This is a genomic window from Achromobacter sp. Bel (assembly GCF_012928505.1).
Lineage (GTDB): Bacteria > Pseudomonadota > Gammaproteobacteria > Burkholderiales > Burkholderiaceae_B > Achromobacter.
Genome location: NZ_JABBJN010000002.1, coordinates 225912 through 281793, shown reverse-complemented (window position 1 = coordinate 281793; position 55882 = coordinate 225912). Strand labels below are relative to the sequence as shown.

57 protein-coding genes and 1 other annotated feature (2 of these 58 only partly in view) are annotated in these 55882 nt (G+C 66.2%); of the genes, 32 read left to right on the top strand and 25 right to left on the bottom strand.

The features are described from left to right. Positions 1-1856: the 3' portion of a TonB-dependent receptor gene (locus HG262_RS02615; protein WP_211186924.1), read on the top strand. It extends 280 nt beyond the left edge of the window; only the last 1856 of its 2136 coding nucleotides appear in the window; its start codon lies beyond the left edge, outside the window; the stop codon is at positions 1854-1856. 82 nt (positions 1857-1938) lie between these two features. After that, positions 1939-1991 (top strand) — a sequence feature (sul1 is cis-regulatory element that is thought to sense ions involved in sulfur or methionine metabolism; They are found in Alphaproteobacteria). A 90-nt stretch (positions 1992-2081) separates the two neighbouring features. Beyond that, positions 2082-3539, top strand: coding sequence for a SulP family inorganic anion transporter (locus HG262_RS02610; protein ID WP_169269547.1), 1458 nt, complete (start codon positions 2082-2084; stop codon positions 3537-3539). Here the strand turns inward: HG262_RS02610 and HG262_RS02605 are convergent. From HG262_RS02605 to HG262_RS02595, 3 genes are all read right to left on the bottom strand, one after another. Further along, on the bottom strand, positions 3536-4639 hold the full coding sequence (locus tag HG262_RS02605; protein WP_169269546.1) for a DUF748 domain-containing protein: 1104 nt from the start codon (positions 4637-4639) through the stop codon (positions 3536-3538). The two genes, HG262_RS02610 and HG262_RS02605, sit on opposite strands and share 4 nt — an antisense overlap. A gap of 194 nt (positions 4640-4833) precedes the next feature. Further along, positions 4834-5013 (bottom strand): hypothetical protein, encoded by a 180-nt coding sequence (locus HG262_RS02600; protein ID WP_169269545.1) that lies wholly within the window; start codon positions 5011-5013, stop codon positions 4834-4836. 171 nt (positions 5014-5184) lie between these two features. Further along, on the bottom strand, positions 5185-6096 hold the full coding sequence (locus tag HG262_RS02595; protein WP_169269544.1) for an EAL domain-containing protein: 912 nt from the start codon (positions 6094-6096) through the stop codon (positions 5185-5187). Between the two features lie 341 nt (positions 6097-6437). Here HG262_RS02595 and HG262_RS02590 point away from each other — a divergent pair, with 341 nt between their 5' ends. Both HG262_RS02590 and HG262_RS02585 read left to right on the top strand, forming a co-directional pair. Then, on the top strand, positions 6438-8576 hold the full coding sequence (locus tag HG262_RS02590; RefSeq protein ID WP_169269543.1) for an FUSC family protein: 2139 nt from the start codon (positions 6438-6440) through the stop codon (positions 8574-8576). A gap of 132 nt (positions 8577-8708) precedes the next feature. After that, positions 8709-9545, top strand: a complete 837-nt coding sequence (locus tag HG262_RS02585) for a universal stress protein (protein ID WP_169269542.1) — start codon at positions 8709-8711, stop codon at positions 9543-9545. A 6-nt stretch (positions 9546-9551) separates the two neighbouring features. On the opposite strand, the gene HG262_RS02580 is transcribed toward HG262_RS02585, so the two are convergent. The 3 genes from HG262_RS02580 to HG262_RS02570 all read right to left on the bottom strand — a co-directional run bounded on the left by HG262_RS02580 (position 9552) and on the right by HG262_RS02570 (position 11022). Further along, positions 9552-10508: a 2-hydroxyacid dehydrogenase gene (locus HG262_RS02580; protein WP_169269541.1), complete on the bottom strand. Its 957-nt coding sequence runs from the start codon at positions 10506-10508 to the stop codon at positions 9552-9554. Between the two features lie 150 nt (positions 10509-10658). Next, a complete protein-coding gene (locus HG262_RS02575) occupies positions 10659-10811 on the bottom strand; it encodes a DUF3309 domain-containing protein (RefSeq protein WP_006222114.1) in 153 nt (50 codons plus the stop codon). A 49-nt stretch (positions 10812-10860) separates the two neighbouring features. Beyond that, positions 10861-11022, bottom strand: a complete 162-nt coding sequence (locus HG262_RS02570; protein ID WP_169269540.1) for a hypothetical protein — start codon at positions 11020-11022, stop codon at positions 10861-10863. A 178-nt stretch (positions 11023-11200) separates the two neighbouring features. Here HG262_RS02570 and HG262_RS02565 point away from each other — a divergent pair, with 178 nt between their 5' ends. Beyond that, positions 11201-12268: a DNA topoisomerase IB gene (locus HG262_RS02565; RefSeq protein WP_169269539.1), complete on the top strand. Its 1068-nt coding sequence runs from the start codon at positions 11201-11203 to the stop codon at positions 12266-12268. On the opposite strand, the gene HG262_RS02560 is transcribed toward HG262_RS02565, so the two are convergent. Then, the gene (locus HG262_RS02560) at positions 12254-12517 is read right to left on the bottom strand and encodes a hypothetical protein (RefSeq protein ID WP_169269538.1); all 264 of its coding nucleotides are present in this window, start codon (positions 12515-12517) and stop codon (positions 12254-12256) included. The two genes, HG262_RS02565 and HG262_RS02560, sit on opposite strands and share 15 nt — an antisense overlap. A 147-nt stretch (positions 12518-12664) precedes the next feature. Between HG262_RS02560 and HG262_RS02555 the strand changes: the two genes are divergently transcribed. Together HG262_RS02555 and HG262_RS02550 are read left to right on the top strand one after the other, a co-directional pair. Continuing rightward, on the top strand, positions 12665-12997 hold the full coding sequence (locus HG262_RS02555; RefSeq protein WP_169269537.1) for a four-helix bundle copper-binding protein: 333 nt from the start codon (positions 12665-12667) through the stop codon (positions 12995-12997). 76 nt (positions 12998-13073) lie between these two features. Next, entirely contained in the window at positions 13074-13415 is a 342-nt protein-coding gene (locus HG262_RS02550) for a DUF883 family protein (protein ID WP_169269536.1), read from the top strand. 27 nt (positions 13416-13442) lie between these two features. Here the strand turns inward: HG262_RS02550 and HG262_RS02545 are convergent, their stop codons facing one another. Then, a complete protein-coding gene (locus HG262_RS02545; RefSeq protein ID WP_169269535.1) occupies positions 13443-13619 on the bottom strand; it encodes a CsbD family protein in 177 nt (58 codons plus the stop codon). A gap of 163 nt (positions 13620-13782) precedes the next feature. On the opposite strand from HG262_RS02545, the gene HG262_RS02540 reads away from it, so the two are divergent. After that, on the top strand, positions 13783-14670 hold the full coding sequence (locus HG262_RS02540) for an SDR family oxidoreductase (protein ID WP_169269534.1): 888 nt from the start codon (positions 13783-13785) through the stop codon (positions 14668-14670). Between the two features lie 4 nt (positions 14671-14674). Here the strand turns inward: HG262_RS02540 and HG262_RS02535 are convergent, their stop codons facing one another. Further along, positions 14675-15265, bottom strand: a complete 591-nt coding sequence (locus HG262_RS02535; RefSeq protein WP_169269533.1) for a hypothetical protein — start codon at positions 15263-15265, stop codon at positions 14675-14677. Positions 15266-15397: 132 nt separating this feature from the next. Here HG262_RS02535 and HG262_RS02530 point away from each other — a divergent pair, with 132 nt between their 5' ends. Together HG262_RS02530 and HG262_RS02525 are read left to right on the top strand one after the other, a co-directional pair. Next, positions 15398-15667, top strand: a complete 270-nt coding sequence (locus HG262_RS02530; RefSeq protein WP_169269532.1) for a hypothetical protein — start codon at positions 15398-15400, stop codon at positions 15665-15667. 106 nt (positions 15668-15773) lie between these two features. Then, a complete protein-coding gene (locus HG262_RS02525; RefSeq protein WP_169269531.1) occupies positions 15774-16019 on the top strand; it encodes a DUF378 domain-containing protein in 246 nt (81 codons plus the stop codon). Positions 16020-16035: 16 nt separating this feature from the next. Here the strand turns inward: HG262_RS02525 and HG262_RS02520 are convergent, their stop codons facing one another. Beyond that, positions 16036-16254: a hypothetical protein gene (locus HG262_RS02520; protein ID WP_169269530.1), complete on the bottom strand. Its 219-nt coding sequence runs from the start codon at positions 16252-16254 to the stop codon at positions 16036-16038. 127 nt (positions 16255-16381) lie between these two features. Here HG262_RS02520 and HG262_RS02515 point away from each other — a divergent pair, with 127 nt between their 5' ends. Continuing rightward, a complete protein-coding gene (locus HG262_RS02515; protein ID WP_169269529.1) occupies positions 16382-16750 on the top strand; it encodes a hypothetical protein in 369 nt (122 codons plus the stop codon). Positions 16751-16800: 50 nt separating this feature from the next. Here the strand turns inward: HG262_RS02515 and HG262_RS02510 are convergent, their stop codons facing one another. Continuing rightward, positions 16801-18180: a sigma-54 dependent transcriptional regulator gene (locus HG262_RS02510; RefSeq protein ID WP_169269528.1), complete on the bottom strand. Its 1380-nt coding sequence runs from the start codon at positions 18178-18180 to the stop codon at positions 16801-16803. Between the two features lie 266 nt (positions 18181-18446). Between HG262_RS02510 and HG262_RS02505 the strand changes: the two genes are divergently transcribed. Beyond that, complete coding sequence (locus HG262_RS02505; protein WP_282436989.1) at positions 18447-19391, top strand: sigma-54 dependent transcriptional regulator; 945 nt, start codon at positions 18447-18449, stop codon at positions 19389-19391. 145 nt (positions 19392-19536) lie between these two features. After that, entirely contained in the window at positions 19537-20991 is a 1455-nt protein-coding gene (locus HG262_RS02500; RefSeq protein WP_169269527.1) for an RNA polymerase factor sigma-54, read from the top strand. Positions 20992-21086: 95 nt separating this feature from the next. On the opposite strand, the gene HG262_RS02495 is transcribed toward HG262_RS02500, so the two are convergent. The 3 genes from HG262_RS02495 to HG262_RS02485 all read right to left on the bottom strand — a co-directional run bounded on the left by HG262_RS02495 (position 21087) and on the right by HG262_RS02485 (position 25410). Further along, the gene (locus tag HG262_RS02495) at positions 21087-21443 is read right to left on the bottom strand and encodes a hypothetical protein (RefSeq protein WP_169269526.1); all 357 of its coding nucleotides are present in this window, start codon (positions 21441-21443) and stop codon (positions 21087-21089) included. Positions 21444-21615: 172 nt separating this feature from the next. Next, a complete protein-coding gene (locus tag HG262_RS02490) occupies positions 21616-24621 on the bottom strand; it encodes a PAS domain S-box protein (RefSeq protein ID WP_169269525.1) in 3006 nt (1001 codons plus the stop codon). A 72-nt stretch (positions 24622-24693) separates the two neighbouring features. Further along, the gene (locus HG262_RS02485; RefSeq protein WP_169269524.1) at positions 24694-25410 is read right to left on the bottom strand and encodes a DUF2325 domain-containing protein; all 717 of its coding nucleotides are present in this window, start codon (positions 25408-25410) and stop codon (positions 24694-24696) included. Positions 25411-25712: 302 nt separating this feature from the next. Between HG262_RS02485 and HG262_RS02480 the strand changes: the two genes are divergently transcribed. Next, a complete protein-coding gene (locus HG262_RS02480) occupies positions 25713-26030 on the top strand; it encodes a flagellar transcriptional regulator FlhD (protein ID WP_169269523.1) in 318 nt (105 codons plus the stop codon). Between the two features lie 65 nt (positions 26031-26095). Here the strand turns inward: HG262_RS02480 and HG262_RS02475 are convergent, their stop codons facing one another. Then, the gene (locus HG262_RS02475) at positions 26096-27373 is read right to left on the bottom strand and encodes an MFS transporter (RefSeq protein ID WP_169269522.1); all 1278 of its coding nucleotides are present in this window, start codon (positions 27371-27373) and stop codon (positions 26096-26098) included. Between the two features lie 106 nt (positions 27374-27479). Here HG262_RS02475 and HG262_RS02470 point away from each other — a divergent pair, with 106 nt between their 5' ends. Continuing rightward, the gene (locus HG262_RS02470; RefSeq protein WP_169269521.1) at positions 27480-28379 is read left to right on the top strand and encodes a LysR substrate-binding domain-containing protein; all 900 of its coding nucleotides are present in this window, start codon (positions 27480-27482) and stop codon (positions 28377-28379) included. A 156-nt stretch (positions 28380-28535) separates the two neighbouring features. Next, positions 28536-30191, top strand: coding sequence for a mucoidy inhibitor MuiA family protein (locus HG262_RS02465; protein ID WP_348984356.1), 1656 nt, complete (start codon positions 28536-28538; stop codon positions 30189-30191). 6 nt (positions 30192-30197) lie between these two features. Here the strand turns inward: HG262_RS02465 and HG262_RS02460 are convergent, their stop codons facing one another. Together HG262_RS02460 and HG262_RS02455 are read right to left on the bottom strand one after the other, a co-directional pair. Then, positions 30198-31508, bottom strand: a complete 1311-nt coding sequence (locus HG262_RS02460; protein WP_169269520.1) for a ferric reductase-like transmembrane domain-containing protein — start codon at positions 31506-31508, stop codon at positions 30198-30200. Positions 31509-31648: 140 nt separating this feature from the next. After that, positions 31649-32869: an EAL domain-containing response regulator gene (locus HG262_RS02455; protein ID WP_169269519.1), complete on the bottom strand. Its 1221-nt coding sequence runs from the start codon at positions 32867-32869 to the stop codon at positions 31649-31651. A gap of 282 nt (positions 32870-33151) precedes the next feature. Here HG262_RS02455 and HG262_RS02450 point away from each other — a divergent pair, with 282 nt between their 5' ends. Continuing rightward, complete coding sequence (locus HG262_RS02450) at positions 33152-34279, top strand: 3-deoxy-7-phosphoheptulonate synthase (RefSeq protein ID WP_211186923.1); 1128 nt, start codon at positions 33152-33154, stop codon at positions 34277-34279. Positions 34280-34288: 9 nt separating this feature from the next. On the opposite strand, the gene HG262_RS02445 is transcribed toward HG262_RS02450, so the two are convergent. Continuing rightward, positions 34289-35527 (bottom strand): FAD-binding oxidoreductase, encoded by a 1239-nt coding sequence (locus HG262_RS02445; protein WP_169269518.1) that lies wholly within the window; start codon positions 35525-35527, stop codon positions 34289-34291. Between the two features lie 88 nt (positions 35528-35615). Here HG262_RS02445 and HG262_RS02440 point away from each other — a divergent pair, with 88 nt between their 5' ends. From HG262_RS02440 to HG262_RS02405, 8 genes are all read left to right on the top strand, one after another. Next, positions 35616-36215 (top strand): GNAT family protein, encoded by a 600-nt coding sequence (locus tag HG262_RS02440; protein ID WP_169269517.1) that lies wholly within the window; start codon positions 35616-35618, stop codon positions 36213-36215. 119 nt (positions 36216-36334) lie between these two features. Next, positions 36335-36820, top strand: coding sequence for a hypothetical protein (locus tag HG262_RS02435; RefSeq protein ID WP_169269516.1), 486 nt, complete (start codon positions 36335-36337; stop codon positions 36818-36820). 347 nt (positions 36821-37167) lie between these two features. Next, the gene (locus HG262_RS02430; RefSeq protein WP_169269515.1) at positions 37168-37887 is read left to right on the top strand and encodes a response regulator transcription factor; all 720 of its coding nucleotides are present in this window, start codon (positions 37168-37170) and stop codon (positions 37885-37887) included. A 10-nt stretch (positions 37888-37897) separates the two neighbouring features. Then, positions 37898-38767 (top strand): CoA ester lyase, encoded by an 870-nt coding sequence (locus HG262_RS02425; protein WP_169269514.1) that lies wholly within the window; start codon positions 37898-37900, stop codon positions 38765-38767. Positions 38768-39113: 346 nt separating this feature from the next. Beyond that, positions 39114-40745 (top strand): ATP-binding cassette domain-containing protein, encoded by a 1632-nt coding sequence (locus HG262_RS02420; protein ID WP_169269513.1) that lies wholly within the window; start codon positions 39114-39116, stop codon positions 40743-40745. 108 nt (positions 40746-40853) lie between these two features. Beyond that, the gene (gene asd, locus HG262_RS02415; protein WP_169269512.1) at positions 40854-41723 is read left to right on the top strand and encodes an archaetidylserine decarboxylase; all 870 of its coding nucleotides are present in this window, start codon (positions 40854-40856) and stop codon (positions 41721-41723) included. A gap of 129 nt (positions 41724-41852) precedes the next feature. Beyond that, complete coding sequence (locus tag HG262_RS02410) at positions 41853-43079, top strand: alpha-hydroxy acid oxidase (RefSeq protein WP_169269511.1); 1227 nt, start codon at positions 41853-41855, stop codon at positions 43077-43079. Positions 43080-43178: 99 nt separating this feature from the next. Next, positions 43179-44351 (top strand): metallophosphoesterase, encoded by a 1173-nt coding sequence (locus tag HG262_RS02405; protein ID WP_169269510.1) that lies wholly within the window; start codon positions 43179-43181, stop codon positions 44349-44351. A gap of 4 nt (positions 44352-44355) precedes the next feature. Here HG262_RS02405 and HG262_RS02400 read toward each other — a convergent pair whose 3' ends face one another. Then, complete coding sequence (locus HG262_RS02400; protein WP_169269509.1) at positions 44356-44826, bottom strand: Lrp/AsnC family transcriptional regulator; 471 nt, start codon at positions 44824-44826, stop codon at positions 44356-44358. A 122-nt stretch (positions 44827-44948) separates the two neighbouring features. Between HG262_RS02400 and HG262_RS02395 the strand changes: the two genes are divergently transcribed. Then, positions 44949-46115, top strand: coding sequence for an MFS transporter (locus HG262_RS02395; RefSeq protein WP_248293200.1), 1167 nt, complete (start codon positions 44949-44951; stop codon positions 46113-46115). Positions 46116-46129: 14 nt separating this feature from the next. Here HG262_RS02395 and HG262_RS02390 read toward each other — a convergent pair whose 3' ends face one another. Further along, a complete protein-coding gene (locus HG262_RS02390) occupies positions 46130-46951 on the bottom strand; it encodes a MetQ/NlpA family ABC transporter substrate-binding protein (RefSeq protein WP_169269507.1) in 822 nt (273 codons plus the stop codon). Between the two features lie 164 nt (positions 46952-47115). Here HG262_RS02390 and rocD point away from each other — a divergent pair, with 164 nt between their 5' ends. Together rocD and rocF are read left to right on the top strand one after the other, a co-directional pair. Next, a complete protein-coding gene (gene rocD, locus HG262_RS02385) occupies positions 47116-48351 on the top strand; it encodes an ornithine--oxo-acid transaminase (protein WP_169269506.1) in 1236 nt (411 codons plus the stop codon). 23 nt (positions 48352-48374) lie between these two features. Then, on the top strand, positions 48375-49313 hold the full coding sequence (gene rocF / locus HG262_RS02380) for an arginase (RefSeq protein ID WP_169269560.1): 939 nt from the start codon (positions 48375-48377) through the stop codon (positions 49311-49313). 24 nt (positions 49314-49337) lie between these two features. On the opposite strand, the gene HG262_RS02375 is transcribed toward rocF, so the two are convergent. Further along, on the bottom strand, positions 49338-50078 hold the full coding sequence (locus HG262_RS02375) for an IclR family transcriptional regulator (protein WP_169269505.1): 741 nt from the start codon (positions 50076-50078) through the stop codon (positions 49338-49340). A 226-nt stretch (positions 50079-50304) separates the two neighbouring features. On the opposite strand from HG262_RS02375, the gene HG262_RS02370 reads away from it, so the two are divergent. Both HG262_RS02370 and HG262_RS02365 read left to right on the top strand, forming a co-directional pair. After that, complete coding sequence (locus tag HG262_RS02370; protein WP_169269504.1) at positions 50305-51513, top strand: ABC transporter substrate-binding protein; 1209 nt, start codon at positions 50305-50307, stop codon at positions 51511-51513. Between the two features lie 49 nt (positions 51514-51562). Then, positions 51563-52624 (top strand): alcohol dehydrogenase, encoded by a 1062-nt coding sequence (locus tag HG262_RS02365; protein WP_169269503.1) that lies wholly within the window; start codon positions 51563-51565, stop codon positions 52622-52624. A 42-nt stretch (positions 52625-52666) separates the two neighbouring features. Here the strand turns inward: HG262_RS02365 and HG262_RS02360 are convergent, their stop codons facing one another. Further along, the gene (locus HG262_RS02360; RefSeq protein WP_169269502.1) at positions 52667-53179 is read right to left on the bottom strand and encodes an RES family NAD+ phosphorylase; all 513 of its coding nucleotides are present in this window, start codon (positions 53177-53179) and stop codon (positions 52667-52669) included. After that, the gene (locus HG262_RS02355; protein WP_169269501.1) at positions 53176-53661 is read right to left on the bottom strand and encodes an antitoxin Xre/MbcA/ParS toxin-binding domain-containing protein; all 486 of its coding nucleotides are present in this window, start codon (positions 53659-53661) and stop codon (positions 53176-53178) included. The genes HG262_RS02360 and HG262_RS02355 overlap by 4 nt, the downstream gene beginning before the upstream one ends. Positions 53662-53816: 155 nt before the next feature. Here HG262_RS02355 and HG262_RS02350 point away from each other — a divergent pair, with 155 nt between their 5' ends. Both HG262_RS02350 and HG262_RS02345 read left to right on the top strand, forming a co-directional pair. Beyond that, complete coding sequence (locus HG262_RS02350) at positions 53817-54194, top strand: DUF423 domain-containing protein (RefSeq protein WP_169269500.1); 378 nt, start codon at positions 53817-53819, stop codon at positions 54192-54194. Between the two features lie 70 nt (positions 54195-54264). Next, positions 54265-55173, top strand: a complete 909-nt coding sequence (locus HG262_RS02345; protein ID WP_169269499.1) for a DMT family transporter — start codon at positions 54265-54267, stop codon at positions 55171-55173. A 39-nt stretch (positions 55174-55212) separates the two neighbouring features. Here HG262_RS02345 and HG262_RS02340 read toward each other — a convergent pair whose 3' ends face one another. Both HG262_RS02340 and HG262_RS02335 read right to left on the bottom strand, forming a co-directional pair. Next, positions 55213-55851 carry a glutathione S-transferase gene (locus tag HG262_RS02340; RefSeq protein ID WP_169269498.1) on the bottom strand — a complete coding sequence of 213 codons (639 nt, stop codon included), beginning with the start codon at positions 55849-55851 and terminating at the stop codon, positions 55213-55215. 3 nt (positions 55852-55854) lie between these two features. Further along, on the bottom strand, positions 55855-55882 hold the 3' portion of the coding sequence (locus HG262_RS02335; protein WP_169269497.1) for a PQQ-dependent sugar dehydrogenase. The gene runs 1145 nt beyond the window's last position; only the last 28 of its 1173 coding nucleotides appear in the window; its start codon lies off the right edge, out of view; it ends in the stop codon at positions 55855-55857.

The window sequence follows — 55882 nt, the reverse complement described above, 5'->3', positions numbered from 1 at the left end:
CCCAGGCGGCCGGCATCAGCGCCATGCGCCATCCGGGCAACGGCGGCTCATCCCTGTCTTCCCGCGGATTCACCGATTCCAACTCGGTCGCGCAACTTTATGACGGCGTGCGGCAATACGGCGGCGTGGGCCAGACCTTCATCTACGACCCCTGGGCCGTGGACCGCATCGAAGTGCTGCGTGGCCCGGCCTCGGTGCTGTACGGCGAAGGCGCCATTGGCGGCGTGGTCAACGTGATCCCAAAGAAGCCCACCCGCGGCCCCATCGAAAACGAGCTGATGACGACGCTGGGCACGCATGACACCCAGCGGTTCGGCTTCGGCAGCGGCGGCGCGCTGGACGACAAGTGGTCGTACCGACTGGACGTCAGCGGCAACCATACCGATTCCGGCATCAGCCTGGGGGATTCGCGCGATGCCGCCGTTACCGCCGCGCTGCGCCTGGACGTGTCGCCGGACCTGAATTTCACACTGACCCAGGCTTACGGCTGGCAAGAGCCCACTCGCTATTTCGGTACGCCGCTAGTCGACGGCACGCTGGACTACGGGTTGCGCAAGCAGAACTACAACGTGGCCGACAGCAAGATCATCTACCGCGACAGCCGCACTGAACTCAAGGCCGAATGGTCGCCCAATGCGGCCACTGCCGTGCGCAGCCGCCTGTACCACATCGGCAGCAACCGCGATTATCGCGATGCCGAAAACTACGCGTGGACGCCCGCCGGCCAGATACTGCGCAGCGGCTATACCGAGATCGGCCACGACCAGGAACAGATCGGCATGGTCACCGACGCGTCCTTCGACGGCCATCTGTTCGGCCTGGCGAACAACGTGGCGGTGGGGGTCGAGCTGAACCGCGCCTCGCTCAAGCACACCAACAACTCGCCCTACTCCGGCACATCGCTGGTGGATCCGTACGACGTGGATCATGGACGCTTCATCAATATCGCCGGCACAACCCCGCGCTACCGCAATACGGCCAGCCAATACGCGTTGTTCGCCGAAGACCGGCTGATGCTGACCTCCCGCTGGTCGGTGCTGGGCGGCGTGCGCTACGACCATATCGACTTGAAGCGGCGCGACCTGGTCGCGGACGAAACGGCCTTTCGCAGCACCTACACCAACATCGGATGGCGGCTGGGCACGGTCTACGACGTGCTGCCCACCTTGTCGGTCTATGGTCAGTACGCGCAGGCCGCCGATCCCATTGGCAGCCTGCTGTTGCTGTCGCCCGCCAACAAGGGCTACGAGCTCTCGCAGGGAAAGCAGATCGAGATTGGCGTGAAGCAGACATTCTGGGAAAACAAGGGCCAATGGACGCTGGCCGCCTATCACATCACCAAGAACAACCTGGTCACGCGCGACCCCAACGACCCCGCGCTGCGTATCCAGGTGGGCGAGCAATCGTCGCGCGGACTGGAGGCCACGCTGGGTGTTGAACTGTCGCCGGCCTGGCGGCTGGACGTCAATGCCGTGGCGCTGCGCGCACGCTATGACGACTTCAACGAGTCGGTGGGCGGCGTGGCGGTGTCGCGCAACGGCAACGTACCCACCGACGTCCCCGAACGCGCAGCCAACGCATGGCTCAGTTGGAAGTTCGCACCGCGATGGACGGCCAGCGCGGGCGTGCGCTACGTCGGCAAACGCTACGCGGACGCGGCCAACCGCCTGGAAATGGCGGGCTACACCACGACCAATCTGGCGCTGCAATGGGAGCCGCGGCAAGACTTGAGTCTGGCGCTGCGCGCCTACAACGTGTTCGACCGCCAGTATGCCGAAACCGCCTACTACAACCAGACGCAATGGCTGCTGGGCGAAGGCCGGCGCGTCGAACTCAGCGCCAACTACCGGTTCTGAGCGGCGGCAGGCCGGGCCCTGCGTGTACAATCCGACCGCCGCTTCTGCAATGGAGGCAGCGGTCGCCCTATCGGCGATCCCCGTTGGACCCGGCATGCCGGGTGGCTCAGCCGGGCGCCTATCCCCCGGACAACTCCAAGCGATTCCGGGCGCGTACCGGCACTCTCCGCACTCCCTCTGAATGGGACTCCGCCCGGCGCTTGCTGACCTCAGGTTAGCCAATCAATGTCTTTCTTCTCCAAGCTTCATCGCGAATGGATGTCCAATCCGCGCGCCGATATCCTGGCGGGCGTGCTGGTCGCGCTTGCCCTGATTCCCGAAGCCATCGGTTTCTCGATCATCGCCGGCGTGGATCCCAGCGTGGGCCTGTACGCCTCATTCTCCATTGCCGTCATCATCGCCTTCACGGGCGGACGGCCGGGGATGATCTCGGCGGCCACCGCGGCCATCGCGGTGCTGGTCGTGCCCCTGGTGCGCGACCACGGCATCGGATACCTGTTCGCGGCCTCCGTGCTGATGGGGGGCTTTCAGATCGCCGCCGGCTTCCTGCGGCTGGACCTGCTGATGCAGTACGTGTCGCGCTCGGTCGTCACCGGCTTCGTCAACGCCCTGGCCATCCTGATCTTCATGGCGCAATTGCCCCATCTGACGGGCGTGACCTGGGTCACCTACGCCATGATCGCCGGCGCGCTGTCCATCATCTACCTGCTGCCGCGCCTGACCACGGCGGTGCCTTCGCCCCTGGTGGCGATCGTGGCCATGACGGCCGTGTCTATCTATGGCGGCCTGGACGTCGCCACGGTGGGCGACATGGGCAAGCTGCCGTCCGCCCTGCCTTTCTTCCAGATTCCCGACGTGCCGTTCACCATGGAGACGCTGCGCATCATCCTGCCGTACTCGTTGACCATGGCGGCCGTCGGTTTGCTGGAATCGATGATGACCGCGCAGATCGTCGACGACATGACGGATACGTCCAGCGACAAGCGCCGCGAATGCAAAGGCCAGGGCATCGCCAACATCGTCACCGGCTTCCTGGGCGGCATGGGCGGCTGCGCCATGATCGGGCAGTCGGTCATCAATGTCAGGTCGGGTGGCCGAACGCGGCTGTCCACGTTCGTCGCGGGTGCATTCCTGTTGTTCCTGATCGTGGCCCTGGGCCCGCTGGTGGCGCGCATTCCCATGCCGGCGCTGGTGGCGGTGATGATCATGGTGTCGATCGGCACCTTCAACTGGCAATCGTTCCCCAACCTGCGATCGCACCCCTGGCAATCATCGGTCGTGATGCTGGCAACGGTACTGGTCGTGGTGTGGACGCACGATCTGGCCCGCGGCGTGCTGACCGGCGTGTTGCTGAGCGGCCTGTTCTTCGCGGGCAAGGTCCGTGCCCTGATGACCGTGACGGCCAGCCTGTCCGAGGACGGCGCGACCCGCACGTACCGCTATGCCGGTCAGGTGTTTTTTGCCTCCGCCGGGCGGTTTGCCGCGGCCATCGATTTCCACGAGGCGGTGCATACTGTGGTCATCGACGTGTCCGAAGCGCATTTCTGGGACATTTCAGCCGTCGACGCGCTACACAAGACGGTCGCCAAACTGCGCCGCGCAGGCCTGGCCGTGGACGTCGTCGGCCTGAACGAGGCGAGCGCCACGTTGATCGGCAAACACGCGCCCGGCGCCGCGCACTAGGGGCTGAGCAAGTCCGACAGGGCGTTGCCCAGCTCCTTCACGGCCCCGGTCACGCCCTCGGCTGCGCCTTCGGCCCCCACGCCGATGGCGCGGCCGAAGCCTTGCGCCACCTGCGCCGCAAAACCGCGCCGGACCGAGAACTTGGGGTTGTCCAGGCTTCCCTGAAGCTTGAAGTCAAAACGCAGCGCGCCGCTCTTGTCTTTCATGGCGGCAAGCACCGCCTTGCGGGGCAACGAGAACAGCGTGCCGTCGCCGCTGAATGTCAGGCCCCGCAGCGCGACGCTGCCAGAGGCCCGCAATTCGCGATTGGCAATGGTGGTGTTCATGTCCAGATCCATCGCGCCGCCGGTCAGCGATCCTGCGTCCTTTTCCGACAGATAGGGAGCAGCATGCCGGATATCCATGTTGCGCACGGCCACTTTCATGTCGGCGTCCGTGCCGCCGATTTGAAGCCAGCCTTGCGCGCGCACGGTCGACTCGCCATTGCGGTTGTCTTCCAATGTGCCGCTGAACGTCATGTCGCTATGCGCGCCGTCGCCCGGTATCAATACTGGGCTCAACCGCGCTTGCACGTTCTTGAACGGGATGCGATGCGGAGGCTTCGAGATCACGGCATCCTCGAAATCCAGACGGCCATCGCGCAGGATCAGTTCCGCGATGCGGATCGTCCTGTCGCCGCGCGTTTTGCCGTCGCCGCCGGCGCCCGCGTGCAGTGCTGCTTGCAACGCGGGCGCGATCTTCATATCGCCATCCGCGTTGCGCACCACGGCAAAATCGAAACCTTCGACCACGACGGAATTAAAGACGGCCTCATGGCGCAGGAATGCCGGCCAATCGGGTTCCAGCACGATGCGTTTGGCGCTTGCGCCCGCCTGCCCCGAGGCCCCAGGCACGTTGACGTCGGTCAGCACCACCTGCCGCCAGCCCACCCGCACGTCGCCCACCTGCCCGCGAGGCCCCAGCATGCTGGAGATCCGCTGCTCCGCAATGCGGGTGGCGGCAAAGGCCAGCACCCCCGCCAGCGCTGCAAGGACAAGCAGGACGGCGATGGCGGTGCCCAAGACCGATCTCTGGCGCGTCGCGGCTGCGTTCAGGCTCATTGCGGTTCCTGGTTAGGGGTGCCGACGGTGTAGGCAATGGTCGGCGATACGGGGACATTATTCAATGGACGAAATGGATGATGGCGGCTTATGTCCCCTGACGCAAACGGCCCCGTCCGCACCGTGTAAAGGGGCGGACGGGGCCGTCGGGACGTCGCGCTGCCGGCTTCCGGACTCAATGCGCGAACGGGGGGTCAGCGTTGTGTCTTGTTTTGCTGGCCGGGCTGCTGGCCCTGCTGGCCCTGGCCTTTATCGGCCTGCTGCCCACCTTGGCCAGGCTGCTGACCAGGGGACTGATTGCGGTCCTTGGGGTTTTCCTGGGCCTGTTGCTTTTGCGGCTGTTTTTGCTGGTCGGGCTGATTCTGATTGGACATTACATGTCTCCTGATAAGGCGGAAAAGACTCCGCTAGACCAGGAGTAGCAACCAACGTGCCCAAATCCCGCGCCGGCGTCTGCAAGGGCAAACGGATTGAAGTCCCCGTTTTCAGACCGGTAAGTCCGGGTCTTGTTGGAAGAAATTGCGCGCCAAGGTGGACCGTGTGCGTTATTGCGCCGTCGCGCGGACGGGAAAAGCGGGTTCGGCCTCGGTGACGGCCCCATCGAAGGCCTCGATCCAGGAAGACGCGTAGCTGGCGGGCGCGGCCAGAGGCTCCCCGCCATCTCGCTGCGTGCGCAGGCGCACCATCAACGCCTCCAGCGGCATCGGACGCCCCAACGCGAAACCCTGTCCGTAACGACAGCCGGCCGCCCGCAGCGCCGGGATATCGGCCACGTTTTCCACGCCTTCGGCAACGACGCGCCAGCCCAGGCGGGTAGCGAGTTCGGCGGCCGTGCGCAACACTTCGAACGCCACGGCGCTGCGCCGCATGCGCGTCACGAAATACTGGTCGATCTTCACTTCGGACAGCGGGATGGCCGACAAGAGCTTCAACGACGCATGGCCGGTGCCGAAATCGTCCAGGCTGACCTCGCACCCCGCGTCCTCCAGCTTCATCAGCGACGCGCGCAACACATCCAATTCGCGGATGGGCTGGTCTTCGGTCAATTCGACCCGCACCAGCGAAGCCGGCAGTTCGGCCTTGTAGATCCGGTCCAGCAGGAAATCGACGGCGCGTTCGTCTGACAGGGTCGTCGCGGGCGCGTTGATGGCGACCGGCACCGCGATGCCCGCGCGCCGCATCGTCAACAGCACATCGATCACGTGCAGGCTGACGCGCTCGAACAACAGCTTGTCCAGGCCCATGCGGTTGATCGCCGGAATGAACTCGGCGGGCATGACGATGCCCAGGCGCGGATGCTGCCATCGCGCCAAAGCCTCGGCCGACACGATCCTGCCGGTCATCAGATCCACCTGCGGTTGCAACAACACCCGCAGGCCATCTTTCCCTGTCACCATGGCCGCGACTTCTTCGTCGCTGACCACCGAGCTTGTGGAAGCCTCGTGATTAAGCGTCATGTCTACGCTCCTCGCGCGCCTCTGGGTAAGGCCTGCGCTGTCCGGGCGCAGAAAGAGGCACATTGGGACATGAGTGTTCACTATCGGCTTGCCGCTATCGCGCCGGTCATTATTTCCGGCGCGCTGAACCGCCAACTGTTTTTTTATGCGATTTCGAGCAATTGTTCCAGGCAAATTTGCGCCTAAGACGCCGCAAAGTCACATAAATGAAACTATATGTATGCATCCATTCGGTTTCATGAATCTGACACGCCGTGGACAACGCACGCGACGCCACGAAAACAGCGTTGTCGACATGGTAGGGTTTGCGTCTTTCGGCTCTCGGGCGCCCCTGCGGTCCCATGAATAGCGTGACGAACCTGCTTTCCCGTTGGCGCGTTTCCCTGCGCAACATCCTGTGGCTCGACGCCTTGCAAGCCGCTGCGATCAGCGCGGCCCCTGTCATCCTGGCCGTGCTGGTGCATGAGCCGCGACTGGGTTGGACCGCGATCGCCGCGTTCTGGGCCTGCTTCGGCGATCCCGGCGGCCCGTTGCGCCAACGCGCGGGTTCCATGTTGGCGCTGGGGCTGATTGGCGCCTTGTTTTGCTTTCTGGCCAGCGCAAGCGCAGGACATCTATGGATGCTGCTGCCCCTGACCTTCATCTGCTGCACCTTCGGCGGCTTGCTACGCGTGCTGGGTCCCGCGGCGGCCATCGTGGGCACGCTGCTGTCCGCCGGTTTCGTCGTAGCCGCCGAGCTGCCCGCGCCCACGTTGGCCGAAAGCCTCTGGTACACGCTGTTCTTCCTGGCGGGCGCCGGCTGGGCCATCTTGATGACCGCGCTGGTATGGCGCCGCCGGCCCTGGAAAGACGCCACGCACGCCGTCGCCCACTCCTACCGCGGGCTGGCGGATTTCGCCGATGCGCTGGCGCGCATGTATTCGGGCCTGACGCCGGCGGCCGGCCCTGAAGCCTGGACCGCCGTCACCAAACCGCAGAGAAGCGCCCAGCGCGCCGCACTGGAGTCGGCCCGAGTCCGTATCCGCGAGGTCCAGGACACCCGCCCTTCCCGCCGTGCCCGCGCGAACCAATTGACCTATCTGCTGGACAACGCCGAGGACAGCTTCATCGCCCTGGTCGCGTGCGCCGACCTGTTGGAATCGCACGCGCCCCAATGGCTGGGCCGCAGCGCGGGCGCTCATCTGTCGCATGCGTTGCACCGTTATGCCAGCGTCTGCAACGCCATCGCCAGCACGTCGGACGTGAACGATCCCAAGCAGGCAGAATGCCTGCGCGAACGACTGGCCCACTTCGGCGCGGGGTTGCATGACCTGCGCGGCGGTGCGATGGCCTATGCGCCCGATCTGGCCACAATGGTGCCCGTGCTGGATCGTCTGCTGCATACGGCGCAAGCGGTCATGCAGGCGTTGTTCGACCAAGGCGGCGCGCCCGACGCGCCTGTGCTGCAGCGCCGCGCGGCCTCACGCGCACGGCAGGCGTGGCGCACGCTGCGGCAGAACCTGAGCGTGGAATCCGATGCCTTCCGCCACGCCTTGCGCGTGGGCGTGGGCGCCACCATCGCCGTAGCCTTGTCCAAGACGTTCGCCGTCAACCACGGTTATTGGATGTCGCTGACGCTGGTCTTCATCCTTCAGCCCTATTTCGCAACCACCTGGCAGCGCACCCTCGAACGGGTGACGGGCAGCGTGGCGGGTGCCATCGGCGCGTCCCTGCTGGGCCTGCTATTGAGCACGCCGTTGTCCGTCGCGCTGGCGGTGCTGCCTATCGCGCTGGGCACCTTCGCCGCGCGCACCATCCACTACGCGCTCTTCACCTTTTTCCTGACGTCCCAGTTCGTGTTGGTCAGCCATATCCAGCAGCCGGAGATCTATGAACCCACGCTCGCCGCGCTGCGTGCCTTCAATAGCGTGCTGGGCGGCATCCTGGCGTTGCTGGTGGGGTTTCTGGTGTGGCCGGAAAAAGAGCCGCGCCAGTTGGCCGGCGCGCTGACGCGCGCGCTGGATCGCCACGCGGCTTATGCGCTGGCGCTGATCCGGCAGAAAAGCGGCGCCGCCCCGGCACCGGCCGACAGCGACATCGTCGCCTTGCGCCGCCAGGCGTGCCTGTCGGCCGATAACGCCGAAGCGTCGTTGCAGCGGCTGCAACAGAATCCGGTGCACCGCGAGCGCAACGTCGACACCGCCGTCAGCCTGTTGAACGCCATGCGGCGCATCACGGCCGCCGGAACGGTGCTGGAGATCCAGCCCGCCCTGCCGGCCCAGGCGCCCGCGGCCTCGGCGCTGCGCGACTATGGACGGGTTTTGGCCCACGCCCTGCATCCTCTGGACGACGCGCCGGACCTGCCGCCCCGCCCATGGGCCGTGCCGGCCGCCATCGCGGCGGCCGCCCCCGCCTTGGCCGACCCGCTGGACCGCATCGCCCAGCAGGCGCGGCAGGTTCGCCAACTGCGCGACCGCATCGAAAAAGCGCCACCGCGGTAACCCGGCACGGCGCGGCGACCGGCGGCTTTTGCGCCGTTATGGGGTATCTGAAGACGGCTTGACGCGCATCAAGGGCCCATCACGCGGAAAGCGCAACCATGTGGGTATGGGACGCTGACTGAGGAGACCCGCATGTATCGCCGCATTGCCGTACACCTGGACCACGGATTCGACTGCAAACGCCGCACTGAGTTGGCGCTGGCGCTAGCCAAGCGTCACAAGGCCGAACTTGTCGGCATCTACGCCAGCGCCGCGCCGCCCCAGTACTATTACGGCGAATCCGTATTGATGTCCCGCACCCTGGATGTCATGAAGGAATTGCAGGCGCAGAACCGCGCCGCGGTGCAGAACGCATTCCTGGAAGCGGCGGCCGAAGCGGACGTTCCCGCCGTCGTGCGGGCCGGGGAAACCGCGCCCAGCGTGTGCGTGGCCTTGTACGCCCGCACCAGCGATCTCGTCATCGTCAGCCAGTTCAACCGCGACGATGTCGAAGCCGCCCACGAAGCCGAATTCGTCGAACAGATGCTCTTGACCGCCGGCCGCCCCGTGCTGGTACTGCCGTCCAGCGGCGATTTCTCCATGGTGGGCGACCGCGTGCTGTTCTGCTGGGACGGCAGCCGCGAGGCCGCGCGCGCCCTGGGCGACGCCACGCCGGCGCTGCGCCTGTCGACGCAGTTGGTTGCCCTGACCATGGACGAAGGCGGGGCCTCGCAGAAAGGCGAAACCGTGCCCTTCGAAGACCTGGCCACCTATTGCGTCGCCCAAGGCATGCCGGCGCCAGACCACGTCCGCCGCGACATCAAGGGCGTCGGCGTCGGCAGCACCATCCTGAATGCCGCCGCCGACCATAGCGCCGACATGATCGTGATGGGCGCCTACGGGCATAGCAAATTCCGCCAATGGGCGATGGGCGGCGCCACCGCCTCCATCCTGAAGAGCATGACCGTGCCGATCATGTTCTCGCACTGAACGCGGCTAGGCGGATTCGGCCAGCGCGTCCAGCACCGGCGTCAACACCGGCTTGCCACCAAAGTGCGCCGTGGCGTTCTCCAGGAACAGCGCCACGGTCGCCGCCACCGCCTCGGGGGAACGGCCCGCGCTGTGCGGCGTCAGCACCACGTTGTCGAGCCGCTTCAATGCGTCGGGGATCTGCGGTTCGCCGTCCACCACATCCAGCCCCGCGCCCGCGATGCGTTTTTCGGCCAATGCGGCAACCAGCGCGTCGGTATCCACTACGCTGCCGCGGGCGATGTTCACCAGGTAGCCGTCGGGGCCCAGCGCATCCAGCACGTCGGCATCCACCAGATGCCGGGTACCGGCGCCGCCTGGCGTGGCCACCACCAGGAAATCGGATGCCGCGGCCAATTCGCGCGGGCTGGCGAAATACGCATAACCGGATTCGGGCCGTACGCGCCGGTTGTAGTACCCCACGCTCATGCCGAACCCGTTAGCCCCACGCTTGGCGATTTCAAGCCCGATGGTGCCCAGGCCCAGGATGCCCAGGCGCTTGCCCGTCACTTGCGGCCCCATGAAACCGCTCCAATGCCCCTGCCGCACCCAGGCGTCGGCCTGTGGCAGATGCCGGGCGGCGCCCAGCAGCAATGCCATCGCGTGGTCGGCCACGGACACGGCGTTGGCGCCCGGGCCGTTCGTCACGACGATGCCGCGCGACGCCGCAGCGGCCAGATCAATGTTCTCGTAGCCTACCCCGAGCGAACAGACCAGTTCCAGTTTCGGCAAGGCGGCCATTTCATCGGCGCGCAGCCCCGTGGCGCCACGGGTCAGCACGATGCGGACCTCGCGGCCGTGGTCCTGGATGGCTTGCGCGCGGGCCTGCGCCGTGGGCGCGTACAGGGTTTGAAAACCGCGAGCTTGGATCTCGGGCAGGAAGTCCTGCACGCTGTCGATCAGAATCAATAAAGGAATGGTCATGGTGGCGTTGCCGGGTAGGCGGGTGTCTCTCGAAAAAGCGGGCAAATCTTACGCCGCGCCTCTCTCCCGCGCCACTCGCCGTCCGGCAGACGACCACTCCTTGCAACGATGGCCGGCCGCGCCGCCTGGCGCTCAGCCGGCCGTCGGGCGTTATATCCGTCCCATCAGCAGCATTACGATCAGCACGATCACGACAATGCCGAGCAAGCCGCTGGGATAGTAGCCCCAGCCCTTGCTGTGCGGCCACGCCGGCACGGCGCCAATAAGTAGCAGGATCAGAATGATCAGCAGAATGGTCGACATGATGACTCCTCGTCGTTATTGATTCGATTTTTCAAGCGGCTTGCGGGCATCAGCGCTTCGGGGGATCGATTTCCCTGATCGGCGGCGACAACGGCGGCAGATCCACTTCCGGCTCGTCGGTATCGGGCTCCACCGGCAGATCCCCGGGCGGCGATCCCGGCGGGATCGGATCGGGCTTGGGCGGCACGTGTAGCTGCATTGAGGCTTGCATGGCACTCTCCTGTAGGGATCCTTGCCGGAACGGGGGACCCGGCCCGCAACGATCGGTTCGCTGATGATGTTGCTGCCGACTGCCTCAGCAAGCGCCGTGCCCGGGCGTGCCGATCGCCGGTGATCGACGCGGTCTGGCACGGCGCTTGCGGGCGGCCGCCGACGCCCTTGGAGACAGCATGGACACCCCTGCATCGCACTTCGAGCCCGTAGCGCTGGTCTACGTGGAAGACACACAGCCGGGTTATCGCCGGGTGCGCGTGAACGGCAATACGTTCCACTATCTGGATACGCGCGGCAAACGCATCACGGACGCGGCGGAAATCGCCCGCATCCACGCGTTGGTGATCCCGCCGGCGTATGAAGACGTCTGGATCTGTCCCCTCCCCCACGGCCACCTGCAGGCGACCGGACGCGACGCACGCGGCCGTAAACAGTATCGCTATCACCCGGACTGGGCCGCATTGCGCGATGCGGACAAATATCAGAACCTGCTGGCGTTCGGCCAGGCCCTGCCCCGTATTCGGCGACAGGTGGACCGCCACATGCGCGCAACGGGATTGGCGCAGGACAAGGTGATCGCCACGTTGGTGCGGTTGCTGGAGACCACGCTGATCCGCATCGGCGCCCGCGAGTACGCCCGCTCGAACAAGTCGTATGGCCTCACGACGCTGAAACGGCGACATGCGACGGTCGCGGGCGAAGCCTTCCGGTTCCGGTTCCAGGGCAAGAGCGGCGTCTCCCACGATGTCACGGTGAAAGATCGCCGCGTCGCCCGCATCATCAAGCGCTGCCTGGAAATACCCGGGCAGCAGCTGTTCCAGTATCTGGATGAAGGCGGCGGCAAGCATCCCGTGGACTCCGGGGCGGTCAACGCCTATCTGCGCGCCGCCGGTGCGGGCGATTTCACGGCCAAGCACTACCGCACGTGGGCCGGCTCGGTCCTGGCGTATGCGGCGTTGCAGGCTCGGCCCTTCGAGAACGAGGCGCAGGCCAGGCAGGCCGTAGTGGACGTGGTCAAGCAGGTCTCCCAGCGCCTGGCCAACACGCCCGCCGTGTGCCGCGCCTGCTACATACACCCGGCCGTGCTGGAGGCCTATCTGGCGGGCGCCCTGCCGCCCAAGACCCGGGCGCCGGACGCGCCACGCGGCCTGGACGCGGATGAACGGCGCCTGCTGGCATTTCTGCGCGGCCTGCCCGGGGTGATCGACGGGCCGGCAACGGCGGGGGCATCAAAGAATGGATGAACGGGCGTTTTTTGCACGAGGCTGCGGGGCGGCGCCATCAGCCCAGTTCGATTCCGTTTGATTGTCAACGACCGCGCGCTGGTCGCGCGCCGCCTCGTCCGGGGTCGAGGCGTCTGGTTTCACCGGTTGTTTCGGCACATCGACGGGGCCGCGCGGGGGCAGTATCTTAGCGTTGGCCGGCGCGCCGGCTTGCACGGACGTGTCCGCTGGGCCGGAAGCGGTGGCGGTCGATCGGGAACGGGCTTTCATGGGTATCTCCTGCCAAATTCCGAATGTCCATCCTACGGCGGTCCGCCGGGATAAAGCACTGTCAGTACCTTCAAATTGCAAGCGGATGTGCCCGGCCCGGCCGGGCGCACCTTCGCTGGCCGCCACGGGAACTCACAAGGAGATGCAATGCGAGACCCCAACTTCGAGCAATGTGTGCAAGCCTGCTACGAATGCGCGGTGGCTTGCGATCAGTGCGCTGCGGCCAGCCTGGAGGTCAACGCCACCCGCATGAAACGTTGCATCAGCCTTGCCACGGACTGCGCCAGCGTGTGCCGGCTATGCGCCACCATGCTGGCGCGCAACGGCGAGTTTTCTACCGCGCTATGTACTTTGTGCGCGCTGGTTTGCGACGCATGCGCCCGCGCATGCACGGCGCACCAGGACATGGAACATTGCCAGGTATGCGCCGGCGCCTGCCTCGCCTGCACGCTGGCCTGCCAGGACATGCTCGAGGCCTAGCGCCTCGACACGCCACGCAGCCGTACGGGCCGGTCTGCGACGGCGAGTATCCCGCCCGACTGCCAGGAGCTTTGTGATGGCCTCTACGAACACCCCTCTGCCCTCCGACTTTCCCGAGAACGGCCCGGACAATCGTGGGTCGCGCAGGCGCGCGCGGCATCCGGAAAGCTGGATCGATGAGATCGAGGCGACGTTGCGCGACGCCGATCCGACGGATCTGGACGCGCTGAAGGCCCGCTTGTCGGACCAGTTGAATGCGACGCGCCGCAGCCTGCGCGACGCCTCCGAGAACGCCGGCGACCTGATGCGGGAAACCCTCGACTGCACCGAGGAGTACATTCACGCCCGGCCTTGGCAAGCCATCGGGCTAGTCGCCGGCGCGGCATTTCTTTTCGGCGTCGTCGTGGGCCGCCAATAGCCGCGCCAGCCGGGTTGCGGCCGGGCGTCAGCCCGGCTTTTGCGCCTTGTCCTTGGCGTCGCCGTAAGCCGCTTGCGTCTTGCCGGCCACTTTCTGCGCGGTCCCCTTCAATTCGGTCGATGCGCTGCCGGTCGCCTTGCCGGCGACTTCCTTCGCCTTGCCGACGGCCTCGTTGACTCTGCCCTTCACCTGGTCCTTGTTCATGGCTCTCTACCTTTTCATCGCGTGGTTGGGTTGGCGGGCGTTGGAAAGCGCCAGCCTGCCAGCCAGCAGCAAGCCGCGTGCCTAAACACCCGGCAGCGTCGGGAACAACATTTGCTTGCCTTGGCTTGAACGCGCCCTCCGCGCCTGACTCAAGGAGCCTCCGATGAGCAAAGCCCGCAGCGCCGGCACCGGCGATCGGCCGCATCCCACGCCGCCTATGCCGGATCAGCATCTTGAGAAACCGGGCAACGAAGCTGACATGGCACTCAAGCCCCAGTACCAGGCCCCTGGCTATCGGGGCAGCGCCAAACTGCAGGACATGGCCGCCATCGTCACCGGTGGAGACTCCGGCATCGGGCGCGCCGTCAGCGTCCTGTTCGCACGCGAAGGCGCCGACGTCGCCGTCGTGTATTTGAACGAGCACGAAGACGCCCAGGCGACCCGGCGCGCGGTTGAGGCCGAAGGCCGGCGCTGCCTGCTGATCGCCGGGGACGTGCAGGAAGCCGCCTTCTGCAAGGACGCAGTGGCGCGGGCCGTGAAAGCCTTCGGCAAGCTGGACGTTCTGGTGAACAACGCCGCCTACCAGCAGCACACCGATACGCTGACCGAGATCAGCGACGACAAGTGGGACAAGACGCTGCGCACCAACATCACCGCCTATTTCTACATGGCCCGAGCTGCGCTTGCGCATATGAAGGCCGGCGCGTCCATCATCAACACCGGCTCCGTGACCGGGTTGCGGGGCAGCGCCAAACTGCTGGACTATTCGTCCACCAAAGGCGCGATCCACGCCTTCACGCGCTCGCTGGCCGCGAACCTGGCGGGCCAGGGGATCCGCGTGAACGCGGTGGCCCCCGGCCCAGTCTGGACGCCGCTGAACCCGGCGGACCAAAGCCCGGAGGCGATCCGGGAATTCGGCAAGCACACCGACCTGGGGCGGCCCGCGCAACCGGAAGAAATTTCGCCCGCTTACGTCTTTCTGGCGTCCCCCGCATGCGCCAGTTACATCACCGGCATCGTGCTGCCCATTACGGGCAGCGCGGGCGACTGAATCTTCAATCGACGGACGTGGGCGCCTCGACATGCCTGGGCGGCGTCAAGGGGTCGAAATCCTCCCATTTGCCGTTCAGCCATCGGCCCTGCGCCCGCTCGATGTCGCGGCCGCCCGATTCGCGCAATACCTGCCGGGCCAGCGCCTCCTTGCCCACCGGCACATGCAGCGCCAGCATCACGCCCGCCGCGCGCACGGCGGGATGTATCTCTTCTACGCCAGTCGCGCCCTGGCGCTTGCGCTTATCCCGCCCCACGATCCACAGCGCGCCGGCCAAGGCGCCCAGGTACGCGCCCACGCCGGCAGCGGCGATAACGATCAGGATCGGCGCAGCCATTCTTGCCGCGATCAGGCCACCCAACAGCGCGAAGACCAGGCCCAGGGCCGATGCGCCCGCCACGGCCCCCACATGGCCGCCCTTGGCGTCCGGGTCCGCGACGCGGTCGCCGCCCAACGGAAAGCGCCCATGCTCACCCGCCGAATTGATATAGAACGTGTGGACGTCGTCTTCCGTGAAGCCTTCGGCGAAGAGTTTCTGCGCGGCGACGGTGGCTTGGTCGAATGTCTGGAAGCGTGCGGCGACAATCAAAGACATGACGATCTCCCGGATGGATGTGTCAATGGGTGCAGCAACTCGCATGCCCGTCGCAGGACGGCACGGCGCTTGCTATCGGTCTTGCGAAAGCCGCGCTTGCCTGCGCGTCGAACCCCTCCCTCGGAGACCGTTATGCCCCGCCCCCCTACCCCCGATTTCCTGGATCCCGACGACAGTGGCCGCCCGGACCTGGGACCCAGCGATTCTTCCGATTCGGCCAGCGATCTGCCGCCCGGGATGGCGCATTCCGACAGCGACTCCCAGGCGACCGGTGAGCGCGAGAGCGTCGAGCCCGACCCGCGTGACGATGACGGCAGCGATATCGCGCCGGACCGCGTGACCGGGGCTGATGAGGCCGGCGTCTCCCGCTCGGCGCCCAATCCGGAGCGCAATGGTGGGTGAGCCCGCTCCTGCGCACTTGCATCCTGCTCCGTTTGCGCCCGCAACCGCGGCGGCGCATGAGGACGACGGCGGCTTTCCGATCCGGGATGAAGTTTTTTCCACCGGGATGGCAGAATCTCCAGCAGGCGCCGAGCCCCGCGGCCGCGAACTGTCCTGGCTGGATTGGGTCGCGCTCATCGCCCTGGTGGCGGGCGGCCTGAATTGCGGCTTGATTGCCGCCGTCAACCTGGACGTGTTCGCCAAAATCCTGCCGCACGCGGCAGCCACCCGAGCCGCCCAAGGGCTGATCGGGTTGGCGGCGCTGCATTGTGTCGTGCTGCTGTTCCGGTGGGGCGGCGAGGCCCCTGACTAAGCGGGGTCGATCCTCTCTACTTGCCTTCGGGCCGCTTGCCGGGATACTGCCCGCCCTCTTCGTACTCCGGCCCCTTGGTGTTGGGCTTCTTGTCCGCCGGCCGCTTTGCGGGCTGCGTCGGCGTGCCGAAGCCGGGCTTGTCCGCACCGAACTGCCCGCTGCGGCGGGCCGCATCCGTCTCGTCGGTCGGCGTATTCGCCGCGGGCTTGGCCTTCTCTTCCGAGGGTTGCTTCATCTTGCTCTCCAGGTTGCCGATAGGTGGCGTATCCCGCGCAAGCGGCGTGCCCAGGCGCCGGGAACGCCGCTTGCTTGGCTTGCCGCAGGCCCGCCTCACACCGGGCCCTTACCCAAAGGAGTCAGTCATGAATCTGTCCAGAATCGTTTGCCCCGCCATCGCCCTGAGCCTGTCCGCCCTGGCGTTCCAGGCCTCCGCGCAAACCACGCCCGTACGAAGCAGCGAGCAGATCGACAATCAGTACAAGATGGATAAAAAGGCATGCGACGGGATGAAGGGCAATCAGAAGGACGTCTGCCAGCAGCAGGCCGAAGCGACCCGCGACAAAGCGAAGGCCGACGCCAAGGCAGGCAAGGAAAAAGCCGAAGCCAACCATGACGCGGCCAAGACGCGCAATGACGCCGACTACAAGGTGGGCAAGGAAAAGTGCGACGCAATGTCCGGCAACGCCAAGGACGCCTGCATGGCCGACCTGAAGACGCGCCACGGCAAGTAAACCGGCGCATCGGGACGCGCCTCTCCCGAGCCTCGGCCGGGAGAGGCCGCCTACCCCGCGTCGCGCGCGTCGCCCGGTCCGTCTTCTCCGGGCAGGACGTAACCGGCCGCGGCGTATTCCTCAAGCCGGTTATAGAGCGTCTTGGGGCTGATGCCCAGCATCGCCGCGGTTTGCTTCTTCACGCCATTGCAGCGCGCAAGCGTGGCCAATATCAGGCGACGATCGGCCTCCGCCAACGTTTCGCCGACCGGCACGCTGACCTGGCCGCCCGTCGCATCGCTGCTTGGCGAAACGTGCGGCGCCAGCATGTCGGCATTCAGGACGTCGCCATCCGCCATGATGAAGGCGCGCCGCACGAAGTTCTTGAGTTCGCGCACATTGCCCGGCCAGTCGTACTGCGCCAGGGCTTCGGCCGCTTGCGGCGAAAAAACCTTGTTCTTGCCCGTTTCCTGGTTCTGCGCCTGCAGGAACCGTTGGGCCAGGAAGAGGATGTCGTCGCCACGTTCGCGCAAGGGCGGCAGTTCGATCGGAAAGACGCTTAAGCGGTAGTACAGGTCTTCGCGCAGCTTGCCATCCTGCACCGCTTGCTCCGGATTGCGGTTGGTAGCGGCGACGATGCGGATGTCGCAACCGATTTCCCGGTTGGTGCCGACCCGCATGAACTGCCCGGTCTCAAGCACCCGCAACAATTTCACCTGCAGGTCCAGCGGCATCTCGGTGACCTCGTCCAGGAACAAGGTGCCGCCGTCCGCGCGTTCAAAATAGCCCTTGTGCTGGCGATCGGCGCCGGTGAAGCTGCCGCGTTCATGGCCGAACATCTCGCTTTCGATCAGATTAGGGGAAATCGCACCACAGTTGACGGCGATGAACGGGCGTTGGCGACGCGTGCTGAGCTCATGGATCGCGTGGGCGGCCAACTCTTTACCCGTGCCGCTTTCGCCGATCAGCAAGGTCGTGACGTTGGTGGGCGCTACCCGTCCGATCTGACGGTACAACGCCGTCATGCATTCGGAGGCGCCGTACAGTTTGCCGAAACGCCCGGCTTCCTCGAACGGCATGCCGGGCAGCTCGCCGCCCGCATTGGCCACGACCCGCGTCAGAATGCCATTCAGGCGTTCCATGCAGATGGGCTTGACCAGAAAATCGGTCGCGCCCAAACGCAAGGCCTGGACGGCGTAGTCGACCGAGCCATGGCCCGTCATCACCACGACTTCGGCACTGGCCGCGGCGACATTCTTGAAAATGTCCATTCCGTTGCCGCCAGGCAGCCGGACGTCGGTCAGCACCAGATCGGGCGCCTGCCGCTCCAGCTGTATCAATGCGTCCTTGACGCTGGCGGCCAGCGCCACCGAGAAGCCGCAGTCGCGGCCCATCTCGGCCAGTGTTTCCCGAATCGCGTCGTCATCGTCGACGATCAGCAGATGAGGCATAGCTTCTCCGTATGGGCGGTGCGCAGCCCGATGTCCGCGCCGCGCATTCTCATGGAAATGAGAATAGTCACTCTGGCGACGGCAGACGTAAACAATCGATACTGTCCACTAAAGTTTTCGAATACTTGCAACTGGTCGCATTCCTGCCTCTACCCGGCCACTACGATTAACCCATCGCGACAAGGCCCGGCGGGCCGAGGTAACAGCACATGGCAAACCGCACCACCACGGGGCGCGAGGATGCGATTGCGTCCTCCGCCCCTCTGATGGACGTGACCGGCCTGTCGCCGGTCATGCAAAAATTGGGCGCCCAATTGCAACTGGCGGCATCCACGGACGCCAGCGTTTTCATCGTGGGGGAAAGCGGCGCCGGTAAGGAAATCGTGGCGCGCGCGATCCATGAGGCCAGTGATCGGCGCGGCCATCCCTTCGTGGCCGTTAATTGCGGCGCCATCAGCGGCACATTAGCGCACGCCGAACTGTTCGGCCACGAGAAAGGCAGCTTCACCGGCGCCCTTGCCCAGAACGCGGGCTATTTCGAATACGCCAGCGGCGGCACGCTATTCCTGGACGAGGTGACCGAGATGCCGCCCGACATGCAGGTGCATTTCCTGCGTGTCCTGGAGGCTGGGACGTATCAGCGCGTAGGCGGATCCGACCTGCTGCGCGCCAATGTGCGCATCATCTGCGCCAGCAACCGGGACCCCGCGGCGTCAGTCGCCGACGGCCGGCTGCGCCAGGACTTCCTGCACCGCTTGCTGGTCATCCCGCTGCGGGTGCCGCCGCTTCGCGAACGCGGGGACGATGCGCGGATACTGGCGCACCGGTTCCTGGACACCTTGAACGCGCAGCATCGCACGCAGAAGACGTTCTCCAAGCAGATGCTGGAGGCGATCCAGCAACACGACTGGCCCGGCAATGTGCGTGAACTTCGCAACGTGGTGCAGCGCGCTTTCATCCTGTCGGACGCGCAGCTGGACACCGACCTGCTGGCGCGCGCCCCGGCCCGCCAGCGGACGGAAATGCGAGACGGCGCCCTCAGCTTCCCCGTCGGCATGCCATTGGGCCGCGCCCAGCGCGAGTTCATCCTGGCGACGCTGGCGCATCATGACGGCGACAAGCGCTTGGCCGCGGACACGTTGGGCGTCAGTCTGAAGACGCTGTACAACCGGCTGGACGTGTACGACAAGGAAAGCTTGGCGGACCGCTGAGCAGTTCTTACCGCCGGCTTGTAATAGCGCCTTCGCTTGCAGCCTCTCGCCTCCCCATACTCGCCCGCAAACCCGCCTGGCACGGAGTTTGCTTGAGTATCAAGGATGCGCCGCCTTCCGGCGGCTTCCTGGCAAGGAGATTCGATTGGGCCACCCTACGCAAGAATTGCGCCTGCGCCAGCAGATGACGCTGGCGCCCCGGCTGCAACAGTCCGTCAAGCTGCTGCAAATGTCGGCGCTTGAATTCACGACCGCGGTGGAGCACGCACTGGCCACCAATCCCTTTCTTGAAGACGGGGACGAACAAGACGCCGAGCAGGCGGAAATCGGGCCAGACGTCACACCCGCCGGCCGCGGCGAGCACGCCGACGCCCCCGCCGAACCCGCGGCCGCTGCCGACCGCGACGGTGAAGACGCCCCGCCGGACGCGCCCGCCTATTCCGGCGATTACCCCATGCCGTCGTCCGGCACCGGCGAAGGCAAGGACCTGGGGCAATGGGCCAGCGCATCGTTGTCGATGCGGGAACGCCTCTCCCTGGATCTGGGCAACTATCACCTGCAGCCGCGAGACCGGCTGCTGGCCGAATTCATCATTGACGCGCTGGACGACGACGGCTATTTGCGCGTGCCGCTCGGCAGCCTCTGCAACGCGGAACGGCCCGAATTCAACCCGCCGCCCGATGATGGAGAATGGACCGCTGCCCTGCGCCTGGTGCAGCAGTTGGACACGCCCGGGCTGGCCGCGCGCGACCTGACGGAATGCCTGACGCTGCAACTGACGGCCGCCCGGGCAGTCGACACCGGCACCCGGGACCTGGCGTTGCGCATCGTGCGCGAGCATCTGGACCGTCTGGGAAAAAACGATTGCATCGGACTGCGCCGCCTGCTGGAGTGTTCGGACGAAGCGCTGCGCGACGCGTGCGCGCTGATCCGCAGCCTGGACCCCAAACCCGGCGCCCGCTATAGCGCGGAAGCCCCCGTATACGTCGTGCCCGACGTTTTCGTGGACAAGTGGCGTGCGCGTTGGCGCGTCTTGCCCAACCGCAATGCGATGCCGCATGCGCGCCTGCACCGCACTTACGCCGACCTGTTCCGTCGCGCCCGCCTGGACGACCGCAGCCCCATGGCCCAAGAGCTGCAAGAAGCGCGTTGGCTGGTGCGCAACGTCGAGCAGCGCTACACGACCATCCAGCGCGTCGCCGAGGCCATCGTCAAGCGCCAGCAGACCTTCTTCGAGTATGGCGAGGTGGCGTTGCGGCCTTTGATGCTGCGCGAAGTCGCCGACGATCTGGACATGCATGAATCCACGGTGTCGCGCGCCACTGTCGGCAAGTATATGGTGACGCCTCGCGGTGTTTTCGAATTCCGCCACTTCTTTTCCCGCGAACTGGCAACCGAATCGGGCGGCTCGTGTTCGGCCGCGGCGGTCCGCGCGCTGATCAAGGAAATGGTCGACGCCGAAGACCCCGCCATGCCCTTGTCCGACGTGGCCCTGACTCAGCAACTGGCCGCCAGCGGCATCCTGCTGGCGCGCCGTACCGTGTCCAAGTATCGGGGGCAATTGCGGGTTCCGCCGGCGGAACTGCGCCGCCAGCACTAAGCCCGGGGCACATCGCGATACGTCGGCGGCTCGGCACGAACGCAAAGAAGGCTTCCCGAGGGAAGCCTTCTTCGTTGCTGCCTAGCTCGCGGCGGTTACTTCGAACCACCCGAATTCGGATATCCCGGAGGCGGCGCCGCGCCGGCCGCAGGCGTGCGCGGCACGTTGTCATTGGCCTCGCGAGGACGCTTCGGCGTTTCATCGGAATGCTTCTTGCCCGAAGACATGGTGCCGCTATGTTGCGTCGCGGGCGCGGTGGTACCTGTCGAGGGCGTCGCGTTGGGCGCGGGCGCCATCTGGCCCGCCGGCAAGGGACGGTTAGGCTGGGCGGCGGAGGCGTCGTTCGGCGTCGAAGACGGCGTGGTCGGGCTGGCCGACTGGGCCAGCGCCGCGCCGGCGGACGTCAAGCCCGTCAGCAGTACAAAAGCGCAAGTCATGGCACGGGTTTTCATAGTCAGGCTCCTTGGTTGGGTTGCACGGACCTGTACGCAAGCCCTGTTCCCGTCCCGAGCCAGCCGCTTTCCGCCCGGTTGCCCGACCAGGCCGCCGTCTCACGCGTCCAGACGGGTATTTTTTACCTACCTTTGCAACACTGGCATCCTGCCAAGCCGGCCCGCTCCGAACCTAAACCCCGCCATCCTGCCTCGCCTCCCCCGGCTCGGCCAACATGCGCTGCACGCGTTCACCCAGTACATCCAACGAGAATGGCTTCACGATCAGTTCCATGCCGTGTTCCAGGAACCCCCGGTCATGCGCGGCGCTTTCTGCGTAACCCGTCATCATCAGCACCTTCAACCCGGGATGTGCCGCCCGCGCGGCGTCCGCCAACTGTCGCCCATTCAGGGCGGGCAAGCCCACGTCCGTCACCAACAGATCGATATCGGCAGTGCTCAGCACCAGTTCCAATCCCGCCTCGCCATCCGCCGCGGTCAGTACCTGCATGCCGAGTTCGACCAGGCATTCGCGCACCATGTCCCGCACATTGGTGTCGTCTTCCACGAGCACCACGATGGACGGCTGCCCGGAGCCCGGCACCTGGCGCACGGCAGACTCCTGCCGCGCGATGGCATCCGGCGCGCCGTCGTACCGGGGCAAGAGCAGCCTGACGGTCGTGCCCTTGCCCACCGCGCTCTCCAGGGTCGCCACGCCGCCTGCCTGTTTGGCAAATCCATAGATCATCGACAGCCCCAGGCCGGTCCCTTCGCCCAGCGGCTTGGTGGTGAAGAACGGATCGAAGGCGTGGGCCAGCACGTCCGGCGCCATGCCGCAACCCACGTCCGAGACCGAGACCTCGACGAAGTCGCCCGGCGTCACCCCGGGGAACTGGCGCAGCAGCGCGGCATCCAATGATTGGTTCAGCGCGCCGACCGTCAACGCGCCACCATTGGGCATCGCATCGCACGCATTGATCACCAGATTCAGCAAGGCGTTCTCGAATTGGTTCTTGTCGCACCGGACCGTCCACAGCGCCGGCGCCAGATCAAACAGCAGATGCACGCGTTCGCCCGTGTAGCGATGGAACAGGTCGGCCATCGACTGCAGCGTGGACGCCACGCTGAAAGGCTTCGGGTCGATCGGCTGGCGCCGCGAAAAGGTCAGCAGCCGCTGCGTCAGGTGGGCGGCGCGGTTGGCGGAGTCCATGGCCACATTGATGAAGCGCTCGGCCTGCGCCGGCGTGCCGGCGTCGAGTTTGCGCTTGATCAGGTACAAGGCGCCCGTGATGCCCTGGAGCATATTGTTGAAGTCGTGCGCGATACCACCGGTCAACCGCCCTACCGCTTCCATCTTCTGCGACTGCCTCAATGCCTGCTCGGTCTCTCGCAGCATTTCGGTCTGCACCTTCATATCGGTATCGTCGCGGCCGGTCATGTACAGGCTGTCTTGCGACCACGACATGCTCCAGGTGATCCAACGATAGACGCCGTCGCGCCCCAGAAGCCGGTTCTCCATATGCCGCACGGCTTGGGCCGGATCCGCATGCGATGCCTGCGCCATCGCGGCGCGCGTGGCCGCCTGGTCATCAGGGTGCACCAGTTCGGCCAGCCCCATCGACAGGAATTGCTCGGAGCTCCAGCCCAGGATCGGCCGCACTGCGGGATTGACGCTGACGAAGCGCTCGTGCGCGTCGACGACGGCAAGCAGTTCTGGAGACAGCCGCCAGATGCGGTCGCGTTCGGCGATGGCGTCTTCGACGCGCTGCTCCAGCGTCCGCGCGTACTGCGACCGCTCGACAGCGCCACACATGCGTTCCGCCACTTCTTCGATAAACGCCAGATCACCGCCCTTGAGGCGGCTGCTGGCCTGGGGCCGCACCAACAGCGCGCCGCCATGCCGGCCCCAGCGACGCATCGGCACCACGATCGTGGATGGCCGGACATCGCCATCCTGATCCACCACCAGCGGCTGCAAATAGGCGGTGCGGCCATTGCGCAGCGCGGCCTTGAATTCTTCGCTCAATGGCTCGGCAATCAGCGGCTGCTCCGTGGATTGCTCGTTCCCGGACCGCCAACAGGTCGACAGCGCCAACGCCTCCGCCTCGTCGCCTGACCAGTCCGCCACCGCCACGAACCCAAGCGCCAGATGCTGGCCCAGCCCTTCGCAGGCAGCAAATTCGATCTCGGACTGAAGGTGCAGTTCCCGCATGCGGTCTCCCAGCGCCAACAGGAAATTCTTACGGTGCTGGCCGTCCCATAGCTCGGTCTCGGCCGTCTTGCGCGCCGTGACATCCAGGAACAGCGCCATCATGCGGTCGGTGCCGTCTTTGCGCGCCCGGGCCTCGTACCAAGCCTCCTTGGGCGCCGGCACGGCGAACTCGAACTGGGTCGGTTCGCCCGTTTCCACCACCTGGGCAAAGGCATCCATGATCTGGCTGGGCACCCCGGGAATCATTTCGCGCAGCGTATGGCCCAGGGTGTCGCCTTCCCGCATGCCGCTCTGGCGTTCAAAGGCCGGGTTCACCTCCAGAAACCGGAAGTCCACGATACGGCCATCGTCGTCCCGCAATGCCTCGCTTAAAAAGAAGGCCTCCTGCATGCCTTCGAACATGGCGCGCCACCGCGCGCCGCTATCGCGCAGCGCGGCGTCGGTCAGATGGCGCTCGATCGCCAGCGCGGCGCTGCGCGTCACCAGCGCAATGGCGTCGATATCGTCGGCGGACGGCGAGCGCACGGTGCTGTAGTAGTTGGAAAACACCCCCAGCAGACGCCCGTCAGGCGCCTTGATCGGCGTCGACCAGCACGCCCGCAGGCCATGCGTCGAGGCAAGCTCGCGCCAGCGTTCCCAAGCCGGATGCGTCGCGATGTCTTCCACGTACACGGCGGTTCCCGCATGCGCCGCCGAGCCCCACGACGCCATATGCGGTCCGATGGGCGTACGCTGCACCGCCACGTTGAAGGCCGACGGCAAGCTGGGCGCCGCGGCGTGCAGCAGGAACGTCCCGGTGTCGTCGATCAAGGCGATCGCCGTACGTAACTCCACGCTCGACTGCGCCTCGATGGCGTACAGCACATGCTCCAGGACATCCGGCAGCGGCATGCCTGCGGCAATGCGCTGCAGCATGATGCGTTCATCTTCCAGACGCGCCAGCGTATCCGTCCAAGGGAGCGCAACGCGATCTTGCTTCTTCAACATGTTTGCCCCTTTGCCAACACTCACTGTATTGCGGGGCGGCGCCGTTTTGCGGAAACGCTCGGTAACGCGACGCTACCGTTCCTGCTCGAACACCGGTTCGCCGTCCAGGCGCAAGGCGTTCAGCGCTTCGGGCTTATCGACCAACACGCACTGCTTGCCCGTACGGGTGCAATGATCCTTGACGCGCCAGTACGCCCCGTGGCTCACGCAGCCGGTCTGGCAAATAACGAGGTCGGCCGCGACCAGGCTGGCTTCAAGGGTCGCGCCGTCGGCATCGCCATCGCCGCTGTGCCCCAGGTACCGGCCCCCGGCCAGTTCCACGACCTTGCGCGTCAGCATCAGCGCCATGGCGTCTTCACCCACGCACAGCACGGACTTTTCGTGCAACGCGGCCGCGGCAACGGCCGGTCGGGGGATCGCGACATCCGCGACCCGCTCGACCGGACGGGCCCTCGCCTGGCTGGCCCGATCCTGCCAGGCCAGCCGTTCGCGCATCAGGCACTGGATGCGCTCCATCAGCTGTGTGACCCGGCGCGCCAGCACCATCCTCTTGGGCAAGCCCGGTATCGATCCTTCCAATGCACGGTGGTCTTCCCGCGCCCAAGCCAGCGCCGTATCGCGTTGGATGACCGCCGCGCGCAACCGCATGGCCTCGGCTTCCAGATACAGGATCCGTGCCGCCTGCGCGCTGAGCAATTGGCTGCAATGCGATTGCGCCTGCCCGTAGGCGGCAAGCAGCGCCGCATGTTCACGCTGCAGCGTCTGGCGGTCCAGGGAAGAGGATGTCATTACAGGCCTCGGAATGAAACAGTCGCCGGGCGGCCGCGTGCGGGCAGTGCCCCGGCGACGCGCCACTTGGCGTCCGCGCCATTATAAATGAGAATGCGTCGTTTTTAGAAAACAACGTAACGCCCGCCGCGTGCACAGGGAAATCCATAACTGACGCGCCCGGCCCGCTTAAATATGATCGACAGACTGTACCGGCACGCAAGCCCCTTCCGGGCCTGGAATAGGCGTTCCCACGAGGACGCCACGCGCCCTCCCGCATCGGCGGCGGCCGACGCGCGGAATTAACGAAGTCAGGATGCCCGATGCCGAAATCCATCGAACTTCTGCGCGATATCCACGAGACCAATCTGCTGTATCTGCTGCTGCTGCAGCGCTTGGCACGCACTGGCAACGCCACGGCCATGCCGGGACTGCAACTCTCGCAGCATGCCTGTCAGTGGCTGGCCGCCCTTTCCCCCGACGATCTCGTCAAGATGTCGCGATGCAGCGTGCTGTTGGCGCAGCTGGATCTTGCGCCGCACCTGCTGCTGTCGGCGCTTAGCCAAGGCATCGATGCCACCCTGGCCGCTCGTGCCGCCGTCGCCTCGCCGCCCGAACCCCACACGGTCGGGATGCCCTAGCCTTGCGCGGACGGCACCGCGTCATGCCCGGCCGGAGTTCGAGCCGGCCTTCGCATGCCCGGCGATCAGGGAGTTTCCGCGATTATCCCGGTTCCACGCTTCATACCGCCACTGGTCCGCCACGCCAGCCCCGCACTGATAAGCAGCGCAAGGGCCAAGAGGCCGCCCGCCATTGCTGCAACGCCGGGCCATTGGCGGGAAGCCCAGAAATGGCCGCCCCACGAACCCAGCACGCTTGAGCCCACGTAGTAGACCAACAGGTACAGCGACGCGGCCAGCGCCTTATAGCCGCGCGCCATTTGCCCGACCCAGCCGCTGGCCACCGCGTGCGCGGCAAAAAAGCCGAATGTGAACAGGACGATTCCGGCGATCAGGACGGGCAGCCAATCCGACAGCGTCAGCAGCAAGCCCCCCAAGGCCAGCCCCGTCGCGGCGCACAGCATGGCGCCGCGGCCATGGCGGTCGGCCAGCCGGCCGAAGAACGTCGACGCGAAGATTCCCACCAGGTATACGACGAAGATGAAGCCGATGAACGTCTGGCTAAGCGAGAACGGCGGCAGCAACAGCCGGAAGCCCACATAGTTGTAGAGGGTGACGAATGCGCCCATCAACAGTCCGCCCATCGCGAACAGCGCGCACAGCGGGCCGTTCTTCAGATGCGCGCCGACGCCTGCGCGCACGTCCGACGCCACGCCCGCCCAGCCCCGCCCGCGTTGCGCCGTGAAGCGGCGCGAGGCCGGCAGCAGCCAGACGAACAGCACGGCGGCGACGACGCCCAGCAAGCCCAGCGTGCCCATCGCCGCCCGCCACCCGAAATGGTCGGACACCAGCCCGGTGATGACGCGGCCGGACAGCCCGCCGAACGCGCTGCCGCTGATGTACAGGCCCATGACGAAGCCCAGGGTATCCGGTTCGACCTCTTCGGCCAGGTAGGCCATCGCCACCGCCGGCACGCCGCCCATCGCGATGCCCTGCAGCGCGCGCAGCGCGAGCAGGCTGTGCCAGTCCGGCGCCACCGCCGCTATCGTGCCCAGCACCGCCGACGCGAAGAGCGACCAGGCCATTACCCGCTTGCGCGGCAGGGCCTGCGACAACAGGCCGACGAAGAAGATGGCCACGGCCAGCAGGCCGGTGCATAGCGACAAGACCAGGCTGCTTTGCGCGGGCGATACGCCGAACGCCTGGGTGAACATCGGCATCAGCGGCTGCACGCAGTACAGCAGGGAAAAGGTGGAAAAGCCGGCGGCGAACAACGCCCATTGGGCGCGGCGCAGCCCTGGCGTGCCCCGCGCAAGATAGCCGGTCGGGGACGGGGATGAGGGAATGGCGGAGGGGGTAGACATCAGGATTCTCGGCATGGCATCGGGCGTGCGGCCCGTGTCATCAAGGTAGACTTTTCCCCTGCATATGTCCAATATATGAAACCTGCATAGTCCATACTTTAAATCGATGGAACTCCGTCACCTGCGTTACTTCACGGCCGTCGCCGAAGAACTGCACTTCACCCGTGCGGCCGCGCGGTTGGGGCTCGGGCAGCCGCCGCTCAGCCAGCAGATCCAGCAGTTGGAGCGCGAAATCGGCACGCCGCTGTTCCTGCGGCTGCCTCGCGGCATCGAAATGACCGAGGCGGGCGCGCAGTTCCTGGAGGATGCCCGCGCCATCCTCGCCAGCGCAGACCGGGCCATCGACACCGCCCGCCGCCTTGGCCGCGGAGAACGCGGCGCCGTCACCGTCGGATTCACCGCGTCGGCCGTCTTCCACCCCTACCTGCCGCGCGCCATCCGCGCCTTCCGCGACCGCTATCCTGACGTGCGCGTCACGCTCACGGAAGGCAACACCGTGTCCTTGCTGCGCGGCATGCGGCTGGGCGAGGTGGATGTGGCGTTCGTGCGGCCTCCCTACGTGCTGGACGCGGAATTCGAATCCGAGCGCGTGCTGGACGAACCCATGCTGGTCGCGCTGCCGCCCGATCATCCCTTGAGCCGCCTCCCCAGCGTGCCGATCGCGGCGCTTGCCGACGAGGATTTCGTGCTGTATCCACGCCCCATCGGCGCCGGCTTGTACGACGCCATCCAATCCGCCTGCCAACGGGCGGGCTTCGCTCCACGCGTGATCCAGGAGGCGCCGCAAATGGCGTCCATCGTCAGCCTCGTCGCCGCCGGCGTTGGCATCTCGGTGGTGCCGGCGGCCATGCGCCACATGGGCGCCGAAGGCATCGAGTACCGCCCCATCGAAGGCGACGCCCCGCACGCCTTACTGGACATGGCCTACCGGCGCCGCGACCGCTCGATCGCGGCCGTCAACGCCGTCGACATGCTGCGCCGGCTCGCTCACCCCGACCGCCCCTGAAGTGCCCGCGCGCCGCAGCGCGGTATTGCCCTGTCGCTTTTGTCATCTTCTGTAAAGCCGTGCCAGGAGACGCAGAGTAAATTGTCGCGCTATCGGTGATCCGTCCCTGAACCGGGCCGCAGCCTTACCGACTTCAACCTTCCTACAGGTGACTTAGTGCGACGTACTCTTCTGGCCCTGGCCATCGCAACGATTCCCGGCCTGGGCGCGGCCGCCGGGCTGGCTTCTTCCATTGGCGCGGTGACGGTCTATCAGGACCGCGCCGTGGTGACCCGGTCCGCCAGCAGCGAACTTGCGGCAGGCGAACACGAATTGGTGCTTGAGAACCTGCCCGTCTCTCTGCAGGAAAATTCCCTGCAAGTCTCGGCCAAAAGCACTGGCCAGGCCTCGTTGCTGGACGTCAAGGTGCGCGACGCCTTCCAGGCCGATACCGCCAACGAACGGGTCCGCGCGCTGCAAGAGCAACTGCGCAAACTGGAGGCCCAGCAAGCCGAACTGGACGATGAAGCCGCTGTGCTGGACAACCAGCGCGAGTTGGTCCTGATGATGCAGCGCGGCGCCACCGAGCCCGCGAAAGAAGGCGCCCGCCTGACCCTGGACGAGCTGAAGGCGATCCAGGCGCTCAGCGCCGACAGCCTGGGCAAGACGCTGGCCAGCCTGCGTCAGGTCGCCGAACGCAAGGCTGCGCTGGAACGCGAAATAGACGCGCTCCAAAACCAATTGAACGTTCTGCAAGGCCAGTTGAGCCGCCGCAGCAAAACGGTCACGCTGCGTGTGAACCTTGCCCGCGCGGGCAAGGTGGACCTGGCCGTGTCGTATGCCGTGGGCGGCGCCCGCTGGACGCCCGCCTACGACGCGCGTTTGCGCCCGGCGGACCGTACGGTCGACCTGGGCTACTTCGGCGTCATCAACCAGAACACCGGCGAAGACTGGAAGAACGTCAAGCTGACGCTATCCACCGCGCGGCCTTCGCTGGGCGGCGGCGCCCCGCCCCTGCAGCCGTGGATCATCGATGTCGCCCCTCCGCCCCCGCCTCCTCCCCCGCCCCGTCCCACGGCCGCGCCGGCCCCGATCAGCAGCGAGATGTCGATGAAACGCTCGCGCCCCGCACCGATGAGCCAGGCCTACGCCGATGCCGCCATGGCCGAACCGGTGGCCGAAGCGATGGAGGTGTCCACGGCGCAGATGCAGAACGCCGCCACCAGCGCCTCGTTCCAGATCAAGAACCCGGCCACCGTGGCATCGGACAATTCGTCGCAGCGCGTGGCAATCGCGACCGCCAAGCTGCCGGCCACGCTGCAATACCAGTCCACGCCCGCGCTGCGCGAGGCCGCCTTCCTGACCGCGCTGGCCAGCAACAATACCGACTTCCCGTTCCTGGCCGGTCCGCTGAACACCTTCCTGGACGACGCGTTCGTGGCATCCAGCCGCATCAAGGCCGTCATGCCGGGCGAAAAGGTCGAATTGGCCATGGGCGCGGACGATGGCATCTCCATCAAACGCCAACTGGTGAACCGCTACACGGAAGGCACGGGTTTTTCGGGCAGCGGCAAGCGCGTGACTTATGAATACAAGATCACGGTGAAGAACAACAAGGCCACCAAAGAGCAGATCGTGTTCAAGGACCGCTTGCCGGTCTCGCGCAACGAGAAGATCGTGGTCAAGCTGCTGTCGCCCGCGGACCGCGACATCAAGCGCGAAGAAGACGGCAAGCTGGCATGGGAATGGGAGCTTGAGCCGGGCAAATCGCGCGAGACGGTGCTGAAGTTCTCGGTGGATTACCCTGGCGACATCGAGGTGTCCGGCATCTAACGGGGCTTAGCGCATTTGGAATATTTCCTGGTGGAATAGCTGGCGCACGGGCATGCCGCGCCGGTGCAGCCCCTCTTTCAGGGCGTCGGCGAACCGGGTCGGTCCGCAAAACCAGACCTGGGGCCAGGGGGCCCCGCGGACATGCTCAGCAAGCAAGTCCGCGGCGGTCAACGGCCGCTGCACATCGCTGAACCTCGTATGCAACGTGACCCGAGGAACCTGTGCGCAAAGCGCCTTCAGCGTGTCGGCAAAAGGCGCGTCGGCCGCATTGCGTGCGCAGTAATACAGCGTGGCCCGCGGCGCACGATCAGGTTCGCTGCGCAACGCTTCCAGCCAGGCGATGAATGGCGTCACGCCGATGCCCGCAGCCACCCAGATCTGCGGACGGCCATCGTCGCGCTGAAGGTCGAAGCAGCCATAAGGCCCCTCCACCGTCACCGCCTGCCCCACCTTCAGGCGGGTTTGCAGGCGCCGCGTGTAATCGCCCAGGGCCTTGATCGAAAACCGGACGCGTCCCGTGCCATCGTCGGCGCCCGATACCGTGAACGGGTGCGCGCCTTCACGGCGGTCGGCCGTCAGGAAAGCGAACTGGCCGGCACGATGGCGCCATTCGCCTTCGACCTTACAGGTAAGCGACAGGATATCGTCCGACAGAGGATCGACAGACAGCACCGTCCCTCTGTGCCGTCGGGCGCGGCCGATGTTTCCGGTCAGCGCCAGGACGGCACAGACGCTGCCCACCGCCGTGGCCAGGGCCACGAGCCATCCCGCGGGTTGCCACCACCATGCGGCAGGCGTCAGGACCACGCCATGGAACGCGGCCACCAGAAACAAGACGGCGGCGATGCGGTGAACCTGGCGCCACAGGTGGTAGGGAAACCGTCGCCATAGCGTAAGCACCACCACGGCCACCAGGATCCAGACCGCCCATTCCCCAATGTCTTTGGCGGAGCCGCGGAACACGTCCAGCCACGCGCCTGCGCGCGGCGTCTTGGTTGCCGGGTCGAACGCCATGAGCAGCAGCGGCTTGCCTATCTTGATCAAGTAATGCGCCGCGGCAAGCGCGGTCGCCAGGATGCCGCTCCACTTGTGCAACCGATACATCTTGTCCAGGCCGCCCATCTGGGACTCGATCCATTGCGGACGCACCGCCAGCAACATGATCAGCGCCATCAACGCGTAAGCGGCCAGCCCCGTCAACAGGATGAGCTGGTCGCGTAAGGTCCAGATGGTGAGCCCGGCAGGCGGATGGGTCCAGACCGTGCCTGCCCAGGCCAGCAGGCACAAGAGCAGGACGGCCCCAAGCGTGCGTCGCATCGATTCCTTCCTCCTGGGAAAGCCCGAACAAAGCACCCATGGTAGCCCGTGCAGGCAATGAATTCGATGCGCCGCGCCCCGAGGTTGATCCCGATCAATGTCGCCGGACGTCCCCTTGAACCGTCGATTCGCCTTTGCCGTCAGTGCCGGCGGCAGAATTCGACGAACGCGTCGACGTCCAGGGGAACGGACAGGCCGTAGCCCTGCGCAACGTCGCAGCCCAACTCACGCAGCAGCTGCACATCGCGGTCCTGCTCGACGCCTTCGGCCACCACGCGCCGCCCCAGCACGCGGCCCATCTCGATCGCCGCAGCCACCACGGCGCGCGACGCCGCTTCCCGGTGCATGTGCACGATAAAGTCGCGATCAATCTTGAGTTCGGTGAACGGCATGGCGGAAAACAGCCGCATCGACGCGATGCCCGCGCCGAAATCGTCCATCGCCAGTTCAAAGCCCCGCACCCGCAGCAGGTTCAAGACGGACGACAGCGCCAGCCAATCGTTGACGGGCTCGTCCTCGGTCAGTTCGATCTTCACCAGCCGGGCCGGCAGCCCCGCCTGCGCCACCCGCTTTTCCAGCAGCGTGGGCAGGTCCCGCGAGCACAGCGTGGACGACGAGGCGTTGATGGCGACGGGCACCGCGATGTCCTCGGCGTGCATGCGCTGCAAGACCTCGATGACGCGGTCCACCACCCGCAGGAACAGCATCCGGTCCATGCCCAGGCGATGCGCGGCGGGCACGAAGTCGGCTGCGGAAATCGGCCCCAATTCGGGATGGTCCCAGCGGGACAGCGCTTCGGCCGCCAGCACCTCGCCGGTGACCAGGCTCATCTGCGGTTGCAGCACGACGCTCATGCCCACACCGGTGATCAGGGCGCGCCCCAGCTCGGCCTCGATCACGTCGCGCCGGACCGACTGCTGGCGGGGCGAGATGACATCGTCGGTGGATAGCAGCGCGGTCGTGATCGCCTGCTGCATCGATGTGCGCGATACGGGTTTGGACAACGCCTGCGCCGACGGGCAGCCCGCCTGCAGGGCCAGCCGAACATGCGACTGCAGCAGCTCGTCGCTAAGGCTGCTGATCCAGATGATGGGTGGCATGGCTTTCAGCCGCCCGACGTCGACCAGACGCCGCAGCTCGTTGGGCAGATGGGTGCCGTCGCCGTCGCCCATGACGATGTCGCTGATCACCAGGTCGTAGAATTGGCGGCCGAGCGCGCCGACGGCTTCGGTGCTGCTTCCCACGCCTGCGACACGGCGATAACCCAGCGCCAGCAGCATGTTCTGCAGGTAAGCCCGCTCGACGGGATGGTCTTCGACCAGAAGAATTCGTCGAGCGGCTCCGGCGTCGGTTTTAGGCATTACGTTCCGTCCTAGCTTATAGGGCGGGCCTTTGCAGGCGGCCGCTTGAAATCCCTGGACTCCATCCTACGATATCTGAAGGCGATATGTCGTCAACGGCAATGGGTTAATGCCAATTCCATGCCGATAGGCGTAGGTTTGGGAGCGTCTTGCGCCGATAGGCCCGGCCCGATGTCCGCCCGCAACGCCCGCCTCGGCCAGACGGGCGCCACCACTCGGCGCATCCTGGCGCCGCCGGTGCGATAATGGCTGTCTTTACGCATCTACGGCACGGAGCATCCCTTGACCCGCATTGACGACCCCCAGCACGACCGCGAGGTCGGCACGGCCGACTCGACCCAGGACAACACGCGCACCGACGACACGCGCATCAGCGCCGTGCGTCCGCTGATTTCGCCCGCGCTGCTCCAGGACGAACTGCCTGTTTCCCCGGCCATCCAGACGCTGGTCGAAGAAAGCCGCGCCCAGATCGCCGACGTCCTGCATGGCCGCGACGACCGCCTGCTGATCGTGGTCGGCCCCTGCTCCATCCACGATCACGGCCAGGCGATGGAATACGCCCGCCAGTTGCGCGCCGCCGTGGACAAGCACAAGAATGACCTCCTGATCGTCATGCGTGTCTATTTCGAAAAGCCCCGCACCACCGTCGGCTGGAAGGGCTACATCAATGACCCGCGTCTGGACGGCAGCTTCCGCATCAACGAAGGCCTGCGCCGCGCCCGCGAACTGCTGCTGGACATCAGCGGTCTGGGCCTGCCCATCGCCACCGAATTCCTGGACCTGCTCAGCCCGCAATACATCGCGGACCTGATCGCCTGGGGCGCCATCGGCGCGCGCACCACCGAAAGCCCCAGCCACCGTCAATTGAGCTCGGGCTTGAGCTGCCCGCTCGGCTTCAAGAACGGCACCGACGGCGGCGTGCAGATCGCGGCCGACGCCATGGTGGCGGCCAGTGCCAAACACGCCTTCATGGGCATGACCAAGATGGGCATGGCGGCCATTTTCGAGACGCGCGGTAACCAGGACACTCACGTGATCCTGCGCGGCGGCAAGCAAGGCCCCAATTACGACGCCGCCAGCGTGGACGCCTGTTGCGCCGCTCTGCGCGCCGCCGGCCAGCGCGAGCAGGTCATGATCGACTGCTCGCACGCCAACTCCAACAAATCGCACCTGCGCCAGATCGACGTGGCCAACGACATCGCTGCGCAGCTCGCCCAAGGCGACGCCCGCATCACCGGCGTCATGATCGAAAGCCACCTTGAAGAAGGCCGCCAGGACCTGAAACCCGGCCAGCCGCTGCGCCGTGGCGTGTCGATCACCGACGCCTGCCTGGGCTGGACCCAGACGGAACCGGTGCTGGACACTCTGGCGCTCGCCGTGCGCGCGCGCCGCGAAAAAGCCGCGGCCTGAGCCTGCGCGTCAACGACGCAAGCCATAGGGCGCCGGATCCATATCCGGCGCCTGTCCCGTGATCAGGCAGGCCAGCAGCTTGCCGGTCACCGGACCCAGCGTAAAGCCGTGATGCGCATGGCCGAACGCCATCCACAACCCGTCATGCCGTGGCGCTGGCCCGATCACCGGTCGCATGTCCGGCATGCACGGGCGACAACCCATCCATGGTTCTCGCTCGACCGCGGCGCCCAAAGGCAGCAACTGGCCCGCCAACGCCCGCGTGCGCTGGATCTGGATTGGCGACGGCGGCGCATCGCGCGCCGCGAACTCCGCGCCCGTCGTCAGCCGCACGCCCAGCGTCATGGGCGTCACGACGAAACCGCTGTCGATATCCGCCACCGGATGCGACAACGTCGCCCCCTCTTCCAGCGCGAAGTGCTGGTGATAGCCCCGCTTGACCGCCATCGGAATGCGATAGCCCAGGGGGCGCAGGACGTCCGGCGACCAGGGACCCAGCGCCACGACGATGTCCCGGGCTTCGATGACCCCGTCCTCGCCCTGCAATTGCCAGCCCTTGCCAGGCGCCGGCTTCAGGCTGCGGGCATCGCCGCGCGCCAGGTGTCCGCCGCGTTGCTGAAACAAGGCCGCATAGCCCCGCGTCACGGCGCCGGGATCCGACACGTTGACGGGGTCCAGCCAGTGCACCGCGCCCACCATCCGCGCCGACAGCGAAGGTTCCAGCGCCATCAGCGCCTGCCGGTCCAGCACACGGTAATTCAGTCCATAGGGCGCCAGCGCCTCGGCTTCGGAGACGGCGCGCGCCAATCCGGCCTCGGTTCGCACGCCGTCGATCCAACCGTTGCGGCGGAACAGGCGCGAGACTTGCGCGTCTTCCTTTAACGCATCGTGTTCGGCCACGCTGCGCTCGATCAACGGCAGCATCGCGTCGGCCGCGCGGGCCAGCCGCGCCGGGGATGAATGCCACCAGTAGCGCAGCAACCAGGGCGCGACGCGTGGCAAGAAGCGCGGGTGATAGCTGACGTCCGGCGTATTGTTCCGCGCGTACCGCCACACGCTGCGCCAATCACGCGGAAAGGCATAGGGAATGACGCTGGCGCGCTCAATCAGGCCGGCATTGCCATAGCTGGTTTCCTCGCCCGGGCCTCGCCGGTCCAGCAGCGTCACGGAACGGCCGCGCGCCAGCAGATGCAGGGCGGAGCAAACCCCGACGATGCCCGCCCCCAGAACCACGACGTCTGTTTTCATGCGCGGATTCTGCGCCAGGCGCCCGTGTTCGGCAAGCAGGCGCAGGCGTAGAATTCAGCGCTGCACTTGGCCGACTCAGGACTGCGATATGCCCCCTCCTTTGCTTGAACCCGTTACGCTCGAGGGCGACGTCGTTCGCCTGGAGCCGCTTGCCGCCGGCCACGCTGAGGCGCTGGCCGCCATCGGCCTGCATCCGGAACTTTGGCGCTTGCAGCCCGAACCCGTGGCCACGGCCGAGGACATGCGCCGCTACGTCGATCGCGCGCTGGCCGGCCAGCGCGACGGCGCCTGTCTGCCATTCGTCATCGTGCAGCAATGCTCGGGGCAGATCATCGGGGCCACCCGGTATATGGATATCGCGCTGCCGCACAAGCGCCTGGAGATCGGCGCCACCTGGCTGACGCCCGCCGTGCAGCGTACCGGCGCGAACACCGAAGCGAAATTCCTATTGTTGCAGCACGCCTTTGAAACAATTGGTATCATACGCGTCGTCTTCAAGACGGAGCTCAGCAATACGCAATCGCGGCAAGCCATCCTCCGTATCGGCGGCGTCGAAGAAGGTGTGTTCAAGAAGCACCTGATCGCGCAGTCGGGACGCACCCGCGACATGGTCTATTACGCCATCCTCGACGAGGACTGGCCGTCGGTCAAAGCGCGCCTGCTGGCGCGCTTGCACCGCCAGCAATAGCGTCGCGCGTTACGCTCTTTTCGCAGCCGGCCCCGTGTTCCAGAAGAACCGGAGGCCGTTACCGCAGGACCGGCGGGCCGATGGCGCTCGTTGCCTTCACCGCCTTTTTCAAGTCAGGTATGGACCCCTCTCCCCTCGTCCCGGCCGCATCCCCCCAGGCGCGCCACACCGTTTTCATCTACACGGAAGAACAGCGCGGCAACCAGCTGGTCGAATCGCTTGTCATCGGCATGCTGTCCGATGTCTCGGGGTCGGACAAGCTCATCGTGGTGCAAGACCCGCACAGCGGCCTGAAGTTCATCTATCGCGTCGACCACGACAGCAACAACCTGGATGCCGCCGCCATCACCGAACAGGAGCCGGCTGCCTTCAACGGCAAGACATCGGTGCAGATCAATGCCATGTCGTACCGGCTGGGCACCGTCGAGAATGCCCTGAAGCTGCTGCGCGGCAAAACGCAATGGATCCAGGACAAAGGGGCCGTGCTGTCGGTGCTGCTGCAGAACGCCGCCGCCCGCAAGACCCGGTTCTCGTCCGTGCGCATCGAGCGCGACCGTATGCGCAAGGTGCCGCAAGGGGTGCCTGTGGAATACTTGCCTACATAAATCGGATGGCGCCAGCCAGCCGAGTCTTATCCACAATTTCTGTGGATAAGACTCGGCCCGATGCACGACAGCCGGCGATTCAGGCGATGCCGCACGGACTGCGCAATTTTTGATCACCCCAGGTTGCTTCCGCATGCGGATGTCATCCACGCGGTTTGCCGCGGCGCCGCAATCCGGGGATGATGATATTCTCCGCAAGCGCCAACGATACAAAACGTATCGCGCCCCGTCCGGACGTGCGCCCGCGCAGCGACTCCCCCAGATAAGAAGCCGTAGCACATGACAAGAGCGACAAGCGTGCTTGCCCTTGGAGCGCCTCGCGCGCAAGCCCGTGGACGGACCGCGCCGTGACAATCATCATCGTCGACGACCACGGAGACTGGCGCGACACCATCGCCGAATACATCCAGGACCTTGGCCTGGATAAAGCCATCCTCACCGCAGGCTCGCTGGCCGAGCTCGACCAGCTATTGCTGACGGTGACGCCCGGCATCCTGGTGCTGGATGCCATGCTTCCCGACGGCGACGCGCTGACTCGCGTTTCGCATCTGCGCACGACCTATCCGTCGATGGGCATCATCATGCTGACGGGGCGGCTCCTGAGCGAAGACAAGGTGTCGGGCTTGAGTCTGGGCGCCGACCACTATCTGACCAAACCCGTCAACCTGGCCGAGTTGGGCGCAACCCTGGTGTCGCTGTCGCGCCGGCTGCGCGTCGTGCCGCCGGCGGCGGGCAACGACCCGCAATCCGACGCCTGGCGTTTCGATCCCTCCCGCCGGACGCTGATGTCGCCCGCGCAGGTCTGCGTCGACATCACCGATACCGAAAGCCGGCTGATCGGCGCACTGATCCAGGCCGCGCCGCTGCCGCTGTCGCGCGGTCGCCTGGTCGAAGCGCTGGGCGCCAGCGCCGACGCCTACGACACCCACCGGCTGGATGCGCACATGCACCGGCTGCGCCGCAAGCTGCGGGCGCAGGCCGGCGGCGACATGGGCATCCGCACCGTGTATGGCGTAGGCTACGTCTGTACGACGCCCGTGCAGATCGTCGGCAACCTCAAGCCCTGACAGGCCTCTTATGACGCACCCTATCCGCCCCCGCCGCTCGGTCCTCTACATGCCGGGCGCCAACGTGCGCGCGCTGGACAAGGCACGCAGCCTGGACGCCGACGCGCTGATCCTGGATCTTGAAGACGCCGTCGCGCCCGACGCCAAGGCACATGCCCGCGAGCAAGTCGTCCGCGCCCTGCAGGAAGGCGGCTACGGCCGGCGCGAATGCATCGTGCGCATCAATGCGCTAGACACCCCGTGGGGCCAGGACGACGTCATCGCCATCGCGCAGGCCGGCGCCGACGCCGTGCTGCTGCCCAAGGTGCAAGCGGCCAGCCAGTTGGCCGCGCTGGCGCAGGCGCTGGACGCCGCGGGCGCGCCGCCCGATCTGCCATTGTGGGCCATGGCGGAAACCCCGTTGGGCTTCCTGCGCCTGGATGCGATCGCGGGCGGCCAGCCCCGACTGGCCGCCATCGTGGTGGGCACCTCCGACCTGGTCAAAGACCTGCACGCCCGCCACACGCCCTCGCGCGAAGAAACGCTGCTGGCGCGTTCCCTTGCCGTGATGGCCGCCCGGGCGCACGGCCTGGCCGTACTGGATGGCGTCCATCTGGACCTGCAGGACGACGCGGGCTTGGCCGCGGCCTGCCGCCAGGGCCGCGATCAAGGCTTTGACGGCAAGACGCTGATCCATCCCAGGCAGATCGCCGCCGCGAACGACGCGTTCGCCCCCACCGATGCGGAACTGGCCAGCGCCCGCAAGCGCCTGGAGGCGTGGCGCGCCGCGCAGGCGGCCGGCCAGGGCGTGGCCGTGGTCGATGGCGCCCTGGTCGAAAACCTGCACGCTCAGGAAGCCGAACGGCTGTTGGTGCTAGCTGCGGCGATCACGGGGGGATAACCTCGCCGCCGCAGGGCGGCATCAAGGCAATACCGCCCTGCGGCGGCCTCACCCCGGAATCGACGCAATATCAGGGTGGAATCAGGGCAATTTCCCGGTGAAATCGCCCGTCGCCGGCCCCGATCTGCCCGCTCGCCTGCGTCAATGCGCGCGGCCCGGTACAATATCGCCCATGACTGGACGGCGACCCTTATCGGCCGCCCGTCTTTTTCGCCCGTCGCGTCCGACTGCATCCATCAGTTCGCCAGCGTCGCGCGCGATCCCGCCCCGGTTCCCTTTTTTGCGCCGCGCCTTGTGGCGGGAGCCTTGCCGCGCGCCTGCCGCGCCACCCCCTGCCACACGATTCATGATCCGCTTCCAACAAGTTTCACTCATGCGCGGCGTCAAGCCCTTGCTCGACAAGGTCGACCTGCTGCTGAACCCAGGCGACAAGATCGGCCTGATCGGCGCCAACGGCGCCGGCAAGTCGAGCCTCTTCGGCCTGCTGCGCGGCACGCTGCACGCCGACCAGGGCGACCTGGACTACCCCTCCAGCTGGCGCATGGCGTATGTTGCGCAGGAAACGCCCGCGCTGGACCGCCCGGCCATCGAATATGCGATCGACGGCGACGTCACGCTGCGTAAGCTTGAAGCGGAACTGGCGGCGCTGGAAGCCGAGCCGGAAAGCGCCGAGAACGGTTTGCGCATGGGTGACATCTACGCCGCGCTGGCCGATGCCGACGCCTATACCGTGCACTCGCGCGCCGAACAGTTGCTGACCGGCCTGGGCTTCACGCAGGCCCAGATGCACTTGCCGCTGACCAGTTTCTCCGGCGGCTGGCGCATGCGTCTGAACCTGGCTCAAGCGCTGATGTGCCCGTCCGACCTGCTGCTGCTGGACGAGCCCACCAACCACCTGGATCTGGACGCGATCATCTGGCTGGAGGATTGGCTCAAGCGCTATCCCGGCACGCTCATCGTCATCTCGCACGACCGCGACTTCCTGGACGGCGTGGTCAACGTCATCGTCCACATCGACGAACGCAAGCTCAAGCGCTACTCGGGCAACTATTCGTCCTTCGAGCGCCAACGCGCCGCCCAGCTGGAACTGGCGCAAGGCATGATGGAAAAGCAGATGCGTCAGCGCTCGCACCTGCAGTCCTTCATCGACCGGTTCAAGGCCCAGGCCAGCAAGGCGCGCCAAGCGCAAAGCCGCATCAAGGCGCTGGCCCGCATGGAAGAAGTGGCGCCGCTGCGCGCCGCCGCCGAATTCTCTTTTGAATTCCGCGAACCGCTGCGCGCCCCGAATCCGCTGCTGACGATGGACAAGGTCAGCGCCGGCTATCGCGTCGAAGACGAAGACACGCAAGCCGTGTCCGACAAGATCATCGTGGCGGGCATCAACTTCTCGTTGCAAGCCGGACAGCGGATCGGGCTGCTGGGCATCAACGGCGCGGGCAAGTCCACCTTCATCAAGACCATCGCGGGCGACCTCGAATCGCTGGCGGGCGACACGCAATTCAACAAAGGCCTGTCGATCGGCTACTTCGCCCAGCACCAGGTCGAGATGCTGCGCCATGACGAATCGCCGCTGTGGCACATGATGAAAATCGCGCCTACCGTGCGCGAGCAGGAACTGCGCAACTTCCTGGGCAGCTTCAACTTCAACGGCAACATGGCCACCAGCTCCATCGCCCCGTTTTCCGGCGGCGAAAAGGCGCGGCTGGCGCTGGCGCTGATCGTTTGGCAGCGCCCTAACCTGCTGTTGCTGGACGAGCCCACCAACCACCTGGATCTGGAAACACGCGAGGCGCTGACCACCGCGCTGGCGCAATTCGAAGGCACGCTGATGCTGGTGTCGCACGACCGCCACTTGCTGCGCGCGACCACCGACGAATTCATTATCGTGGCCGATGGCGCCGTCAGCCCCTTCGACGGCGATCTGGACGACTATAAAGACTGGCTCTACAAGACCAAATTGGCCGCCAAAGCCGCCTGATCGCGTTACAATCCCGCGAATTGCCCGCACGGTCCTCCCGCTGACTTGTGCGGGCAGCCTTCAACCACGTCCCGCTGTCTGCGGGACGCGTTTTTTCAGCGCTCGTAGATGACGATCAAAGACCAAGTATTCCTCGCCAGCCAGTATCTTGCGCCCCACCACCTGGTGTCGCGCTTTTTCGGATACGCTTCAGACTGCCGGGAACCCGCGGTCAAGAATTGGATGATCTCGCGCTTTGTTCGCAAGTACGGCGTGGACATGCGCGAAGCCGTGCAAGAAGACCCGCTGGCTTACGACTGCTTCAACGACTTTTTCACGCGCGCGCTCAAAGATGATGCGCGTCCGATGGACGACGAGCCCGGCTCCGTGCTGTGTCCGGCCGACGGCGCCATCAGCCAGATGGGCGCCATCGAACAGGGCCGAATCTTCCAGGCCAAGGGCCACAGCTACGGCCTGGTCGATCTGCTGGGCGGCGACACCGAGCGCGCCGCGCCGTTCCAGGGCGGCGAATTCGCCACGGTGTATCTGTCGCCGAAGGACTATCACCGCGTGCACATGCCCGTTGCCGGCACGCTGCGCGAGATGGTCCATGTACCTGGCCGCCTGTTCTCGGTGAACCCGCTGACCGCCCGCAACGTGCCGCGCCTGTTCGCCCGCAACGAGCGCGTCGTCTGCCTGTTCGACACTGAACACGGCCCCATGGCCCTCATCCTGGTTGGCGCGATGATCGTCGCGTCCATCGAAACGGTCTGGGCCGGGCTGGTCACGCCCTACAAGCGCCGCGTCAAATCCGTGCGCTACGACGACGTGGCGCGTGCGCCGATCCATCTGGCGAAAGGCGCCGAAATGGGCCGCTTCAAGCTTGGCTCCACCGCCATCGTGCTGTTCGGACCGAACAAGGTCCGCTGGGCCGACACGCCTTCGGTACTGGGCCCCGTGCGCATGGGCGAACTGTTGGCATTGCCGGCGCAGGCCTGAATGCGGCCAACGGCGCCCCCAGTCGGGCGCCGCCCTGGTTATTTCGCTTTTAGCGAATTTGTTTTTCCTTATTAATTCGCTTTCTGCCATAAAGCGGGGTTGGTAGATTAGGGCTTTTGCCGGCCCGCCATGACATCCACCGCCCTGCCCATCACTGCGCCCAGCGGCGCCGCCACCCGCCAGCCCTTGCCGCGCGCGCTTGCCCGCATGTTGTCCCTGGACGACTTCGAAGCGGCGGCGCGGCGGCGCTTGCCCCGGCCCATCTTCGGCTATATCGCCGGGGCTGCCGAAGACAATCAATCCCTCTACGACAACCGCCAGGCGTTCGCCCAGTACGCCTTCGCGCCGCGCGTGCTGGTCGACGTGTCCCGGCGCACGCAACAAACGGAACTGTTCGGCCACCGCTACGCATCGCCGTTCGGCATCGCGCCGATGGGCATCAGCGCCTTGTCGGCGTACCGCGGCGATGTCGTGCTGGCGCGCGCGGCGCGCCAGCAGAACATCCCGGCCATCCTGAGTGGCACCTCGCTCATCCCGCTGGAAGACGTCATCCGTGAAGCCCCCGGCACCTGGTTCCAGGCCTATCTGCCAGGCGACCCCACAAAGATCGATGCGCTGGTCAAACGGGCCCGCCGCGCAGGCTACGAGACGCTGGTGCTGACCGTGGACATCCCGGTTTCGGCCAACCGCGAAAACAACGTGCGCACCGGTTTCTCGACGCCGCTCAAGCCCGGCCTGCGCCTGGCCTGGGACGGGCTGACCCGGCCCCGATGGCTGGCAGGCACTTTCTTGCGCACGCTGATGGCGCACGGCATGCCGCATTTCGAGAATTCCTTCGCCACGCGCGGCGCGCCCATCGTGTCCGCCTCGGTGCTGCGCGACTTCACGGCCCGCGACCACCTGAGCTGGGAACACGTGGCGCGCATCCGCAAGCAGTGGCCCGGCACCCTGATCATCAAAGGCATCCTGCATCCGCAAGACGCGGCGCTGGCCCGCCAACATGGCGCCGACGGCGTCATCGTCTCCAACCATGGCGGCCGCCAGCTGGACGGTGCGATGTCGCCACTGCGCGCCTTGCCCGGCGTGGTCGCCGCGGCCGGCGGCATGACCGTCATGATGGACAGCGGCGTGCGCCGCGGCGGCGACGTGCTCAAGGCGCTGGCGTTGGGCGCCCGCTTCGTCTTCGTGGGGCGCCCCTTCAACTACGCCGCCGCCGTTGGGGGGCAAGTGGGCGTCGCCCACGCCATCGGCCTGCTGCACGCCGAAGTCGACCGCAATATGGCGATGCTGGGTATCAATAGCGTCGAGGAGATGGATGCAAGCCTGCTCTGGCGCGACGGCCCCGTCGGGCATTGAAAAAACAGGGGCGAGCCGCGCCGCCGGCCGGCATAGAATGGCGGTTCCTTCGCCACCCGCGCGACCGCCTGAAAGCGGCGCGCTCCCCGTGCCCGCCCCGTGTCCCTACGCCAATCCTCGTTTTTCCTGCGCTTCCTGACGCTTGGGGCCCTGGCCCATGTCTATGTCGGCGCCAGGCTGATTCCCGACGCATTGCTCAGCAACGCGGGCGCCGCCGCCGCCACGATCGCCCTGATCTTCTCGTGCATCCTGATCCCGCTGGGAATGCTGGGCCGTTCGTCCGTGCATCCGCCCTGGGGCGACCGCATCGCTTGGGTCGGACTGATCGCGATGGGGTTGTTTTCATCGCTGTTCGTGCTGACGGTGATTCGCGACGTCGTCCTGCTGCTGACCTGGCTCATCAACCTGGCAGCGGGCGCCGACCTGCCTTGGATCCGCCTGCGCAGCATCAGCGCGTGGACCGTGGCGGGGCTGGCGGCGGCCGGCACATTGATCGGGTTCTACAACGCGCGCCGACGGGCTCGCGTGGTCGATGTGAACGTGCCGATCCCCGGTCTGCCACAAGATCTGGACGGCTTCACGATCGTGCAGATCAGCGACATCCATGTCGGTCCCACCATCAAGAAGCACTACGTGCAGGCCATCGTCGATGCCGTGAACGGGCTGCTGCCCGACATGGTCGCCATCACCGGCGACGTGGTCGACGGCAGCGTGGAGCATTTGGCCGCGCAGGCCAGTCCCCTGGGCACGTTGCGCGCGCCGCATGGCGTGTATCTGGTCACTGGCAACCACGAATATTATTCAGGCGCCGCGCCCTGGGTGGCGGAGTTCCGCCGCTTGGGGCTGCGCGTGCTGATGAACGAGCACGCCGTGATCCACCCCTCGGGCCTGCCTGTCGTGGTGGCAGGCGTGACCGACTACAGCGCGGGCGCATTCGACCCGCAGCAGCGCAGCAACCCGAAGGGGGCCCTGGCGGGTGCGCCGGCAGACGCCTGCGCCAGGATCCTGCTGGCCCACCAGCCCCGCAGCGCCACTGCCGCCGAGCCGCTGGGCTATCACCTGCAGCTGTCCGGCCACACACATGGCGGCCAGTTCTTTCCGTGGGGCTTTTTCGTGCGCTTCCAGCAGCCGTTCACGGCGGGTCTGCACCGTCTGGGCAAGATGTGGGTATACACCAGCCGGGGTACGGGGTATTGGGGCCCGCCGAAGCGGCTGGGCGCTCCGTCGGAAATCACGCGGCTACGCCTGCGCGCCGCGCCGATGCGCGGCTGACGCGTCACGCCGACGGGTCGGGCGTGGTGTCCGGCAGCGGCCCGCGTTCCAGGTAGCTGGTCAGCGCGATATCACTGGTGGTGTTCGTGATGCCGTCTATCTTGTGAATGCGCGCCAGCAACAGCTCCAGCGCCTGGGTGTCGCGCACCCGCACCTTCAGCAGCATGGCGCTTTTGCCGGTGATGGTGTGGATCTCTTCCACTTCGGTCAATTCCGCCAGCCCCAGCACCTGTTGCGTGATGCTCCAGTTGTTCGTGTCCACGTGGATAAAGGCCAGCAGCGGGCGGCCGATCCGCGCGCCGTCCAGCTTGGCGGCGATGCCTTTGATCAAGCCGTCGCGCTTAAGCCGCTTGACCCGTTCGTGCACGGCTGGCGCGGAGAGGCTCAGCATTTTGCCCAATTCGGCATAACTGGGCGTGGCGTCGTCGGCCAGCAGCGTTAATAGTTTTCGGTCGCGGTCGTCCAGGTCTGGCATCGGAATCAGGTTCTGCCTTACGGCATTCGAACTTTTATGGAATAAGGAAATATCAGCGTTAACCCTTATTTTATTCCAATAAAATTCCCGGCATGCAGAATCGTAGCAATCGCAACACCCGTATGCCCTCTTCCGTCCCCGCATTGATGTTCGCCGTCAGCGTCGTCGGCTCCAACGGTCTGGCGGCGAGTCCCATCTTGAGCGATGTGGCGCGTTCGTTCTCCACCTCGGCGCTGACCATCAGCACGGCCATCTCGGCCTACGGCGCGGCCACTGCCGCCAGCGCGTTCTTCCTGGCCGCGCGCATCGATCGCATCGGCATCCGCCGGGCCTTGCTGGGCGCGATGGTGGCGCTGATCGCCGCCCTCATCCTGTCGGCCGCCGCGCCGCACTGGATTGTGCTGACCCTGGCGCAAGCGATGGCCGGCGCCGCCGCCGGCGTCATCCTGCCCGCGGCCTATGGCTCGGCCTCGCTGGTTGCCCCGCCCGGGCAAGAGGCCCGCACCCTGGGCCGGGTCATTGCGGGCTGGTCGGTGTCGTTGGTGGCCGGCGTGCCGCTGTCCGCGCTGATTTCGGACGCCGTGGGCTGGCGCGCCACCTATGGCGTCCTGGCCCTGTGCGCCGCGATCGCCGTGCTGGGCCTGCGCAAGCTGCCGGAACGCCGCGCGGAGAATGCGGCGCCGCTGCGTCTGTCGCGCTTGCTGGCACCCTTGTCCTATCGCGATGTGCCCGTCCTGCTGCTGGCCTGCCTGGCGTTCTCGTCGGCCTTCTACGGCGTGTACGCGTTCCTGGCGGACCATGTCCGCACCCTGCTGGCCTTATCCGCAGGCCAGGTCGGCTTCATCGCCTTCGCCTATGGCGCCGGGTTCCTGCTGGCCGGTGTCGCGGGCGGACCGCTGATCGAACGGCTGGGACCGCGCCGCGCCTTGCCGCTGGCCCTGGGCGCGATCGCGCTGGTCTATCTGGCGTTGCTGCCCGCCGCGCATGCGCTGGCCGCCGTGCTCGCCATCGCGGCATTCTGGGGCGCCGCGTCGCAACTGAGCCTGAACCTGCTGGTGCTGCTGCTGTCACGCGCGCGTCCCGAAGAACGCGGCGCGGTGCTGGGCCTGAACACCTGCATTACCTATCTGGGCGCCAGCGTCGGCACGGCCATCGCCGGCACCCTCTATACCCATGCCGGCTTCGAAACCCTGGGGCTATGCGCCTCGGCGGCGGTTGGCGTCGCCGCCCTCGGCCTGCACTGGCGCCTGAACGGCGGCCGCGCCGCGCGCGGCGAAGCCGCGGCCTGACAAGCTGCGCCGGCTCACCAGGGGAAGCTGATCAGGTCGCCGTACAGGCGCTTCAACGTGCTTTTGACTTCCGGCGAGTTCTGATAAATCGCGATGAACTTCAACAGCCGTGGATCCTGGGCCTTGTCCGGCGTGGTCACCCAACGGATCGCATAGCGGCGGATGCTGGCGGGGTCGGTGTTGTCGAAGGCCAGGCCGTCCTTCTCGTTCAGCCCGGCCTGCTTGGCAAACGTGGTGTAAGTCACCGACGCCGTCACGTCGTCGAACGTGCGCGCCGACTGCGACCCTTCGATCTGCACGAACTTCAGCTTCTTGGGGTTGGACACCACGTCTTCCAGCGTGGCCTGATGCGCCACGCCCGGTTTCAGCTTGACCAGCCCGATCGATTCCAGCAACAGCAAGGCCCGCCCGGTGTTCACAGGGTCGTTGGGCACGGCGATCGTGGCGCCGTCCGGCACCGTGTCGCCCTTCTTCAGCTTCTTCGAGAACAAGCCGATCGTGGTGGAGTATCCGTAGGCGATGGGCGTCAGGTTCGCGCCGCGCCGCTGGTTGAACAATTGCAGGAAAGGCTCGTGCTGGAAGAAATTCGCGTCGACCGAGCCATCGGCCACGGCGATGTTGGGCAGCACCCAATCGTTGAACTCCACCAGCTTGACGTCCAGGCCTTCTTTCTTCGCCTGCGCGATCGCCAATTCGGTCGCTTCGTTCGCCACGCTGGGAATTACGCCGATGCGCAAGGGTTTGTCCTGCGCGATGGCGGTGGCGGACGCCGCCACGCCCAGGGCCGCCACGGCCGCGCCGCGCGCCAGATTGAAGAGCAGGTGCTTGAGAAGCATGAAGAATATCCAGAAGTCTTGAAAACCGGCCCCGCGCCGGCGCTGGCGATATTGTGCAGCACCTTGCGCGCCGGCTCCCGAAAGGCCTTTGTCACGCAATGGCAATGCCGGGGCGCCGGGACAAGCGCTAAGATGATCGCAATCCGTCTCTTCCGGAGGTCCTCATGAACGCCGTGCTGACCACCCTGCCCGGCGCGCGGTCCGCCGCCCGCCGCCGCGACCAGATCGAAGACCAGTTGGGCGCGCACAACTACCACCCCCTGGATGTGGTGATCGCCCGCGGCAGCGGCGTCTGGGTCTATGACGTCGATGGCCGCAAGTACCTGGATTGCCTGTCGGCGTATTCCGCCGTCAACCAGGGCCACTGCCATCCGCGCATCCTGGCCGCCATGGTCGAGCAGGCGCAAAAGCTCACGCTGACCTCGCGCGCCTTCCGCCACGACCAGATGGCGCCGTTCTACGAAGACCTGGCGCGGTTGACCGGCGCACACAAGGTCCTGCCGATGAACAGTGGCGCGGAGGCCGTCGAAACCGCGATCAAAGCGGTCCGCAAGTGGGGCTACGAAGTCCGCGGCGTCCCCCGCGACCAGGCCGAGATCATTGTCTGCGCCGACAATTTCCATGGCCGCACCCTGGGCATCGTGGGCTTCTCCACCGACCCGGACGCCTACGGCAGCTACGGTCCCTTCGCGCCCGGCTTCAACGTCGTGCCGTTCGGCGATTTCGACGCTTTCGATGCAGCCATCACCCCCAACACCGTCGCTTTCCTGGTGGAACCCATCCAGGGCGAGGCCGGCGTGGTCCTGCCGCCCGCCGGATACTTCACCCGGGTGCGCCAGCGCTGCACCGAACGCGGCATCACGCTCATCCTTGACGAGATCCAGACCGGGCTGGGCCGCACGGGCAAGCTGCTGGCCGAAGAACACGAAGGCATCGAAGCCGACGTCACGCTGATCGGCAAAGCGCTGTCGGGCGGCTTCTATCCGGTGTCCGCCGTCCTGTCCAACGCCGATGTGCTGGGTGTGTTCCAGCCCGGCCAGCACGGCAGCACCTTCGGCGGCAATCCCCTGGCCTGCGCCGTTGCCCGCGCCGCACTGCAAGTGCTGACCGACGAAGGCATGATCGAGAACGCGGCGGCAATCGGCGCCTACTTCCTGGAACGGCTGCGCGCCCTGCCCGGCCCCGTGCGCGAGGTGCGAGGACGTGGCCTGATGCTGGCGGTGGAGCTCCTGCCCGATGCTGGCGGCGCGCGCCGCTTCAGCGAACGCTTGCAGGCACGCGGCATGCTGGTCAAGGATACCCACGGCCACACGCTGCGCCTGTCGCCACCACTCATCGTCACGCGCGAACAGGTCGACTGGGCATGCGACCAATTGGCCGCGGTACTATCCGCCCCTTGAAGAACCCACCGGAGCCCGCCAACGTGCCGAACAGCGCCATCTTGCCCACCCAAATCACCCTCATCGGCGCGCCGACGGACATCGGCGCCGGCGCACGCGGCGCATCGATGGGTCCGGAAGCCTTGCGTGTGGCCGACCTGGGTCCTACGATCGAGGCCCAAGGTTTCCAGGTGATCGACCGCGGCAACCTGTACGGCCCCGCCAACCCGTGGCTGCCGCCTGTGGACGGCTACCGCCATCTGGAAGAAGTCGCGGCGTGGAACCGCGCCGTGCACGATGCCGTGTACGCCGAGCTGGCCGAAGGCCGCCTGCCTGTCCTGCTGGGCGGCGACCATTGCCTGGGCATCGGCTCGATCAGCGCGGTCGCGCGCCACTGCCGCGAAGCGGGCAAGAAGCTGCGCGTGCTGTGGCTGGACGCCCATGCCGATTTCAATACCAACGCACTGACGCCCACCGGCAATGTCCATGGCATGCCCGTGGCCTGCCTGTGCGGCTATGGTCCCGAACAGATCACGGGCATGTCCGGCCAAACGCCCGACATCGAACCGGGCTGGGTCCGCCAGATCGGCATCCGCAGCGTGGATCAGGGCGAAAAGCGGTTGGTGCATGAAGCCGGGCTGGAAGTGTTCGACATGCGCTATCTGGACGAAATGGGCATGCGCGCCACGATGGAGGCCGCACTGGCCGGCCTGGACGCCGACACCCATCTGCACGTGAGCTTCGATGTGGATTTCCTGGACCCCGAGATCGCCCCCGGCGTAGGCACGACGGTGCCCGGCGGCCCGACCTACCGCGAAGCGCAGCTATGCATGGAAATGATCGCCGACACAGGCCTGATGCGCTCGCTGGACGTGGTGGAACTGAACCCCGCGTTCGACGTGCGCAACAAGACGGCGGAACTGGCGGTGGACCTGATCGAAAGCCTGTTCGGTAAATCAACGCTGATGCGCCGCGGCGCGTGAGCCCGGGCTGAATGGCCCGCCGGGCTAAACGGCGCGCGCCCGGCGGATCGCTTGCGCCGCCGCGTGCAGATGACGCAGGTTCTGGTCGCGCTGTTCCCACACGCGCGGCGTAGGTCCGGCCATGCACAGCGCATACCATTCCCCGCCCAGATCCAACGCGACCGCCAGTCCGGTCAGGTCGGCCACGCTTTCGCCCACGTTCGCCGCCCACCCTTGCGCCTGAACCCGTTCCACCTCGGCGCGCAAGGCGCCGCGGGTGACCAGAGTGCGATCGGTATAGCGCGTGTAGTCCGGCGCCGCCAGCAGGCTGTCCCGGTCCGCCGGCGTCAACTGCGCCAGGATGGCTTTGGCGACCGAGCTGGTGTGCATCGGACGGCGTTCCCCCGGGCGTGCCGCGTAATGCACCGGATGCGTGGATTCCACTACGTCCAGGAACACCACGGCACCGTCCTGGATCTTGCCCAGCATCACGGTTTCATTGGCCGCGTCGCGCAAGGCGAGCAGATGCGGCCGCACCGCCTCCAGCCACGGATCGCCTGCCTGGATCTGCCCGCTCAAGGCATGCAACTTGGCGGTTGGGTAATACCCCCCGCGGCGGCGCACTTCGTACAGATAGCCGCGCGCGACCAGCGTGCGCACCAGCGCCAGGCAACTCGACATCGGCGCGCCCAAACCCTGCGCCAATTCAGTCAGCGGCATTGGCCGCCGCGTCTGTGCAAACAGCTCGATCAGTTCCAGTGTCCGCACGACTAATTTCACTTCCATGTGTCGACCTCTGTTCGGATTTGCCTTCGGAAAATTCGTAAATCTGCTAGGTCATCCACCAAGTTGACTTTTCATATGGGCGAACCTAAATTCTTGCACAGGAATTTATATTCACCAATAAGAAATGAATTTCAGCCGGCTGGAGAACTGGCGCCTCCGATAGCGGTACCGCGTCATCACCACAATTCCAATAATCGGCCCCGACCCGGGCCGGGGAGACAGACAGATGCGACTCAAACCCCTGCTGGCGGCCCTTGCCGCCGTGATGGCCGCATCCGCGGCCCAAGCCCAATCGGATGTCGTGCGCCTGGGCGTGTCGAACGACCGCTCAGGCATCTATTCGGACCTGGGCGGCCAAGGCTCGGAAATGGCCGTGCGGATGGCGGTCGAGGATTTCGGCGGCAAAGTGGCCGGCAAGACGGTGGAGGTGATCGGAGCCGACAACCAGAACAAGGCCGACGTGGCCTCGGCGCTGGTCCGCCGCTGGTTCGATACGCAAGGCCTTGTCGCGGTCGTGGACGGCGGCGCCAGTTCCGCCGGTTTGGCTGCCCAAGGCGTCGCCAAGGAGAAAGGCGGCACGGCGCTCATCAGCGGCGGTTTCGCCGGCGACTTCAGCGGCAAGCAGTGCAGCAACCTCAGCACCCAATGGGCGCCCGACACCTATGCGCTGGCCAATGCGGTCGTCAAAAGCGTGGTGGAAAGCGGCGGCAAGTCCTGGTATTTCATCACCACCGACTACGTCTTCGGAAAATCGCTGGAAAGCAATGCCAGCCGCTTCGTGCAGGACGCGGGCGGCAAGGTCGTGGGCAGCACGCGCCATCCCCTGGGCGCCATGGACTTCGCGTCCTTCCTGGTGCAGGCGCAGTCCTCCAAGGCCGACGTCGTCGGCCTGGCCAGCGCGGGCGGCGACCTCGTCAACCTGATCAAGCAAGCGCAGGAATTCGGCCTGACCGGCGGCAAGCAGCGCATGCTGACCTTCCTGACCTTCATCAACGACGTGCAGGCGATGGGCCTGCCGGTCGCCCAAGGGCTGACCTTCCCCACCGGCTTCTACTGGGACGCCGACGAAGACACCCGCGCCTGGACGCAACGCTGGCAGAAGAAGATGGGCGTCACGCGTGCGCCTTCCATCGTGCAGGCGCTCAGCTATGTCGCGACCACCCACTACCTGCAAGCCGCCCAGGCGGCTGGTACGTTCGAAGGCGCCGCGGTCAATCAGAAGATGCGCGAGTTGCCCATCACGACCAAACTGATCAAAAATGCCCGGATCCGTCCCGAGGACGGCCGCGTCATCATGGACTTGTACCTGGTTGAAGTGAAGAAGCCCGCCGAGTCCAAATACCCCGGCGACTTCTACCGTATCCTGTCAACCGTGCCTGGCGAAAAGGTGTTCGTGTCGCTTGCCGACAGCGAATGCCCGCTGGTCAAGAAGTAATGCCCCAACGCAGTGCCCCGGCCATAAGAATCACTAAAGGAGACATCCCATGAAGTGCTATTGCGTCGTCAACTTCCGCGAACCCTTGCAAGAAATGAATCAGCCCACGCCCACCCCGCAAGGGACGCAGGTGCTGCTGAAGGTCCGCGCGGCGGGGGTTTGCCACAGCGATATCCACTTGTGGGAAGGCGGTTACGACCTGGGCCAGGGCCGCACGCTGTCCTTGAAAGACCGCGGCGTGTCGTTGCCGCTGACGATGGGCCACGAAACCGTGGGCGCCGTCGTCGCGGCCGGCCCGGAAGCCTCGGGGCTTTCGGACAGCCGCAATTACCTCGTCTATCCGTGGATCGGCTGCGGCAAGTGCCCGTCCTGCGTGTCGGGCATGGAAAACCACTGCAGCGCGCCCGCCTGCCTGGGTGTACACCGCGCCGGCGGCTATGCGGATCACATCGTGGTGCCGCATCCGAAGTACCTGATCGACATCGGCGACCTGGACCCGGCGCAGATCGCGCCCTACGCCTGCTCGGGCCTGACCACCTATTCGGCGCTAAAGAAAATCGGCGCCGACATCTACCGCGAGCATCCGGTCGTGATCTTCGGCGCGGGCGGCCTGGGGCTGATGAGCCTTACCTTGATCAAGGCGCTGGGCGGCGCGGGCGCCATCGTGGTCGACATCGATCCCGCCAAGCGCCAGGCTGCGCTGGATGCCGGCGCATTGGCCGCCATCGACGGCGCCGCGCCGGATGCCGCGCAGCAGATCATCAAGGCCGCGGGCGGCAAGCCCGTCCAGGCCGCGATCGACCTGGTCGGCGCGCCCGCCACCACCTCGCTCGCGTTCGACTTCCTGACCAAAGGCGGCAAGCTGATCATCGTCGGCCTGTTCGGCGGCGCCTCGTCGTGGCCGATCGCGCTGATCCCCATGAAGGCCATGTCCATCATTGGCAGCTACGTGGGCAACCTGACCGAACTGCAAGAGCTGATGGAACTGGTGCGGACGGGCAAGGTGCCCCCGATGCCGGTGCACCGCCACGCCCTGGCCGAAGCCGACAGCGTGTTGTCCGCCTTGCGGGCCGGCAAGGTTGTCGGCCGCGCCGTGCTGACCGTCGATTGACGCCGGCGGCTGCCGGGACTCCGTGCTTGGCGCCGGGCGGGTTCAGCCCGGCCGCAAGCGCGGATCGTAGATGAACCGCTCGCGTCGAACCACGACGATATGCTCGGCGTCCGGGTGCGCGGGATTGATCAGCAGGTTGCAATCGGGCACGCCGCGATACGGCACGATCGCGCTGGGCAGTTCCAGCAACGCCGATACGCCCGACGCCACCCAGTTGTCGCCCACGGCCTGCGAGGCCTCGGCGAACGGCACCGCTTCCCAGAACGGATAGTCTTCCTGTAGCTGGCCTAGCGTCAGGGTCTGGCGGGCCTCATGGATGGCGCGCGGCACCGCCAGCTCGATCAGGTACCGGTTGGCCTGCTCGGATGCGCGGGCCGCGAAATGCACCACGGTCTCGAGCACGGCCAGCGCGACGCTGGACGACGTATACACCACCGCGGTGCCCGGGCTGTTGTAACGCCCGCCCACCGCGGCGGCGCCGGCGCCGCTCAGATCGTCGGCCCGGTATTTGCCGGCCGTCGTGCCGATGCGCCACAGCGAGACGAACTCGGTCATGCGTAGACGCCGGCCGCCGCGCGCGCCAAAGTGTCTTCGACGATACGGCTGCTGGCGTCCGAGGTCAGCAGCGACAAAGGCTTGACGTTGCCCAAGGCCGGCACCGGCGTGTTCAGCCACAGCACCGCTTCTTCGTCGCTGCCCAACACTTGGCGGGCGACCCGCGCCACGCGCGCCACCCGCGCCAGGCGGTCCGATTCGCCCAGCGGCAGCATCTGCCCCTCGCGCGTCCACCGCGACAAAGACGCCGCCTTGACTTCGGTGATGGCCATGATTTCCGACTTGGGGACTTGCAGGAAGTCGGCGGCGTCGTCCACCATCTGCGCGGGCAGGCCCCGGCGCACATCGCGCGCGATGTCGCTCAGCGGGCTGTCCACCAGTTCCAGGAACAGTTGCTTGGCCCGGGCCGCCGCATGGCGCGGCGGACGCTTGACGGAAGCGCCGCGCTTGTCGGCGGTTTTCCCAACGATGGCGATAGTCATGTGCGCTCCACGGATTTCCAAACAGAATTTATGATATCCCATTTGGAATGCCATTTCCAGGCCACCTGCCGTTGGCGTCCCCGCGCCCCCCGGCATGCACCGGATTTGGGCATATCATAGGCGGCGTTACACACGATCACAGATAAGGACAGGCAATGACGGACCGGCAGCTCACGATACTCGCGGCGTTGAATCTCATGGTGGCGGTGGGCGCAGGCGCCTTCGGCGCGCACGGGCTCAAGCGCATGCTGACGCCGGAATTGCTGTCCGTCTGGCAGACCGGCGTGATGTACCACTTGATCCACGCCCTGGGCCTGTTCATCATCGCCCTGCTGGGCGCCCGGTTCGGCTCGCCGCTGCTGTCGGCGGCCGGCTTGGTCATGTTCGCGGGCATCGTGCTGTTTTCAGGCAGCCTTTATCTCCTTTCACTGACGGGCACGCACTGGCTCGGCGCTGTGACGCCCTTGGGCGGCGCGGCCTTCCTGGCCGCCTGGGCGATGGTGGCGCTGGCCGCCTACCGCGCCCAGGGCTGACCTTTCCCGCCATCCGCTTACGCTCCCCATTCCCCACGGCGGCAGGAACCGCCGCCCTTGCAGGTTTCAGATGTCTTCCTCGACCGTATTACCCGCCGCCCGGGACCACTCCGCCGCCGCAGGCATCGCCTGCGTGGTGGGCGGCATCTTTTTCCTGACCCTCAGCGACGCCAACGCCAAGTGGCTGGGCGCGCACTACAACCCGCTGCAGATCCTGTTCCTGCGCGCCCTGATCGCGCTGCCCTTCGTAATGACGCTGGCCTTGTGGCTGGGGGGCCGCCGCGTGCTGCGCACCACGCACCCCGGCCTGCACCTGACGCGCGGCGCGATCAACGTGGTGTCCGCCTGTTGCTTCTATCTGGGCCTGCGCGCCCTGCCCCTGGCCGAGGCGACCGCCATCGCATTCGCCGCGCCGCTGTTCGTGACGGCGCTGTCGGTGCTGATCCTGAAAGAACGCGTCGACGGCAAGCGCTGGCTGGCCGTGCTGGCCGGTTTCGCCGGTGTGCTGATCGTCGTGCGCCCGGGGTCGGCCGCCTTCCAGCCCGCCACGCTGCTGCCATTGACGACGGCCCTGCTGTACGCCGTCATGATGATCACGGCGCGCGGCATCAGCCGCAGCGAAGGCATGCTGACCACCACGTTCTACATCGTGCTGGGACAGTTGGTATGCAGCGCGGTGGGCTTGCCTTGGGTATGGCAGACGCCGGCGATGGAAGACCTGCCTTACTTCGGTGGCGTAGCGCTCTTCAGCACGCTGGGCCTGGCGTTGATCACGCAGGGTTTCCGCATCGGCCCGGCCTCGGTCGTGGCGCCGTTCGACTACACCGGCTTGATCTGGGCCACGATCCTGGGCTGGATCTTCTGGCGCGAAGCCCCGGACGCCTATGCCTACCTGGGCGCGCTGTTCATTGCAGGCAGCGGCGTGTACATCGCCGTGCGCGAGGCACGTGCCAAAGGTACGCGGCGCGCCAAAGCATGACGCTTGACCGGCGGTCCTGTCGCCGCGGCAATTCCGCGGCTATTCCGTAGGCGCCGGAAAATTCCGCCGCAGGACCCGCGCCACGTTCGGCTCCAGGGCGGCTTCGCGTGCCACGGCCGTCAATGCCGGGCAGTTGGCGCCGAACCACGCCTGCCCGGGCCGCCAATGCGTCATGACGGTCACATACAGGTCCAGCGCCGAAAATCGGCGGCCCAACATATGGGGAGCGCCCGCCTGGCGCTCAAGTTCCTGCCACAGTTCCGCCCGCCGTGTATGCACGCGCTCGCGCAGCAAGTCTGCCGCCGCGCCTTCCGTGGTCCATTGCGGCGGATTGTCGCCATAGGTAAAGGTCGGATAGATGGCCGCCACCACGCGCAGCAACAGGTTCAGGAAACGCGCGCGCTCCGGCTTGTCCGGGCCGGGCGCCAGACCCGCTTGCGGCGCCACGTCATGCAGGTGCAGGATCATGGCCGCGCTTTCGGTCATGACCTCGCCGTCGGGCGTGATCAGCGTCGGCACCTGGCCCAGCGGGTTCAGATGCAGCAGCCGGTCGCGCTCGAGGCCCGGTTTCAAATACGGCACGTCCGTCAGCGTATGCGGCACATTGGCCAACGCCAGCGCCATCTCGACAATGGCCGAGCCGCAGCCCGCGGATCCGATCAGTTCATAGGTCTTCATCGCTCACCCTCCCGACTCCGCCGGCGCAATC

Bases quoted from the DNA above. Each gene is read 5' to 3' on its own strand.
- HG262_RS02610 (WP_169269547.1), top strand. From the start codon at position 2,082: ATGTCTTTCTTCTCCAAGCTTCATCGCGAATGGATGTCCAATCCGCGC.
- HG262_RS02605 (WP_169269546.1), bottom strand. From the start codon at position 4,639: ATGAGCCTGAACGCAGCCGCGACGCGCCAGAGATCGGTCTTGGGCACC.
- HG262_RS02600 (WP_169269545.1), bottom strand. From the start codon at position 5,013: ATGTCCAATCAGAATCAGCCCGACCAGCAAAAACAGCCGCAAAAGCAA.
- HG262_RS02595 (WP_169269544.1), bottom strand. From the start codon at position 6,096: ATGACGCTTAATCACGAGGCTTCCACAAGCTCGGTGGTCAGCGACGAA.
- HG262_RS02590 (WP_169269543.1), top strand. From the start codon at position 6,438: ATGAATAGCGTGACGAACCTGCTTTCCCGTTGGCGCGTTTCCCTGCGC.
- HG262_RS02585 (WP_169269542.1), top strand. From the start codon at position 8,709: ATGTATCGCCGCATTGCCGTACACCTGGACCACGGATTCGACTGCAAA.
- HG262_RS02580 (WP_169269541.1), bottom strand. From the start codon at position 10,508: ATGACCATTCCTTTATTGATTCTGATCGACAGCGTGCAGGACTTCCTG.
- HG262_RS02575 (WP_006222114.1), bottom strand. From the start codon at position 10,811: ATGTCGACCATTCTGCTGATCATTCTGATCCTGCTACTTATTGGCGCC.
- HG262_RS02570 (WP_169269540.1), bottom strand. From the start codon at position 11,022: ATGCAAGCCTCAATGCAGCTACACGTGCCGCCCAAGCCCGATCCGATC.
- HG262_RS02565 (WP_169269539.1), top strand. From the start codon at position 11,201: ATGGACACCCCTGCATCGCACTTCGAGCCCGTAGCGCTGGTCTACGTG.
- HG262_RS02560 (WP_169269538.1), bottom strand. From the start codon at position 12,517: ATGAAAGCCCGTTCCCGATCGACCGCCACCGCTTCCGGCCCAGCGGAC.
- HG262_RS02555 (WP_169269537.1), top strand. From the start codon at position 12,665: ATGCGAGACCCCAACTTCGAGCAATGTGTGCAAGCCTGCTACGAATGC.
- HG262_RS02550 (WP_169269536.1), top strand. From the start codon at position 13,074: ATGGCCTCTACGAACACCCCTCTGCCCTCCGACTTTCCCGAGAACGGC.
- HG262_RS02545 (WP_169269535.1), bottom strand. From the start codon at position 13,619: ATGAACAAGGACCAGGTGAAGGGCAGAGTCAACGAGGCCGTCGGCAAG.
- HG262_RS02540 (WP_169269534.1), top strand. From the start codon at position 13,783: ATGAGCAAAGCCCGCAGCGCCGGCACCGGCGATCGGCCGCATCCCACG.
- HG262_RS02535 (WP_169269533.1), bottom strand. From the start codon at position 15,265: ATGTCTTTGATTGTCGCCGCACGCTTCCAGACATTCGACCAAGCCACC.
- HG262_RS02530 (WP_169269532.1), top strand. From the start codon at position 15,398: ATGCCCCGCCCCCCTACCCCCGATTTCCTGGATCCCGACGACAGTGGC.
- HG262_RS02525 (WP_169269531.1), top strand. From the start codon at position 15,774: ATGGCAGAATCTCCAGCAGGCGCCGAGCCCCGCGGCCGCGAACTGTCC.
- HG262_RS02520 (WP_169269530.1), bottom strand. From the start codon at position 16,254: ATGAAGCAACCCTCGGAAGAGAAGGCCAAGCCCGCGGCGAATACGCCG.
- HG262_RS02515 (WP_169269529.1), top strand. From the start codon at position 16,382: ATGAATCTGTCCAGAATCGTTTGCCCCGCCATCGCCCTGAGCCTGTCC.
- HG262_RS02510 (WP_169269528.1), bottom strand. From the start codon at position 18,180: ATGCCTCATCTGCTGATCGTCGACGATGACGACGCGATTCGGGAAACA.
- HG262_RS02505 (WP_282436989.1), top strand. From the start codon at position 18,447: ATGGACGTGACCGGCCTGTCGCCGGTCATGCAAAAATTGGGCGCCCAA.
- HG262_RS02495 (WP_169269526.1), bottom strand. From the start codon at position 21,443: ATGAAAACCCGTGCCATGACTTGCGCTTTTGTACTGCTGACGGGCTTG.
- HG262_RS02490 (WP_169269525.1), bottom strand. From the start codon at position 24,621: ATGTTGAAGAAGCAAGATCGCGTTGCGCTCCCTTGGACGGATACGCTG.
- HG262_RS02485 (WP_169269524.1), bottom strand. From the start codon at position 25,410: ATGACATCCTCTTCCCTGGACCGCCAGACGCTGCAGCGTGAACATGCG.
- HG262_RS02480 (WP_169269523.1), top strand. From the start codon at position 25,713: ATGCCGAAATCCATCGAACTTCTGCGCGATATCCACGAGACCAATCTG.
- HG262_RS02475 (WP_169269522.1), bottom strand. From the start codon at position 27,373: ATGTCTACCCCCTCCGCCATTCCCTCATCCCCGTCCCCGACCGGCTAT.
- HG262_RS02470 (WP_169269521.1), top strand. From the start codon at position 27,480: ATGGAACTCCGTCACCTGCGTTACTTCACGGCCGTCGCCGAAGAACTG.
- HG262_RS02460 (WP_169269520.1), bottom strand. From the start codon at position 31,508: ATGCGACGCACGCTTGGGGCCGTCCTGCTCTTGTGCCTGCTGGCCTGG.
- HG262_RS02455 (WP_169269519.1), bottom strand. From the start codon at position 32,869: ATGCCTAAAACCGACGCCGGAGCCGCTCGACGAATTCTTCTGGTCGAA.
- HG262_RS02445 (WP_169269518.1), bottom strand. From the start codon at position 35,527: ATGAAAACAGACGTCGTGGTTCTGGGGGCGGGCATCGTCGGGGTTTGC.
- HG262_RS02440 (WP_169269517.1), top strand. From the start codon at position 35,616: ATGCCCCCTCCTTTGCTTGAACCCGTTACGCTCGAGGGCGACGTCGTT.
- HG262_RS02435 (WP_169269516.1), top strand. From the start codon at position 36,335: ATGGACCCCTCTCCCCTCGTCCCGGCCGCATCCCCCCAGGCGCGCCAC.
- HG262_RS02425 (WP_169269514.1), top strand. From the start codon at position 37,898: ATGACGCACCCTATCCGCCCCCGCCGCTCGGTCCTCTACATGCCGGGC.
- HG262_RS02420 (WP_169269513.1), top strand. From the start codon at position 39,114: ATGATCCGCTTCCAACAAGTTTCACTCATGCGCGGCGTCAAGCCCTTG.
- asd (WP_169269512.1), top strand. From the start codon at position 40,854: ATGACGATCAAAGACCAAGTATTCCTCGCCAGCCAGTATCTTGCGCCC.
- HG262_RS02410 (WP_169269511.1), top strand. From the start codon at position 41,853: ATGACATCCACCGCCCTGCCCATCACTGCGCCCAGCGGCGCCGCCACC.
- HG262_RS02400 (WP_169269509.1), bottom strand. From the start codon at position 44,826: ATGCCAGACCTGGACGACCGCGACCGAAAACTATTAACGCTGCTGGCC.
- HG262_RS02395 (WP_248293200.1), top strand. From the start codon at position 44,949: ATGCCCTCTTCCGTCCCCGCATTGATGTTCGCCGTCAGCGTCGTCGGC.
- HG262_RS02390 (WP_169269507.1), bottom strand. From the start codon at position 46,951: ATGCTTCTCAAGCACCTGCTCTTCAATCTGGCGCGCGGCGCGGCCGTG.
- rocD (WP_169269506.1), top strand. From the start codon at position 47,116: ATGAACGCCGTGCTGACCACCCTGCCCGGCGCGCGGTCCGCCGCCCGC.
- HG262_RS02375 (WP_169269505.1), bottom strand. From the start codon at position 50,078: ATGGAAGTGAAATTAGTCGTGCGGACACTGGAACTGATCGAGCTGTTT.
- HG262_RS02370 (WP_169269504.1), top strand. From the start codon at position 50,305: ATGCGACTCAAACCCCTGCTGGCGGCCCTTGCCGCCGTGATGGCCGCA.
- HG262_RS02365 (WP_169269503.1), top strand. From the start codon at position 51,563: ATGAAGTGCTATTGCGTCGTCAACTTCCGCGAACCCTTGCAAGAAATG.
- HG262_RS02360 (WP_169269502.1), bottom strand. From the start codon at position 53,179: ATGACCGAGTTCGTCTCGCTGTGGCGCATCGGCACGACGGCCGGCAAA.
- HG262_RS02355 (WP_169269501.1), bottom strand. From the start codon at position 53,661: ATGACTATCGCCATCGTTGGGAAAACCGCCGACAAGCGCGGCGCTTCC.
- HG262_RS02350 (WP_169269500.1), top strand. From the start codon at position 53,817: ATGACGGACCGGCAGCTCACGATACTCGCGGCGTTGAATCTCATGGTG.
- HG262_RS02345 (WP_169269499.1), top strand. From the start codon at position 54,265: ATGTCTTCCTCGACCGTATTACCCGCCGCCCGGGACCACTCCGCCGCC.
- HG262_RS02340 (WP_169269498.1), bottom strand. From the start codon at position 55,851: ATGAAGACCTATGAACTGATCGGATCCGCGGGCTGCGGCTCGGCCATT.